Origin of the sequence: Hymenobacter sublimis (assembly GCF_023101345.1) — a bacterium.
GTDB lineage: Bacteria > Bacteroidota > Bacteroidia > Cytophagales > Hymenobacteraceae > Hymenobacter > Hymenobacter sublimis.
In genome coordinates this window covers 4,430,941-4,488,611 of record NZ_CP095848.1, presented here as the reverse complement: position 1 = coordinate 4,488,611, position 57,671 = coordinate 4,430,941, and the positions used below count along the sequence as shown (strand labels likewise).

Genomic DNA, 57,671 nt, shown 5'->3' with positions numbered 1-57,671 from the left:
TCCACGTGGTAGTCTTTGCGGGCGTTAGGGCCACCCACTACCATCACAATGAAATCCTTGTTATCCTTGAATACCTGCTGGTTACCAACGGGCGGCTTGAGTAGGTGGCGGTGCTGCTCAATCCACTGCTGAAAGTTGAAGGGCCGAATCATAAGGCAAAGCGCTGGGGTGAAGACGTAGGGGGGCAACGGGTGCGTCACGGCAAATAACGACATTCCCGCGTATCGGGACTACCGACTTTGCCCGCATATTTGGCACGCATCCTCATTCTTTCCTTTATTCCCTTACCCCAATTCACCAATGAACTTACGTTCTCGTCGCGCCCTGGTGGGCGGCAGCACCCAAGGAATTGGCCGGGCCGTAGCCGAGGAGTTGGCCCGGCGCGGAGCCACCCTCACGCTGGTAGCCCGCAACGAAGCCGCCCTGGGCGAGGTAGCAGCGGCCCTGCCCACACCAGCCCAGCAAAAGCACGATTTCATTGTAGCCGATTTCAGTCAGCCCGCTACCCTGGCCCAGCAAGTACAGGAGTACCTGGAGCAGACGCCTACCGGCTTCGATATCCTGGTCAACAACACCGGAGGGCCTGCCGGCGGACCCATTCTGGAGGCTCCCGTGGAGGCGTTCCGGGCCGCGTTTGAGCAACATTTGGTGTGCAACCACCTGCTGGCTCAGGCCCTGGTGCCGGGCATGCGTCAGCGCCACTGGGGGCGTATCATCAACATTATCAGCACCTCCGTAAAGCAGCCGCTGCCGGGCTTAGGCGTGTCGAATACTATTCGGGGGGCCGTGGGCAACTGGGCCAAAACCCTGGCCAACGAGCTGGCCGCCGACGGCATTACAGTTAATAACGTGCTGCCGGGGGCCACCGTCACGCAGCGCCACACTTCCTTGATTGAGAAGAAGGTAGAGCAAACGGGCCAGACCACCGAGCAGGTGGAGGCAGCCATGCTGCGGGGCATTCCGGCCGGCCGGTTCGGACAGGCGCAGGAGGTAGCGGCGGCTGTGGCCTTCCTAGCCTCGGAAGCGGCCGCCTACATCACCGGCATCAATGTACCCGTGGACGGGGGCCGCACCAGCAGCCTGTAGCCCTGTAGGGCCTGAGCCCTACGCGGCCTAGAGTCTGCAGCTGGGGGCTAATGCAGTGCCAGATGCCCTGGTTTCTGGGTGCTACCGATATCTTTGGCTGTTCTTTGCCTTTAACGCTGCTGCTTTTGGTACCCTTCCGTACGCTTTCTATCATCATTCCGGTTTATAACGAGGCCCGCACTATCCACCAAATTCTAGATGTGCTGCGTGAGCTGGAGCTGGTCAATAATATTGGAAAAGAGATTATTCTGGTCGATGACTGCTCCTCTGATGATTCGGCGACAGTAATTGAGGCGTACGCCGCCCGTTACCCCGCCTTAGGGCTTCGGCTGCTGCGCCACCGCGTAAACCAGGGCAAAGGCGCGGCCCTGCATACTGGCATCCGGGAGGCGACCGGCGAGTACGTGATTATTCAGGATGCCGATCTGGAGTACGACCCGGAAGAATATAACCTGCTCATCCGGCCCATTCTGCGGGGTATGGCCAACGTAGTGTTTGGCTCCCGCTTTATGGGCGGCCGGCCCCACCGCATCCTGTTTTTCTGGCACAGCATCGGTAACGGGCTTCTCACCTTCCTGTCGAACATGGTGACCGATCTGAACCTGACCGACATGGAAACCTGCTACAAGCTGTTCCGCCGCGACCTTATTCAGGGCTTGCAGCTGGAGGAAAAGCGCTTTGGCTTTGAGCCCGAAGTAACGGCCAAAATAGCGCGGGTACCGAATGTGCGCATCTACGAAGTCGGGATCAGCTACTACGGCCGCACCTACGCCGAGGGCAAGAAAATCGGCTGGCGCGACGGGTTCCGGGCTATATATTGCATTCTGAAGTACGGGCTGCTGGCTCGCTAGGACCGGCAGCAGCACCGGTTTCTTCTTTGTTCGGGCCCACCACCATGCGCCCTTGCCATCCCAACTATGCTTCTTTCTAAACAATATGCCACCCGGTGGCCGCTGCGCCTGGCGCTGGCTACCATGCTGGTTCTGCTGCTGTTTGCCTGGCATTTTTACCTGGAGCGGGCCGCCTATTACGACCTGGCCTACCACTTATTTATCTACCTGAAAGACAAGGCGCTTTTCGTGCAGAACCGGCGCTTTGTGGCCATCGTCACCCAGCTACCCACACTGCTGGCTTTGAAAGCCGGATTGCCACTGGATGCCGTGCTGCGGCTGTACTCGGTGGTATTTATTCTGTACTACCTGGGGGTTTTTCTGGCCTGCGCCTACTGGTTTCGCAACGAGCAGGTGGCCCTGGTTGTGGCCCTGCTCTACGTGCTGCTAGCGTCCCGAACTTTCTACTGGGCGCAGTCGGAGCTACCCCAGGGCCTGGCGGCACTGCTGCTGTTTTACGCCGGAGTGGCCCGACAAACACCTTTGCAACTGCGGTTTAGCACCTTGGCCCTGGCGGCGCTGGTACCGGTCTTTATCTTCGGGCACCCGCTTATCATCCTGCCGTTTCTCTTTATCTGGGCCTACGATTGGCTGCTGAACCGCCGGTTTCGGGATTGGGCGTACTACGGCATGCTGGCCCTAGCCCTGGGTATGTACCAGTTGCGCGCCATGCTTATTCCGCCTGGCTCGTATGAGGCAACCCACATGACCTTCACGCCCAATTTGGTCAAGTACTTTCCGAACTACCTGGCCATCGGCAGCTTCGATACTTTCTGGCAGCTGTGCACCCACGGCTTCCTGGCTTTGCCTTTGCTGCTGCTGGCACTTACCGTGTTCTACGTTTGGCAGCGTACTTGGCTGGCCTGGCTCCGGCTGGGGCTCATGTGGGGCTTTGTGGCCGGCTATACCTTTATTATTAACGTCTCGAACCCGGGCTACACCGAGGCTACTTACCTCGAAAACCTGTACCTGCCGCTTACGCTTTTCGTGGCGGTTCCCTTTGCTCTGGAGCTGCTGCCGGCCCTGGAGCGGCGCTGGAACGGGCGCGGCCCCGTGCTGGTGGCTTCCTTGCTGGCGGTGGTACTAGTGGCCCGGCTCGGGCTGATTTGGTACCGCCACGTGCCGTACACAGCGTATCAACAGTGGCTCAACCACTTGCTGGCCTACACCAGTACATATCCGGAGCGGAAGTTCATCATGTACCCCGATAATGTGGACCCGCACCGCCTGCGGGCCGGCTGGCCCTGGTGGGCATCGGCCAGTGAAACCATGATGGTCAGTGCCCGGCACAGCCCCGATTCGGTGCAGACCGTGCGGGTAGGCTGGGATATTGATCAGCTGGCCGAGGCTGGCTCGCACCCGGGCGTGTTGCTGGGGCCCTTTGAAACCATGAACACGGCCGACCTGCCCGCTACCTACTGCCGCTTCCCAAATACCGCCGTGTACCGCGTCCTCAATACCCTACCCCCACTCGATACGGCGGCCCTGCGGCCCTACATTGCCGCGCACCAGCAGGTGAAATTGTCGCTGCCCAGCGCGGTGCCGACTACGTGGCGGGCCGGCCGCCAGCAAACGGTACAGGTGCAGATAAACGTACCCCCGGCAGCCCAGCCCCTGCACTCAGGCACGCGGGTTCCCCACCCCACCCTGTTGCGCACGGCATTCTACAAGTCGCACGACTGGCCTTCCGACACGCACCCCATGGAAGTAGCCCTGGAAGTTGACGTCTGGCAGCCCTGGACGCAAACCGTGCCGCTGCAGGCGCCACGCCAGCCGGGTCGTTATACCTTCGAAATCAGCCTCATCAGCAAAGATTACCGCGACTGGCCCGTGCGCTTGCGCCTGCCGGTGGAGGTAGTAAACTAAGCAGCGCCCTCACAACACAGATCGGGCAGCAGTAGCAGAAATAAACAATTTTCCGCCGCTGCTGCCTGATCTATCAGTTGCAGACAAGTTATTTCTGACCGGCCAGCGTGATTTTCAGGTCGTCGAGGTAGACGGGCTCTTTGCTGTCGGCGCGCCATAAGTACACCAGCAGGCGGCTATCGGGCTTGGCGGTAGCGGGTAGGGTAATGGTTTGCTCCACGTACTGCCATTTGTTGAATCCCTTGGCCGCTTTCGCCAAATCAACTCCCACCCAAAGCAGAGAAGGTTCTTTATCCGTGGGGCCTTTCACCTCGGTAACCAGTTTGGCGGCGGCCTGCTCGCTGGGCAGCAGTACCCAGCCTCCTATAGTGAGTTGGCCGGGCCACTCGGGGGAGAGGCGGCTCAGCGCGTTCATGTAACCCAAGCTGAAATCCTGCCCCGGGCCTACCATGGTGCTGTAATTGCCCGTGTGGGCTTTGTCGCGGGTGAGCGTGGTGCGGGCGGGCAAATCGGCCAGCCAGCCATCTAAGTTCTCGAAGCTGGTAGCGGCGAGAGGCTGCGCGCCAGCCGTCACTTCCGCTTCAGGATTCGAGGAGCAACCGGTCAGCAACAGAGCCGGGAGCAACGCCGCAGTAAAGGCATGTTTAAGCATAGCAAGTCAAAAAGAAATTGGCTGACGAAAGCGCCGGACAGCAACAGGATTCCTACTCTAAACCAATCAGTTAGTAGGCAACAAAGACTCATACTGAATCTAGTAGTGCTTCAGTATGATTCAGGCCTATCTATTCCAGACGGGTTAGGGTCAGGTCGTCGAGGTAGGCGGGTTGGGCGGCACTGTTGCGCCATAGGTACACGCGCAGCTCCTTATCGGCCGTGAGGCCAGCGGGTAAAACAAACTCCCGTTTGAAGGGCTGCCACTGGTTTACTTCCTTGAGTTCATCGGCGAAATTGATGGACTGCCAGAACAGCTGTTTGCGGTTCTGGGCGGGGTCGGTTATTTCGATTACCAGCGTGGCAGTGCCATCTTTGCCGGCCCGCATGGCCCAGCCGTTTATCATCAGCTTGCTGATGCGGTTGGTGCTGGCCTTCCCCAAGGCGTTGGAATAGTTGAAGCTGTACTCCTGCGCGCCATCCACTTTTATTGAAAACCGGCCGGAGTGCGCTTGCTCGGTAGTCAGGGACGGAATGGGAGTACCCCAGCCGTCTAGGGCTTCAAAGTCATTAAAGGTAATCTGTTCGACAGAAGCAGCGCTAGGGGCGGGGGCTGAGCACGCCGTAGCTCCCGCTAACAAAGTGGCACCCAGCAGCCGGGGAAAGCAAAATTTCAGCATACGTAGCAATAAGGCCGTAAGGAGCCCGGCAAAGATAGAAGCTCCTGGAGGCCGGCCAAGCCGGAGTGCTAAAGCACGATAAGGATGTGGCACTTCACGGGATATCCCGTAGTTTTGACCACCGCGGGCACCCCTTTTTATCCATGGTCGCTCCTTTCCGCGTTCCGCATTTTAGAGGTTCTTGCTTGCATGAAGATATCCGTTGTTATTCCGGCCTATAATGAGGAGGAAAACCTACCGGAAATAGCGGCGCGGGTAAAAGAGCACCTGCCGGGCCGCTATGAGCGGGAGCTTATTTTCGTGGATGATGGCAGCACGGATGGCACCCAGCGCATTCTGCGGGAACTACGGGCCCAGGATTCCGAAATTCATTACGTCCTGCTTTCGCGCAACTTCGGCCACCAGAGTGCCCTGCGCGCGGGCATTGACTATGCCACCGGCGACTGTATTATCTCCTTGGATGCCGACTTGCAGCACCCACCCCGGTTGCTGCCTGAGTTGCTAGGGCACTGGCTTAATGGCTACGATATTGTATATACCCAGCGTGCCGACGATGAGCGCCTGCCGTGGCTGAAGCGGCAAACCTCGGCCGCCTTCTACCGCCTGATGAACAGTCTGTCGAGCGTTGATTTTGAGCCCGGCACGGCCGATTACCGCCTGATCGACCGGCGGGTAGCCGAGGCCGTGCGCAACAGCCCTGACGTGGATTTATTCCTGCGGGGCTTCGTGCACTGGGTGGGGTTCCGGCAGAAGCGCGTGGCTTACACGCCGGATGCGCGCTTCCGAGGCAAAACCAAGTATACGGTCCGCAAAATGGTGAAGCTGGCCCTCAATGGTATTACCTCGTTTAGTGTTCGACCCCTGCATTTCGCTACCCTGGCCGGCATGGGCATCTCGGTGCTAGCGTTTTTGTACGCCTTATATGCGCTTTATATTCTGGTGTTCACCCAGGATGCCGTGCCGGGCTGGGCCTCCGTGCTAATCAGCGTGCTCTTTATTGGGGGCATTCAGCTGCTGGTGCTGGGCATCATGGGCGAGTACCTGGGTAAGCTCTTCGTGCAGGCCAAGCAGCGTCCACCCTACCTGGTTCGGGAAACTGACCCGGGCCTGGCCGACCTGCGCCCCGTGCGCCCCCCTTCCGATTCCTTGGCTTCTGACTCCGCCCTATGATTTCGCCCCGAACACTACCGCGCCCTACCACTACCGACCGGTACTGGCTGGCAGCACTGGTAGCGCTTCACCTGATTATACTCTGGCTTCGGGTTGGGCCCCTGCTCCTGCATCCTTCCCAGTACCTGTTCACCACCGGCGGCGACGGTCTTAAGTCGTACTTTTCCCTGCTCTATTACCTGCAGGCCGACCACGGAATGCAGTTTACGGGCATGCACTACCCTTACGGTGAGCTGCTTCTCTTCACCGACGGCTTCCCACTGCTAGCCTGGATTCTCAAGGTCTGGAAAAACTTGTTTGGGCTAAGCCTGCACGATGCCCTGGGCGTTTTCAACCTTACGGTGCTGCTTTCCTCGGTGCCGGCTACTCCGCTGGTGTACACCCTAATTCGGCGGGGCGGGGTAGCGCCTTGGTTTTCCACCCTTAGCGCCCTGTGCATTGTCTTTCTTTCACCCCAGTTTCACCGCATTGGGGGGCACTATACTCTGGCTATTCCGGTGGTAGTGCCGCTACTCTGGTACGTGCAGCTGCGCGTAACGGAAGCGGCTACGCTGCCGGCTCGGGTTCGGTGGGTAGCCCTGTATACCCTGGCCACGGTGCTGCTGGCCCTGATCCATCCGTATTATCTGCTGCACGCGCTGCTGCTGCCCGCCGCTACGGCCCTGGTGCTGCTGGTGCAACAGGCCGCAAGCCGGCTGCCGCGGTGGTGGCATATGCCGGCTTGGCTGCTGGCTACGGGGCTGCTGCCGGTGGTGCTTTTTCAGGCCTGGATCAGCTGGCTCGACCCCATCACCGATCGGCCCACCAACCCTTACGGCTTCTTTGTGTACCACTCCAGTCCGGCCGCCGTGTTCGGGCCGGCTATTGAGCCATTTAAGTCCGTCTTTCGGTTTATTTTCCATACCGGCGACCCTGCTTTTGAAGGCGTGGCCTACGTGGGCTTGCCGGTAGTGCTGGGCCTAGTGCTGTGGATAGTACGCGTAGGCTGGCACCTGGTACACCGCCATTGGCGGCGGGTGCTGCGCCCCACCCTCCCCAATTCTTTGCAACCCACCGTATGGGCCGCGGGGCTGGTGCTGGCCTTTGCCATGTGTCTGCCTTTTAAGCTACCCGGCTTCGAGCCCTTGCTAGACTGGCTGCCCGCACTTAAGCAATTCCGCTCCCTGGGCCGCTTTACCTGGATTTTCTATTACGTAGCCGCGGTGCTGGCCGCCGTGCAGTACTGGCAGCTCTACCGGTTTCTGCGCCAGCGCGGTGCGGCCCGGGTAGGGCAGCTGATCATGGTGATAGTGCTGCTCGTCTGGGGGTTAGAAGCGAAGTATCAGTTAGAAGCTATTACCCGACCCCTGCTGGCTAACCGCGTGGCCGATACCTTCCTCCGGCCCGGCAACAACTACGCCGAGCTCCTCGCCCGCTCCGGCCACTACCCCGATCAGTACCAGGCTATTCTACCTATGCCGTACTTTTCGCTGGGCTCCGAGAAGTTTGACTTGTCAGGTATCATCGACGTAAGCGCGGCCGAAAGCTTCCGGGCGGCACTCAGCCTGCACCGGCCGGTGGCCGCCACCATGATGTCACGCACCTCCACGGAGCAGACGCTACGCCTGCTAGAGCTGTTTTCCTCTGACCTAACGCCTAAATCGTGGCCTAGCCGCCTACCCTCTCAGCAGCCACTGCTGGTGGTAGCCTCCCGCCGTGACGCCCTGCGGCCCGCCGAGCAAGCCTTGCTCCGGCGCGGGGCAAAGCTGCTGACGGAAACGCCCCTGGTTCAGCTCTATGAGCTGCCGCTCTCGGCCTTTACTACCCAGCGGCCGGCCACCGAGCGCGCCTGGTTTACGGCCCACCAGGCGGAGCTGCTTCGCGAGGGGGAACTGTGGCGCACGGCCCCCGGACCGGCGGTTATCTGGCGCAGCTTTCAGGAGAAAACTGCGCCGGGCGGCGTAAGCTTCACCCGCCCTGGCGCCGCCCACGCCGCCAAAGGCATGCTTCCCATCTTCGATGGTTCCCTGCCCGGCGCAACGGACACAACAACCTACGAACTGAGCATCTGGGCCTACGCCAAAACTTCCGACTGGCTGCCCTACATCAGCTACCGGCAGCTAACGCCCGAAGGTCAAGAGCTGGAACGCCTGGACTTGTCTCTGAAGGAATCCACTGAAATCCACGGCGACTGGGCCCGCTTCAGCCTGCCCATTCGCCTGCGCAACCCGGCCAACCGAGTAAAGGTAGAAATGGGTGGAGCCGATATTGTGGTGGATGACCTGCTGATCCGGCCCCGCAGTACCCACGTGTACTGGCTTGATGCTCAGCAGCAACCCGTGCTCAACGGCTCTCCGCTAGCGAAATAGTCCTTGACCACTGAAAAGTCCGGCCGGTGCAGTTCCCCCAAATCAGGAAGCCGCACCGGCCGGACTTTTTACTACCTGCTGCCAGGTATTTACTCAACAGCCGTTACGGTCAGGTCATCCAAGTACACCGGGGCCGAACCGCCGGTGCGCCATAGGTACATCTGAAACTTGTTGGTGGGTGTCACACTCTCGGGCACGGTTAGCTCATTGCTGATTTCCACCCACTTCCCATACTGGCCTTTCACGGCGGCCACCACGTCGAGGCCATCCCACACGGCGGGCTTGGCATCGGGAGCCGGATCAGTTATTACGGTCACCAGTTTGGCGCCAGCCTGGGCGCCAGACACGAATACCCAGGCGTTGATCTTAAGCTTTTTAGGCCGGGTATCGTGCATCTTGCCCAGCTGGTTGGTGTAGGTACGGCCGTATTCGGTGGTGCCATCTACTTTCAGCGAGTACTGGCCAGAGTGGGCTTTTTCGCGGGTGAGGGAAGTGGTATTCAAGTCGTTCACCCATCCTTCTAGGCTTTCGAAATCGTTCGAAATTAAGGTGTCGTGGTTCTTGGGGGAGGCTTTTTCACCACAGCCAGCCAGGCTCAGCACCAGCAGGGCCCAGGGTAATTTTTTCATCACGCGAAGAAGTGCTAATAGGTTCAGAATGTAAAAGTAAAGGTATTTGCCAGCCATCAGGTTACGCTTTTGTAATCTACCGCATCAGTATAGCGGGGCGTGAGTACCGGCGTTTAACAACGGGCGCTGCTACCGGCGAGCTAGGGAAACTGCTACCCGTAGGGCACACCTGACCGCGGGTTGATGTTGGAAACCAAACGTAGCGAGCTTAGCCATTAGAATCTGACTATCTGCTCACTACGGACAACTCAGCCTGGGTAGCAGGCATGGAGTTAACTCATTCCGTACTTTCGCCTTATGCAAGTTCAATACGAGGCTCTTTATCATCAACTAGAGGAAAATCACTGGTGGTTTCGGGGGCGGCGCGACATTGTGTTTGACCAGATAAAGCGCCTGGGTTTGCCGGCTACGGCGGCTATTTTGGAAATTGGGTGCTCTGGCGGGCCCCTGCAGCAGCAGCTACGAGAGGCCGGCTTCCATAACCTGACCGGCATCGACATCAGCGAAACAGCCATTGCTTTGGCCCACCAGCGCCAGATTCCGAACGTGTCGGTAATGGACGGAGCCCGGCTGAACTTTCCGGATGCTTCCTTTGACCTGGTAGTCGCCTCCGATGTATTGGAGCACATTGAGGACGAGCAGCAGGCCCTGCGCGAGTGGCGACGGGTGCTGCGGCCCGGTGGGCAGCTGCTAGTGTACGTACCTGCGTATCAGCAGCTTTGGAGCCAACACGACGTGGTAAACCGCCACTTCCGCCGCTACACCGGGACTACCCTAAAACAGGCCCTGCAAACCAGCCAGCTGCAGGTGCTGCGCCATTCATACTGGAACTTCTCCCTGTTTTTCCCAACCTACCTGATCCGGCAAGCCCAGCGCCTGACCAGTGGCACGAAGCCCGCGGAGACTGGTGGTACCGGGGACTTGGCTGCCCTACCCCAGCCCCTGAACCGCTCTCTAATCTGGCTGTTGCAGGCTGAAAACCGCCTGCTGCGCCACCTGAACCTGCCGGTGGGCGTGAGCGTGTTTGCCCTGGCCCGTAAGCCGGTTTCCTGAACATGCACCCGCTTGCTTCCCCACCCGCCCCGCCCGTGGACCTATCCGTTATCATTCCCATTTACAACGAAGAAGCCAACATTCCGGCTCTGTATGAGCGGCTGCGGGGCGTGCTGGATCCTATGCAGTTGCCTGGCGGCTACGAGTTTATCTTTATTAACGACGGCTCCCGCGACCATTCCCTGGTCCTAATTCAGACTCTGGCCCTGCGCGACCCGCGGGTGCGCTACCTCGATTTCAGTCGCAACTTCGGGCACCAGATTGCCGTGACGGCTGGCCTCGACCGGGCCGGGGGCCAAGCTGTGTGCATCATCGATGCCGACTTGCAGGACCCGCCCGAGTTGATTCCGCAGTTGCTGGAAAAGCTTCGGGAAGGCTACGAGGTAGTGTACGCCAAGCGCCGCTCCCGCCAGGGCGAAAGCGCCGCCAAGAAGCTTACTGCCAAGTTATTTTACCGCATTCTGGCCAGCATCACCCACATTTCCATTCCCGTAGATACCGGCGACTTCCGAGTTATTTCGCGCAAGGTGGTAGAGGCCCTGCGCCGCATGCCCGAGCAGAACAAGTTTATTCGGGGGCAAATTTCCTGGATTGGCTACCGCCAGACCTACCTGGAGTATGACCGGGCCGAGCGGGCGGGCGGGGAAACTGGCTACACCTACCGCAAAATGTTCAAGCTGGCCCTTGACGGCATCACGGCCTTCTCCGACGTGCCCCTGAAGGCGGCTACCGTCAGTGGCTTTATCGTGTCGGGCATTGCGTTTCTGGTCATGCTCTACACCCTGTACTCCCGTTTCGTCACGAAAGAGTACGAGCCCGGCTGGCCTTCCTTAATGGTAAGCATCTTGTTTCTGGGCGGCGTGCAACTGATTGCCGTGGGTATTATTGGCGAATACATTGCCCGACTTTCCGCCAACGTGCGCCAGCGGCCCCTGTATATTGTGTCGGATTCCAACTTGCCCGAGCCCCCGGCCCAACCCCAGCGGTAGGCGGGCGGCAGGGCCTTACGCCCTTCTGCCCATGCTGCAGCTCTGCAACTTCATCAACGGCGAGCTTCAACCACCCGCCGCCGGCCGCTACCTGCCCCTGCTTAACCCCGCCACCGGCCAGGTATTCGGGCAGGTACCCAACTCGGATGCGGCTGATGTGGACCGGGCGGTGCAGGCCGCTACGGCCGCTTTTCCGGCTTGGCGGGCCCTACCGGCCGAAGAGCGGGGCCGCCGCCTGGTGCGCCTTGCGGAGTTGATTGACCAGAACCTGGAAACCCTGGCCCAGGCCGAAAGCCAGGACAATGGCAAACCGCTGAGCTTGGCCCGCACCCTGGACATTCCGCGAGCGGCCAGCAATTTCGCCTTCTTCGGCACGGCTGCCCAGCATTTTGCCACCGAAACCCATCTGCAGGAGGGCGTAGCGCTCAACTATACGGTGCGCCATCCGGTGGGCGTGGTGGCGTGCATCTCGCCCTGGAACTTACCGCTCTACCTCTTTACCTGGAAAATAGCACCAGCCCTGGCCGCCGGCTGCTGCGTGGTAGCCAAGCCCTCGGAAGTCACGCCCTACACGGCCTTTCTACTCAGCGAGTTAAGCCGAGAGGCCGGGCTACTGGCGGGAGTACTTAATATTGTGCACGGTACGGGTCCGGGCGCTGGCCAAGCCTTAGTGGAGCACCCGGGCATTCGGGCTATCAGCTTTACCGGGGGCACGGCTACCGGGGCCCACATTGCTCGCACGGCCGCGCCGCAGTTCAAAAAACTCTCCCTGGAACTGGGCGGCAAAAACCCTAACCTCATTTTCGCCGACTGCGACCTGGACGCCGCCGTGCAAACCAGTATCCGCAGCTCCTTCGCCAACCAGGGCCAGATTTGCCTCTGTGGCTCACGCATCTTCGTGGAGCGTAGCGTGTACGAGCCGTTCAAAGCCGCCTTTCTGGCCCAGGTGCAGGCGCTGACCGTTGGTGACCCGCTGGAGGCAAGCACCCAGCAAGGGGCCATTGTTAGCGAAGCACACCTGAATAAGATTCTCTCCTACATCGACTTGGCCCACCAGGAAGGCGGCCGGCTACTAGCGGGCGGGCAGCGGGTGCAAGTACCCGGTCGTTGCGCCGAGGGCTATTTTCTGCAGCCCACGGTATTCGAAGGCTTAGCCCCTGACTGCCGCGTGAACCAAGAAGAAATATTCGGGCCCGTTGTTACGCTTACTCCCTTCGACCACGAAGAAGAAGCCCTAACCTGGGCTAACAGCACTGACTATGGCCTTTCCGCCACCGTCTGGACCCGTGACCTAGCTCGGGCTCACCGGGTAGCCCACCAGCTGCAAGCCGGCGTGGTATGGGTAAACACCTGGCTGCACCGCGACCTACGCACGCCGTTCGGGGGCATGAAAAACTCCGGCCTGGGGCGGGAAGGCGGCCTGGAAGCCCTACGCTTTTTCACTGAGGCGCAGAACGTGTGCGTGAAGCTCTAAGAAAGGGACTTTCTACCCTTCTAACACACCCGCGTAGACATCCGTCAAGGCAATGCGGCAATTAATGCTACTCAATTCCAGGACTGTTTGACGGTCAGAGGTTTCAACGAGAATCCAGCGCCCTTGCTCATCCCGGGTGTGCAACTCGGCGTGGACGCTTTGGGAGTCAAGCAACAGGTACTGCTGCAGGCCCGGAATCTGACGGTACAGAAAGAATTTGTCGCCCCGGTCGTGGCTTTTGGTAGTCGGCGACAGTACTTCTACTAGCAACGTGGGATTAAGCAGCGTATCAGGCTTGGTGTTATCCTCAAATCGAGGCTGACCGCAGACCACCGTCAAGTCTGGATACACAAACGTGGACTCACTCAGGACCTGCACGCGCTGGTCGCTGCCCACCACCGAGCAGTTTTTGCCTTTGAGCTGGAAGTGAATCTCACCCCCAAGATTGGCGGCTATCCGGTTGTGGGCAAAACTGGCCCCAGACATGGCCCGGATTTCGCCGTCCCAGTACTCGTGTTTGTGTTCAGCTTTGCGTTCGGCTTCGAGGTAGTCCTCAGGCGAAACGTAGGATAGTGGTGTAGCGGGCAGTCCCATGGTGCAGTAGAAAAACGTCAGGCAAGATACCAATTCTGCCCTGGCGGGGCCAGCCCTACCTGTCGGCCCAGTTGGGAGTGCACGGCCTACTTCAAAAGTGCTTTTAGCTGGCCGTGTTCAGAGTAAAAACTTCGGTTGGTTCTTTACCGGTAGCTAAGCCGTCATTTTACCCGAAAAAATCTGCTTGAGAGCTTTATGTCAGCTAGTCCAGCTTGGCTAGGGCAGCTTCCAGATCAGTGAGGGTGGTTTCCTGGAAGTGCAGCGTATCGGAAGGAGCGCCGCCGGTGGTAGCCTCCCGGCGGGCCAGGAAGGGCGTGCCGTTTTCGTAGCGTAACCCAAGCACTACCACGGCCGCCCCACTGGGAGCCGTAGCAAATTGGTAGCCAGCGTCCTGGGGAGTACCAGCCAGCACTATGCGGCGGCCCGGAATGAGCAGGCGCACGGTGGTATGGTCCCCGTCGGCGGGGGTAGCGGAGGGCACGTAGAGCGCCGCCGCCGACCCGGCCCACGGCTGCCCCACGGCCAGCCAGCCCAGCTTGGTGGGCTGCAAGGCATTTGGAGCCGGGGCCAGTTCATCCGAAGCAGCCAGGGTTTCCTCTTCCTCCGCTGGCTCAGGCAAAGCGGCCGGCTCCGGGGCCGAGGCCATACCAGCTTGAAAATTAAAGCGAATGGGCAAAACCATTTTCACCTTCACGAAGCGTCCATCCTGCTGCCCCGGGGTCCAGCGGCCGGAGGTTTGGCGCAGCACCCGCAGCACTTCTTCGTCGCAACCGTCGCCGAGGCCGCGCAGGATGCGGGGCGCCCGAACCCGGCCGGCCTCATCCACCACAAAAGAGGCGAAGACCAGTCCCTGCGTCTGGCGCTCCTGGGCCTGGCGGGGGTAGCGAATCAGGCGGTTAATATCGGCGGGGCCTTGGCCGTAGCGGGGCATCTGCTGGGCCGTGGTGTATATCTGTTCCGACGCCGCAGTGGTAGCCGAAGTCTCACTTTCCAGCCACCGCACTGGCGCGGCTGGGGCCGCTTGCCCGTAGAAAAGCGGGTGCGCCGAGTGGCCGCCGGCTAACTCTAGCTGCAAGCTGCGGCCAGTTGCCAGCAGTAGCTGTTGCCCCGCAGCCGTGGCTCGTACCAGCACGGCCCCGGTCAGTTCCAGGGGGGCGCCAGCTAGCGTTTCGGTCAGCAGGTTAGAGAGCAGCATGTCGGAAGCGGCGTAGCACTCTTTGAGTTCCACCCACACGGCACCAGTAGCGGGCCGCTGGCGGCTATCCACCAGAGAGCCGGCCGGAATGCGGACAACGGTACCTTCGCGGCCGCGCACTTCGGCAGGCTTGGTGGGGTCAATCTGGAAATACTCGCTGGCTTTCAGGGTCAGGTCATGAAGGCGGGCTTCGGCGGGCGGCGCTTCGGCCCCCAAGCCGGCGGGCCGGCGGGTGCTGCCCCGGTACACAATCAAAGGGGCCCGGCGGCTGGTGGGCTGCTCCAGACGGTGCCAGTCGCGGCGCACGGGGGTAGCGCCCACGGGCTGGGCCAGAGAATCGTAGGCTAGGGAATCAGCCAGAGCGGGGGCGGCGGCAGGCTCGGGGCGTTGGGCGGTGCGCTCCGGCTGACAGGCTGCTAGCAGCGTACCGGTTATGCTCAGAAAAAGGAGACGAATCGGGGTAGACATCGGCATAGGGTCACTCTACGCGGTAAACACCGGTTTTATTGATCCAAGGTTACGCTTTTCTGCTAAATAGTTGAGTGAAAATAGGTTTAGTTCTATTCATCTTTGCTTCTGCGGCCCGGTGGTGCGTCTGCTGCTACGGCCAAGTCCTTTTCTTTTAGCCTTTCCGCGTATGCTAGACCTTGTTATTGATGCGCGCCAAGCGGCCCTGAGCCCCGGCTTTGAGGTGCGCCGCATTCTGCCTTACCGCCTGCGCCGCATGCTAGGCCCCTTCATTTTCATGGACCACGCCGGGCCAGTTAATTTCGCCCCGGAAAAGCTGCCCGAGCTGGATGTACTGCCTCACCCCCACATTGGCCTGAGTACGGTTAGCTACCTGTTCGGGGGGCAGGTCACACACCGCGACAGCCTCGGGGTGGAGCAAATTATTCGGCCAGGTGAGGTCAACTGGATGACGGCCGGCTCGGGCATTGCCCACTCTGAGCGGTTTGAGGACCCGGCCGCCCTGGCTGGCGGAGCGTTGGAAATGATTCAGACCTGGGTGGCCCTGCCCGAAAAAGACGAGGAAACTGACCCCGCTTTCACTAATTACCAGCCCCAAGAGCTGCCCATCTTCACGGAATCCGGCGTGTGGATGCGCCTGATTGCCGGCGACGCCTTCGGCCTGCGTAACGAGGTGCGCACTCATTCGCCGCTGTTCTACCTGCACGTGGTGCTGCAACCCGGGGCCCGGTTTGGCCTGCCCCGCGGCTACCCCGAGCGTGGCGCCTACGTGGCCAAAGGCCTGGTAGAAGTGAACGGCCGCAGCTACGGCCCCGGCCAGCTGCTGGTTTTCACCCCCAGCATCGACCCGGTGCTGATTGCCCGCGAAGCCAGTACCTTAATGCTGCTGGGTGGCGAGCCACTTGGAGAACGGTTTATCTGGTGGAATTTCGTGTCCTCGAAGCGGGAGCGTATCGAGCAGGCCAAAGCTGACTGGCAAGCCGGCCGCATTCTGCTACCTCCCAACGACAACCAGGAGTTTGTGCCCCTGCCCCAGGACAAAACCCGCCCTGCTGGTACCGGCTCACCGCCCCCGCAGGCATTGTCGTAGGGTCTCACCCTCCGGCCCCCTCTCCCGCATTCCGCGCATCAAGCGGCGTAGGGGGAGCCTGACGAGTCTGGCAGCCGCCCCGGCGGCTCGCGCCTCCGGAACGGCTACCGGCTTCTATATGGGGGTGAAGCCTATGCTATGTAACGCGAAGTTCCACTTCGCGACCCGCCTGAACGTCACCCACACGAGGACTGTTCTAGCGGGTCGCGAAGTGGAACTTCGCGTTACATCGTTTAAACGAGGTAGCAGTGCTTGAGGCGAGAGCCGAAAATGCTGCGTAGAATGGCCTACGTCTGACTCCCCCTCTCCACGGGATACTGCGCATGAAGCAGTTGCGGGGCCGGGGGGGTGAGACAACCCTACAAGTTCTTCAGCACGAAATCCGTCATCTGGCGGTAGAGGTGCAGGCGGGTGTTGCCGCCGTAGATGCCGTGGTTGCGGTTGGGGTAGTAGAGCGTCTGGTAGTCTTTGTTGGCCTTAATCATGGCTTCGGTGAAGGCTACCGAGTTCTGAAAGTGCACGTTGTCGTCGCCGGTGCCGTGCACTAGCAGGAGCTTGCCCTTCAGCTTGTCGGCGTACTGTACGGGCGAGTTGTCGTCGTAGCCCTGGGGGTTCTGCTGAGGCGTTTTCAGGAACCGCTCGGTGTACACGGAATCGTAGTAACGCCAGTTGGTTACGGGTGCTACCGACACGCCCATCTTGAAGATATCGGCGTTTTTGGTCATGGCCAGGGCCGTCATGTAGCCCCCGAAGCTCCAGCCCCAGATGCCAATGCGCGACTTGTCCACGTAGGGTAGAGTAGCCAGGTACTTGGCGCTTTCGGCTTGGTCAATGGTTTCCAGTTTGCCCAGGTTGGCGTAGGTGCTTTTCTTGAAGGCCGCGCCCCGGGCGCCGGTGCCGCGGTTATCGACGCTCACAATGATGTAGCCGTTCTGGGCCAGCAACTGGTGCCAGAGGTAGTTAGTGAAGGCAATGCCCCCGCCCACATCGTCCTTCACGGTCTGGGAGCCGGGGCCGCCGTACACGTACATGAGCACGGGGTATTTCCTGCTGGCATCGAAGTTAGCGGGTTTCAGCACCGAGGCGTTCAGCTCTACCCCTTCGGCCGTTTTGAAGTTGATAAACTCCAGCTTGCCCAGGTTGTATTGGGTCAACTTCTGGCGCAGGGCGGCGTTGTCTTCCAGCACTTTCACCAGCTTACCGTCCTGACCGTTGCGCAGGCTTACTATCTGAGGCTCACCGGCCTGGGAGTGGTAGTTGAGGAAATAGCGGGTGTCGGCGCTCATGTTCACGGCGTCGTTGCCGGAGCCGGCTTCGCTGAGGCGGGTTTTGCCTTTGCCCTTCAAATCTACGCGGTAGAGGTGGCGCTGCAGGGGCGAGGCTTCGGTGCTAGTGAAGTACACCAGGCCCTTCTTCTCATCAAACCCATCAATGCTGGTGATTTCCCAGTTGCCCTTAGTAAGCTGGCGCGTCAGCTTGCCGTTCATGTTGTATAGGTAGAGGTGGCGGTAACCGTCCTTTTCGCTGCTGAACAGGAACTCCTTGCCACCGGCCAGATAGCGCAAATCGTCGTTTACTTCCACGTAGGCCGGGTCGGTATCGGTCAAGACTACCGTGGTTTTGCCGGTAGCGGCGTCGGCATGCAGAATCTCCAGCTTGTTCTGCAGGCGGTTCATGCGCCGGATGCTGAGCAGGTTGGGCGTCTGGGTCCAGATGATGCGCGGAATGTACTGGTCCCGCTCCGGGCCCACGTCCATTTTGGTGTTTTTGCCGGCGGCCACATCATAGGTTGAAATGCTCACGATGGAGTTTTTTTCGCCAGCCTTGGGGTACTTATAGCGGTAGTCTTTGGGGTAGAGCGGGCCCCACTCCTGCATGTTGTACTCGGGCACCTCCGTCTCATCGAAGGTGTAGTAGGCCAGCTGCCGGGAGTCGGGCGACCATTGGAAACCCTGGGCAAACTCGAATTCCTCCTCGTACACCCAATCAGTACCGCCGTTGATGATGCGGTTCTGGGCTCCGTCTGTCGTCACGGCGGTTTCCTGCATGGTAGCCAAATCGACTACAAACAGGTTGTTGTCGCGCACGAAGGCCACGCGCGTCCCGTCGGGCGAGAAGGTAGCATAGAGTTGCTTGCCGGCCGTTTTGCTTAGGGGCACCAGTTGCTTACTACCCTGGTCGTACACGAAGAAGTACGACTTGCTAGAGCGACGGTAAATCGGCTCGGTATCGGTGCTGAACAGGATTTTGGTTTCGTCGGCGTTGAAGCTGTAGCCGTCCACGTCGAGGGGCTGGCTCTGGCCGGGCAGCTTCAGATCAGCGCCATTGACCAGAGTTTTCACGGGTTGGCCGGTCGTCACGTCGTTCTGCACCAGGTTGCCCTGGCTGAGCGAGGAGTAGTAGCGGCCATCCTTCATCCAGTTGAAGCCGGGCACCGAGCGGGCCTGAAACGTGCCCTTCTGCCAGATGTCTTCGAGGGTAATGTTTTGTTTTTGCTGGGCAAATGCGGCGGGCGCGCTGCCGGGTAGCACGGCCGGGCTGGCCGTCGTCAGAAACAGGGCCAGGCCCAGGGAGCGGAAATTCATGCGGGGTTAGGTAAAATGTCGGCGGGAATCAGCCGTTAAGGTAGGAAATGCGGGCAGCATGGTTGCACGTGGCCGGGGTTTCTGGCTGAACCGTGCCCCGCTCCCGACCGTTCCGCCAGGGCGTTTGCTCTTGCTGCTAACTAATCAGGCCCAAATTCCGACCTTCGTGGCTATGCGCTTTCGTTTTCTAGTTCTGCTGCTATTTCCCGCCCTGTTCACGGCCTGCGAGCCGGGCCTGGAGTCGGGGCCACGCGTTGATTTAATCGGGAGCTCCCGCTTCAGTACCGCCGACCGCCGCCTCACCAGAGCCGGGGATACCGTGGCCGTCAAGATGTTCGCAGAAGCCGATGACAGTCCGATTACGCGCCTGACCATCACGGCGGAATACTTGCCCGTGCCGGAGCCCATTATCTATCCTACTACCACTGACGAGCTGAACAACCTGAGGCCGCGCACCTACACCTACCTTGATTCGGTGCTGAACCCGGCCACCAGCAATGCAAACCGTGTGGCGTTTGAGCACGTGCTAAGCTCGCGCACCACGGCCGGGCTGGAGGTATGGCGCTACGAGGCCACCGACGAAGAAGGCCGCAGCGGCAAGCGCAGCCTACGCCTGCGCTACAGTCGCTCTGATTCGGCCCAGGCTTATCATAGTTACTCCGTGCCAGTTCAGGCGCCGGCGCGAGGAACTTTCGGCCGGCGCAGTTTCCTAGCCCTGCGCGAAGGGCTGGTGTTTCCTAAATTTTCGGTACACAGCCTAGCCGCGAATCAAGCTATTGTCGACCTTGTATACCTGCCTGCGCGTGATACCAGAGCCCCTACCCTAACCACAGCCCTCGATGATACGTTGGGGTTGAAATGGAGCACGCGCCGCGGCACGCTGATCCGGCGGACATCACTAAACGCGGCGGCTTTTTCGGGTGCCGCTACTCTTGCTGCCTTCACCACGGCCTTTACCCAGGGTGCCGAGTTTACCCCGCGCACTACCAGCACAGGAACGCTGACCAAAGGCCAAGTTATTGCCTTCCAAACCCCAGCACCTGACAGCAAGTACGGCTTGGTGCTGGTGCAGGACATCATCACTACCAGCATCCCGACGCTGGTACTGGAAGTTAGAATCAGCAAGTAATCGGGCCCGAAGCCTACGTAGCGCCAGGGTCCATACTAACACAAGGGGTTCCTCATTCAATGAGGAGCCCCTTGTATTGGTGCATAGTATATAGCAGGCGCTAGAATAAGAAGCCGGCCGTGAGGGTAGTCGTGAACCGCTTGTCCTCCACATCGATGGCGGGCGTTTTTTGCGGATTCGCTAGCTCGTAGGGCGTGTATACTTGGTTGCCCGAGGAGTATACCCCGGCTACGTCCAGGAAAAAATTCTTTTGGCGCAGCCCTAGCCCGCCTGTGTAGAAATTCTGGCTTCGGTCTATACGGCTGTTGTTTTTGTACGGGTCGCCGTAGTGGGCGAAGCCGGCCCGCACCCGAAAGATATCGAGGCGCAGTTCCCCACCTACCCGCAGGTTTACAGTCGACTGATACTGCTGCTTGATGGCATCGTTGGTAGGGCCCAAGTCGGTAGGATCTACGCCGCTGCTGTTGGTATCAGTGTCATCGTAGCCAAAACGAGCCTGCCCGTAGTTCACGTATTCTGCGTCGGCACTCACGAAACCATATTTGCCCAGCACCAGCGCCGCGCCCCCCGTAGCCCGGAAAGGCGACGTGAGGGTGTAACCCAAATCCTCGGCCGGAAAGTTGGCGTTGCCCGAGGAAAAAGTGCTGCCGTTTGGCAAGGTAATGGGCGTATCGTAGGCTACGTCCAAGGAAGCGCTGTACGTTTCGACCAGCTGGGAGTAGGTAGGCGACTGCACCGAAGCGCCCAAACGTAAGACGTCGTTAGGTCGGTAAATGACCCCGAGGCGAGCATTAACACCTGTGCCGCGGGTTTGAATATTTTCCCGCAAATTCAGATTGGCAAAGGCAGTGCCGGGGGCGCTACTAGGCGCCGCTGGGTCAGTGGCTGTTAGCGTAGATACTACGTTGTAGCGTGTGCTTACAATGCCAATGGCTCCGCCTACGTACAGCTTATCTTGGTAACTATTCGCGTAGCCGAAGTCAAACTGCGTCTGGCCACCGCTGCGCTGAATAGTCTCGCGTTGCGTGAGCTGACCCGTCGCGTCGTAGTCCCCTGGAATGTAGGCTCCTTCATCATCCCGCTCCGTTAGCAAGGCCTCGTAGGCGAGGTCGTCCAGAATCGTTAGCTGATCAAGAGGCACATTATTAAGCCGCTCCAGGATATCCTGGTCCAGGGGCGGGGTAGCAGAGTAGCGCAGGTTCTGGTTGAAGTCGTTGATGCGGTTCAGGCCAAAAGCAAAGGTTCCACCGCGCCACGGGGTAGGGTTGTCCCCATCGGGCCGGCGGCCAGAAAAGGCAATACCTAAACTTCCGATTTGCAGGTAGTTGCGCGAGTCGGAGCTGCTGGTACCAAAAGCTTGAGTGGAGATATTGCTAGAACCAAACCCAGGCGAGAAACTGATTTCCGAGCGCTGAAACAGGCCTAGCCCCGCCGGGTTAGTCAAGATACTTCCGAAGTCGGCACCCACCGCGGAGCTGGCGCCCCCGATGCCCAGGGTACGCGCCGTGCCGCCAATTTGCGTACGGGAAAAGCGCAGCGCGTCCGATGCGCTTTGGGCAAAGCCGTAGCTAGCCGGGCCGAGCAACGCCGCGGCCAGGTAATATTTCAGGTTTTTCATGTGGGTGAGAATAAGCGCCGGCTCCCTTTGGAGCCGGCGTTACACATAAAATAAAAATGAGTTGCCCGAGGGCCCGGTTACTTAGTTACCCCGGCCCCGACCGCCGCTGCTGCTTCCGCCGCCTCCACTGCTGCGGGTTCCGCTGCTTCCGCCACTGTTGCCGCCGCCATCAAAGCTGCGGGAAGGCTGGGAGTAAGAACGTGAGGGCTCAGAGTATGAGCGGGATGGTTGCGAGTACGAGCGGCCCGATTCCGAAGAGCCCGAAGACTCAGAGTAGGTACGGGTAGGCTGCTGGTACACTCGCTCCCGACGCGGCTGCGCAACGGTTCCGCCGGCCTCGCTGGCCTGACTGCGCGTGCCCGCCGTATTATCCCAGGCGCGGCGGCTACGGGTGGGCTCGGTGCCAGCTTCCGTGGCGGCTCCCGTGTTGTTTTCGCTGAGTACGCGCCACCGGCGCGCGGGCGGCGCCGTGGTGGTAGGTGTAGCTTCCGCTACCCGGCCCTCAGTTGCGGTAGGAGTTGTCGGCTGCGCTCTGTCACCCGGAAGCGCGTCGCGGTAGCGGCCGCGCCCACCGGTAGGCGAAGCGGCCGGCGTGGCGGTAACGCCCGCCGAGTTGCTGGCGCCGGGCGCTACCAGTCCGCTTTCGGCCATGTCGCTGCGCGTGCGGCTGCCCACTACGGGGCGGGGCGTATTATCGGTGGAGCCGCCCGCGGTGCTGTTCATCTGGCTGCGGGTGCCCGTCACAACGGAGCGTTGCACTCGGTCATAACCTCTACCCCCAAAGTAGCCGCCCCCGCCGTAGCCGCCACCACCATAGTAGCCACCGCCATAGTAGTTACCAAAGCCGCCTCCGTAGTAGCCGCCCCAGGGCCGGCCAAAGCCGTAACCGTAGGGATTGTACCCGTAGTAATCGTAGGGGCTATAGCCGTAGCCACCCCACGGACGGTACCAAGGCCGGCCGAAGCCAATGTTGATGTTCACGTAGGAACCCAGACCCCAGTATGGGCTATAGAAGGGGTCGTAGAAAGAATACGCCGGGCCACCGTACCAAAAAGGATCGGTGTAGGCGAAGTCATAGTAGCCTAGGCCTAAGCCCCGGTACGAGGGCTGGTGGAAGCGCCGCAGGCGGGCTGCGTAGTAATCGTCATCGTAGTACTCTGAGCTGCCGCTGGAGCGGGAACTAGTAGGCCCGGCGTAGTCGGGGTTAGCTACGTCGCCACTCGTATCGGTAGTTTCTTCGGTGCTGGCTACAGTAGTAGTTTGCACGGCCGTCGTGCGGTCCTGGGAAGAATAATAGACACCGTCCGTCTCCGTGGTGGAGGTGAGGGCCGATGTGCCCGCACAGCTTCCTAGCGTAAGCAGGGCCATGGCGGGTAACACGGATGGAAATAATTTTTTCATGGCTGCTTGCGCGTAAGGAATGATCCGGAAGATGAAGAGCGAAGATGACCCGGCGGCGCCAGGACCAGAAACGGGCCTTCACCTCCGAATTTAATAACGTAATTTGGACCCGAAACGGTGCCCTTTTTTGTGCGACAAATCTTGTACCAAAAAAAGGAACTTTTTCACTACCTCTAAGATACTCTGAATATGAGCAAAAGTTTGCCCAAGCGCAGTGAAGATTACTCGCTGTGGTACAACGAGTTGGTAAAGCGTGCTGGTTTGGCCGAGAACTCCTCCGTGCGGGGCTGCATGGTGATTAAGCCCTACGGTTACGCCATCTGGGAAAAAATGCAGCGCACCCTCGATGATATGTTCAAGCGCACTGGCCATCAGAACGCGTATTTCCCGCTGTTCGTGCCCAAAAGCTTGTTTGAAGCGGAGGAAAAAAACGCCGAAGGATTCGCCAAGGAATGCGCCGTCGTTACGCACTACCGCCTGCAGAATGACCCCGACAAGCCGGGTAAGTTGCGCGTTGATCCTAACGCCAAGCTAGAAGAGGAGCTGATTGTGCGCCCCACTTCGGAGGCCATCATCTGGAGCACTTACAAAAACTGGATTCAGAGCTACCGCGACCTGCCGCTACTGATCAATCAGTGGGCCAACGTAGTGCGCTGGGAGATGCGTACCCGCTTGTTTCTGCGCACCGCCGAGTTCCTGTGGCAGGAAGGCCATACGGCCCACGCTACCGCCGAGGAAGCCCTGGCCGAAACCCGCCAGATGCTGGAGGTGTACGCCCAGTTTGCCGAAGAGTGGCTGGCCCTACCCGTAGTGAAAGGGGTAAAAACTGAAAACGAGCGGTTTGCCGGCGCCCTGGAAACCTATTGCATTGAGGGCTTGATGCAAGATGGCAAGGCCCTGCAGGCGGGCACTTCTCACTTCCTGGGTCAGAACTTCGCCAAGGCCTTTGACGTGCAGTTCGCCAACAAGGCCGGCGGCCTGGAGTACGTGTGGGGCACGAGCTGGGGCGTGAGCACCCGCCTCATGGGCGCCCTGGTTATGGCTCATTCTGATGATGAAGGCCTGGTGCTACCCCCCAAATTGGCCCCGATTCAGGTGGTGATTGTGCCCATCTACAAAACCGGCCAGCTCGACGAGCTGATGGAGCGCATCCGCCCCATGCAAATGGGCCTGATTGAGCGCGGCATATCGGTGAAGGTAGACGACCGGGACACCGAGCGCCCCGGCTTCAAGTTTGCCGAATGGGAGCTGAAAGGCGTGCCCGTGCGTATTGCCGTGGGCATGCGCGACCTGGACGCCGGCACCCTGGAAGTAGCTCGCCGCGACACCAAGGAGAAGCTGACCCTACCCCTTTCGGACATCGTGAACAGCGTGGACCAGTTGCTGCAGGACATTCAGCAGAACATCTACCGCCGGGCCCTCAACTTCCGCGAGGAACACACTACCCGCGTGGAAAGCTACGAGGAGTTCAAGCAAGTGCTCGATGGCAAAGGCGGCTTCGTGGTGGCCCACTACGATGGCACCTCTGAAACCGAGGAGCGCATCAAGGAGGAAACCAAGGCCACCATCCGCTGCCTGGCCCTGGCTGAGCCGGAGGAAGAAGGCGTTTGCATCGTGACGGGCAAGCCTTCCACGCGCCGCGCCCACTTCGCCCGCGCTTACTAAAGCTACCTTGAGTAGCAAGTAAAAAGCCCCTCATCCTGAGCAGTGCTTAGGATGAGGGGCTTTTCTTTTTACCGGGCGGCGGCAATGGCTTGCTGCAACTCCTCATCCGACAGGTTTTGCTGCCAATCGGAAGCCAGCTCCAGACGCACAGTTTGGGCGCCGCCGCGAGGAGTACATACCACCGTTACCCCACCTTGGTTGGTGGCGCTGCGCTCCACGGCCTCGGCTGTGGCGGCGGTTTCTACTCCGGCGTAAGCTTGTACGCAGGTCCAGGTAGTATTATGAGAGTCGGTTACTTCGCGTTGTTGCATCATGCGCGGTAGTACGCCGGAGCCGCCGGCAGGTTCCCTACCCATAAATAGGCTCGCCTAGTCCTGCCCGTAGCGGATAGCTGCTACCTCCATTTCCTCCGCCTTGGCACCGAGCCGTACCTGCACGCGTTGGCCTAGCTTGGCTCCCTGCACGGCGCGGGCAATGGGGGCAACAAAAGCCACTTTGCCCGCCGCGACTGACGCTTCGTCTACCCCCACGATAGTAAAGCGCCGCTCAGACGCGTTGCCGCCGCCAACTGGCCGCAACGTAACGGTAGCGCCGAAGCGCACTTCCTTAACCGGTTGGCTGCGCGGGTCTACCACTTTGGCGCTGGCCAGGCGCGAGTTGAGGGCGCTGAGTTGGCCGTTGAGCACGGTGAGGCGGCGGGTGCGGTCGGCATCGTTTTCCCGATTGGCTTCGGCTAAGGTACGCTCAGCTTCCAAGGCCGTTAACTCCTGGCGCAGCAGTTCCAAGCCTTCGGGGGTGACGTAGTTGGGCGTACCCGGCGGCAGGGCGGCGCGGGGCGGAATAATGGGGGCCTCCAGCGAATCGTCTTCCTTAGTAAATGCACGGCTCATAGTTTCTGCTAACGCGCCAGTCAGGGTGAGGTTGCCGCGGGCCGCTGCCTAAACTTCCTGTGCCACTGAGCCAGCTTCTGCGTATCTTTTCTCAACCTAATCTCCTACCGTTATGGACTGGCTCACAATTGCGCTGCTGCTTGTATTTGGCCTGCTGTTTCTGGTGGCCGAAGTAATTTTCATTCCGGGCACTACCGTGGTAGGGCTGGTAGGATTTGGCCTGCTGGCGGCCGGAATTTGGTTTAGTTACCGCGACCTAGGCGCTACTACCGGCCACGTTCTGCTGGGCAGCTCCACGGTGGCTATCGGGGTGCTGGTGTATCTGGGGCTGCGGCCCCGGGCCATCAACCGGGTGGCCCTGACCAACGTCAACCACGCCCGCGTGCAGGATGTGCGCCACCCCGATGTGCAGCCCGGCACTACCGGCCGCGCCCTTTCGGCCCTGCGCCCGGCGGGTACCGTACTTTTTGACGATGACCGGCGCGAAGTAACTACCCGCGGCGAGTTCGTGCCCGCCGGTACCCAGGTGCGGGTGTTAGGCATTGAGCACAACCGCATTGTAGTAGAAGGCGTGGCCTGAGCAGCGGCCACGTTCTCATTTTTTGGTTGTTAGTTGCCGTCTGGCACTACCCTTCTTCCCTTTTCTCATCTCGCATGGACTTCCCCTTCTTCCCGATTGTTGTCGGTGGCATTGTGCTGCTGGTGTTCCTGTACTTTTTCCCTATCAGCCTCTGGATTACGGCGCTGTTCTCGGGAGTGCGGGTTAGCTTGTTCCAGTTGGCCTTCATGCGCGTACGAAAGGTGCCGCCGTCCCTTATCGTCAACTCCCTGATTACCTCCACTAAAGCGGGCTTGGAGCTGACAGCCAACGATTTGGAAACTCACTACCTGGCTGGCGGTAACATTCCCAGCGTTATCAAAGCCTTAATTTCGGCCGATAAAGCCAACATCCCGCTTAGCTTCAAGCAGGCCACGGCCATTGACTTGGCTGGGCGCGACGTGTTCGAGGCCGTGACTACCTCCGTGAATCCCAAGGTAATTAATACGCCCAATGTGGCGGCGGTGGCCCAGGACGGCATTCAGCTGATTGCCAAGGCCCGCATTACGGTTCGCGCCAACATTGCCCAGCTCGTGGGCGGGGCCGGCGAGGAAACCATTCTGGCCCGGGTGGGCGAAGGCATCGTGACCAGCATCGGCTCGTCCCGCTCCCATAAGGAGGTACTCGAAAACCCCGATAAGATTTCCAAGCTGGTGCTCAGCAAGGGCCTTGACGCCGGCACCGCCTTCGAAATTCTCTCTATTGACATTGCCGACGTGGACATCGGAGAGAATATCGGGGCCAAGCTCCAAACCGACCAAGCTTCCGCCGACCTGCGCGTGGCCGAAGCCCGGGCCGAGGAACGCCGCGCCATGGCCGTGGCGATGGAGCAGGAAAACCGCGCCAAAACGCAGGAAGCCAAGTCGCGGGTAGTAGAAGCTGAAGCCGAGATTCCCAAGGCCATTGCCGAAGCCTTCCGCTCCGGTAACCTCGGCGTGATGGACTACTACAAGATGCGCAACATTCAGTCAGACACTGACATGCGCGACTCCATTGCTAACCCCGGCGGCCAAAGCGGCAGCACCAAACCCGGCCGCGACGAAGGCCGGCTGAGCTAAATCAGTAGCTAATACCTAAAGCTATAAAACCCCAAAACCCACCTAGCATCCTTTGCAAGCTCAGGATGCTAGGTGGGTTTATTGCTTCTCGCTCCTTGCAGCCTGAGAAGAGCCTTACTTCTTCGTAATCCGGAACTCTACCCGGCGGTTGAGCTTGCGGGTTTCTTCCTGGTCGTTGCTGGCAATGGGCTTGCTACCGCCGAAACCCTCGGTGGTAATCCGGTTGCCGCTGATGCCTTTGCTAACTAGGTACTTCTTTACCTCGTTTACGCGGTCCTGGCTGAGCTTCACGTTTAGTTGTGGGTCGCCTTGGTTGTCGGTGTGGCCTTCCAGCTTGATTTCCACCTGCGGGTAGTCTTTCAGGATGCGCACTAGGCGCAGCAACTCGGGGTAGGAGTTTTCGCGCAGGTAGTACTTGCTCTGAGCAAAGAAGATGTTGTTCAGCTTGATGCTCTGGCCTACGGCGAAAGGCACTAGGTACAAATCCTGGTTTACCTCCGAGTACTTCTGGCGGTCCGTCACGTCGAGGTTGTCCGATTCGGCGAGGTAGTCCTTGGCCTCGGCCCGGTAGCCGTAGTGGGCACCCGAGGGCAGTACAATGGTATAAGAGCCGTCAATGGGGCTGGTTTCGGCCACCCCAATTTCTTCGCCGGTCAGTAGGTTTTCGTAACGGATGGTAGCGGCCACCGGCTTCTTGGAAGCGGCATCCAGCACCTTGCCGCGCACCAGGGTTACTACCTCCGGGCGGAAGGTAGGCGTCAGGCTAATGCGGAAAATGTCCTTGGAGCCGCCAATGCCGTTGCGCGCCGATACCAAATAAGCATCTTCACCCGCCGCCGATACGGTGTAATAGGCGTCAAAGTCGGGGGAGTTTACGCTGGCGCCCAGGTTGCGCGGTTTGGTCCAGTTGGTCCAGCTGTCGTCGAGGCGCTTGGAGTAAAACACGTCGCTTTTGCCGTAGCCACCGTGCCCTTCCGAGGCGAAGTACAAGGTTTTGCCATCAGCGGCCAGGAAGGGGGCAAACTCGGGCTTCTTGGTGTTGATGTTGGCTCCGAGGTTTTTAGGTTTGCTCCAGGTTTTACCGTCGGCCTTCATGAAGCTCACAAAGATGTCCTGCTCGCCCTGCCCGTCGCGCCGGTCCACGGCCATGAGCAGCACCTTACCCGAGGTAGCGAGGTAGTAATCCACGTTTTCCTCGTCGTTGTTGTAGAAATCCTCGATTTCAATCTTGACGGGCTGGCTCCAGCCGGTTTTGGTGCGCCGGGCCAAGCTCAAGCCCTTGGGGTCCAGGGAGCCGTCGGGGTTGTACACGTTGATTAGTACGGCCGTATTACCATCCGACGACACCGAGGCCAGTCCGTTGGGGCCGGTGGTATTGATGGGACTACCGATATTCTTGGCTTGGTTCCAGGTTTTCTTCTGGGGGTTGCTCAGGTTGCTGTACCACACGTCCTGCACGTCTTTGGCGCCACCCACGTTCTGCGGGCTTTCCTGACGGGCAAAAAACAGCGTCCGACCATCGGGCGAGATAACCGGGTGGGTGTCAACATACTTGGAGTTGACGTTGGGGCCCAGGTTCACCATGGCCGAGTCGAAAGTCACGCCGGGCTGCTCGTTTTTGAACTCCTTTTTCACCATCGTCTCGGCCACATCGGCAATGCCGATGGCGTCAATCTGGTTGACGCCGTTCACGGCCTTGGTATTCATGGTAACTACTACCCCAATGGTGCGGTACGTACCCGGCGAGAACGTGACTTGTAGGGAGCGAAACTGCTCGGGCACGGGCCCGGGGCTGTCGTTGGTGTACACCTGGTGCTTGGCCCCACGGGTGTCCACCAGCTCGATTTTAGAAACGGAGCCCGGATTGAAGTTTTCCACGACCGTCACCTGCTTGGCTACCAGCGACTTGCCAAAGCGCACCTCGATAAACTCGTTGTTGCTTTCCTTTTTCGGAATCCAGGCCTCATTGCTGGCCTGGCCCAGCGGGGTAGCATTTGGCTCACCTAATACTTTTTCCGGCGAGAAGGGCTCCTTGCCTTCCGTTTTCTGCGACGAGACGGCTACAATTTTCGCCGCCCACACGGCGTGTTGCGCCCTAGCCAATGTATTCACCCCGACAACCAACCCCAGCGACAACAGTAACTTAGTAACGTTCATACAATCAAGGCCAAAACAAAAGCTTTCGGGAGATACCTCCTGTTAAATGGACGTCCAGAGTCCTCAAGACGTCCTGAACCGGCCGGAAGTTTCGGGGCCGGGGAAAGCGGCCTTAAAAGTACCGCCTATCAGCCCGGAGTTTTATTAATTCCTTGTTAAAAAAGAAAATTGTGCCCCGGCTACTTCCACCGCGGGTACTGGTTTTTCCTGCCACCCAGCCAACCTGGCCGACTGAGGGGAAAATTAGGTTGCCGAAACCCAACGCTACCAGACTCAGTTCTAAAGGTAACAGTTGCACCCCGATGTGTCTCGGACCGGAGGCAGAACTGGGCACTTCGGGCATTTTTTGAGTACCTTGCGCCCCTCGTACCGTCCCCCCACAAGTACCATTTTCTCTTCACAATGGAAGAAAAGCTGCTGGAGGTAATTCCCTCCCTCGATTTGGCTGATTTCCGCTCCGGTGACCCTGAGCGCAAAGCCCGCTTCGTACAACAACTCGGCGAAGCTTACCAGAACATCGGCTTCGTAGCCCTCAAAAACCACGGTCTTTCCAACGAGCAGACCGAGAAGCTCTACTCCGATGTAAAGTCCTTTTTCTCGCTACCCGACGACGTAAAGCGCCAGTACGAAAAGCCGGAGCTGGCGGGCCAGCGTGGCTACGTAAGCAAGGGCAAAGAGCACGCCAAGGGCCGCAACACCGGCGACCTGAAGGAGTTCTACCACGTCGGCCAGGAAGTGGACGATGCCAATGACCCCATCAAGTCGGAATACCCCGACAACATCTGGCCCAACGAGGTAGACAGCTTCGCCGATACTTCGCTGACTACGTACAAAACGCTGGAGGCCGCCGGCAAAGATGTGCTGCGCGCCATTGCCCTGTACCTGCAGCTGCCCGAGAACTACTTCGACGATAAGGTGCGCAACGGCAACAGCATTCTGCGTCCCATTCACTACTACCCCATCGAAAACCCCGATGAGGTGCCCGCCGACGCCGTACGCGCCGCCGAACACGGCGACATCAACCTGATTACCCTGCTGATGGGCGCCTCGGCCGATGGCCTGCAGGTGCTGCGCCGCGACGGGAAGTGGATTCCGATTACGGCCCTACCCGACCAGATTGTGGTAAACGTAGGCGACATGCTGCAGCGCCTAACCAACGGCGTGCTCAAGAGCACCATTCACCGCGTGGTAAACCCGCCCCGCGAGAAAATGAACTCCTCGCGCTACAGCATTCCCTTCTTCATGCACCCGCGCTCGGAAATGAGCTTGGCCGCCCTGGAGAGTTGCGTAACCCTCGACAACCCCAAGAAGGAGGCCGACATTACCGCCGGTGAGTTCCTGAATGAGCGCCTGATTGAGTTGGGCCTGAAGAAAAAGTAATTACGATTGTCTTTTCGAGCGGGGCAGAAAGGTTAGGTGGTTTACTCAATGATACTACCAGACTTTCCGCCTTCGTCGGAAGAACACAGCTAACTTTCCGGCCCCGACTGCTTTATGTAGCCGGGGCCGGTTGTTTTTCCGGCGGCTTTCCGCTTCCTTGTTCGGTAGCCACCCGCCTTTGCCTTCGCCCTTGATTCCGCAAGAAGATATTCAGTTGGCCCCGCCTTCTCGCCGTTCGGAACGGGTAAAGCGGGTGCGCAACATCATTTTCCTCAAGGACGTGGCCGCCCTGGGGCTCTCGGCCTTTGGCGGGCCGCAGGCGCACTTGGCCATGATGCTGCGCCTACTGGTGGATAAGCGCCGCTACCTGACGGCCGCCGAGCTGCTAGAACTCACGGCCCTGTGCCAAATTCTGCCCGGCCCCACCTCCACCCAAACCATTACCGCCATCGGCTTCCGGCTGGGCGGACCTAACCTAGCCTACCTCACCCTGCTGGTTTGGATGCTGCCAGCGGTGTGCATCATGACTGCCGCAGGTCTGACCATTAGCTATTTAGACAAAGCCCAAGTGGCCCGACTGGTGCAGTATGTACAGCCGGTAGCTATCGGCTTTGTGGCGTACTCCGCCTACAAGATTGCTGAGAAGGTAATTCACACGAAGACCTCCGTGGCCCTGATGGTAGTAGCTGCCATGCTGGTGTACCAGTTTCAGGTGCCCTGGCTAATGCCGTTGCTGCTGCTGCTGGGTGGGTTGGTAACTACTTTCCGCTACCGGAAGCTTCCGCAGGAGCCCAAGGTGCCCCTGCGCATTGAGTGGTCAAACTTTGTGTTGTGGCTGGGTGTGTTTGTGGGAGCGGCCGTGCTGGGCCAGTACACCCAGCTGCTACCCGTGCGCCTGTTCGAGAACTTCTACCGCAACGGCAGCCTTGTGTTTGGGGGCGGGCAGGTGCTAGCACCCCTATTTTACACCGAGTTCGTGGAGTTTAAGCACTACCTCACGGCCGAGGAGTTTCTGTCGGGGCTGGGTATGGTACAGGCGCTGCCGGGCCCCAACTTCTCTTTTGCCGCCTACATTGGAGCCCTAGCCATGCGGCGCGACGGTAGCGGCCTGGATGGGCAGCTGCTGGGGGCCTTAGTCGGGGCCGTAGGTATCTTCATGCCCGGCACACTGCTTATCTTCTTCCTGATTCGCTTCTGGGATCAGCTGAAACGCTACCGGGTTATCAAGGCCTCGCTGGAGGGCATTAACGCCGTATCGGCCGGGTTGGTGTGCGCCGCCACCTTTCTGCTCTACCACCCCTTGCCCGATACCCCCGTCAACTTGATTCTGATTGCCGCTACCTTTCTGGTGCTCCTCTGGGACCGGGTGCCTTCCTACCTGATTGTGCTGGTAGCACTCGGGGCAGGCATTGTATTTTAAGCGAGATTCTAGACAACAGCTCACGTTACTAGCCGGTAGCAAACCCAACGGCCCGGTTCTCAGCTTAGAGGACCGGGCCGTTGGGTTTGCGAGTCAGTTACTGCGCTAGCCTTTCACTACCAGTTGTTCGGGCAGGTGCATGAGGTAGTCGCCGTAGCCGCTTTTGCGCAGGGGCTCGGCAATTTTGCGCAATTGGTCGGCGTCGATAAAACCCTGACGGTACGCTACTTCTTCAATAGAGCCAACCTTCAGGCCTTGCCGCTGTTCAATTACCCGCACAAACTCACCGGCTTGCATCAGGCTCTCGAAAGTACCGGTATCCAGCCAGGCCGTGCCCCGGCCCAAGATGCCCACTTTCAACTTGCCCCGGCGCAGGTATTCCTGGTTTACGTCGGTGATTTCGTACTCGCCGCGGGCGCTGGGCTTTAGGTTGCGGGCAATTTCCACTACCTCGTTATCGTAGAAGTAGAGGCCTGGCACGGCGTAGTTGCTCTTGGGCTGCTTGGGCTTCTCCTCAATGCTGAGGGCTTTGTTATTCTGGTCAAACTCTACTACCCCATACCGCTCCGGGTCGTGCACGTGGTAGGCATATACCACGCCGCCGTCGGGGCTGTTATTGGCTTTGAGCAACTCCTCCATGCCTTCACCGTGGAAGATATTGTCGCCGAGCACTAGGGCTACCTTATCGTCACCGATAAAGTCAGCGCCGAGCACAAAGGCCTGGGCCAGCCCGTTAGGTACTTCCTGCACCACGTATTGGAAGTTGCAACCCAGGTTCTGGCCGTCGCCGAGGAGCTTACGAAACTGCTCTTGGTCGTGGGGCGTCGTGATGATGAGAATATCCTTGATGCCGGCCATCATCAAAATCGACAAGGGATAATAAATCATCGGCTTGTCGTAGACGGGCATGAGCTGCTTGCTCACGGCCAGGGTAAGCGGGTGCAACCGGGTGCCGGAGCCGCCGGCGAGGATAATACCTTTCATGGGGAGGGCGGTATGTCTGGGGCGCTGACTGCGCTGTTGAGTAAGTAGTTAGTTTCGCTCGGCAATAAACTCCTGATGGGTTTTAAACCATTCCAGGGTTTTTTGCAGGCCTTCTCGAATACGAATCTGAGGCTGGTAGTTGAGCAGGTTGTTGGCCTTACTGATGTCGGCCAAGGAGTCGCGGATGTCGCCGGCACGGTCAGGGCCGTACTCGGGGGTAATGTCGGAGCCGGCTTCTTCCTTTAGAATGTTGAACAGGTCGTTGAGCGAGGTACGGTCGGCCACGGCCACGTTGTACACCTGATTCACGGCCTCCGGGTTCTGCACCAGCGCCGCCTTGATGTTGGCTTGCACGCAGTTTTCCACGAAGGTGAAGTCGCGGGTCTGGCCCCCGTCGCCGTTCATGCGGGGCGGATGGCCTTCCAGCACGGCATCAATAAAGAGCGGAATAACGGCTGCATACGCCCCATTAGGATCTTGGCGCGGGCCGAAAATATTGAAGTAGCGCAGCCCAATAATTTCCATGCCGTAGGTTTTGCCAAACACGTCGGCGTAAAGCTCATTGGCATATTTGGTCACGGCGTAGGGCGAGAGGGGCTTGCCAATGCGGTCCTCAACTTTGGGCAGGGCCTTATGGTCACCGTAGGTCGAGGACGAGGCCGCGTATACGAAGCGCTTCACACCCGCTTCCTTAGCGCCCACCAACATATTCACAAACCCACCTACGTTCACATCATTACTGGTAATGGGGTCATTGATGGAGCGAGGCACGGAACCTAGAGCCGCCTGGTGGAGCACCACGTCAATGCCTTGGCAGGCATCAATGCAGGTCTGCCGGTCCCGGATGTCGCCTTCAATCACGCGCAGAGCCGGATTACCTTCGAATAAGGCTACATTCTTGCGGAAGCCATTCGAGAAGTTATCCAGCACGCGTACTTCTTTGGCGCCGTACTTCAGCAGATATTCCACCAGATTGGAGCCGATAAAGCCGGCCCCACCGGTTACCAAGAAGGCCAGGTTATCAAGCGGCTGGTCGTGAAAAGGAGTGTTATACACGTCGTGTTAGGTAAGAAATGGGGAGTGAGAAAGGCAGAATGAGGGGTAGTGAACCGAGCTAAAGCCCTTCTCCCTTTCTCTTTTAGCGCGCGGCGTACTGTTGCTGGTAGTACGTTTGGTAGGCGCCGCTCGTCACGTTATTAAGCCACGCCTGGTTTTCCAGGTACCAGTCCACCGTCTGGGAAAGCCCTTGTTCGAAGGTTACGGAGGGTTTCCAGCCCAGCTCATTCATGATTTTGCTGGAATCAATGGCGTAGCGCAGGTCGTGGCCCGCGCGGTCCGTCACGAAGGTGATAAGCTTGCGCGAGGTGCCTTTCTCCTTGCCGGTTTTCTCGTCCAGCGTATCGCACAGCAAGTGAATCAGCTCTAGGTTGGCCCACTCGTTCACGCCCCCGATGTTGTAGGTTTCGCCTACTTTACCTTTGTGAAAAACGGCGTCAATGGCGGTAGCGTGGTCTTTCACGAACAGCCAGTCGCGCACGTTTTCGCCCTTGCCATACACGGGCACCGGCTGGCCGTGCTGGATGCGGTGAATGGCCAGCGGAATCAGCTTCTCGGGGAAGTGGTTGGGCCCGTAGTTGTTGGAGCAGTTGCTCAGCTTCACGGGCATATGGTAAGTATGATGCCAGGCCCGCACAAAGTGGTCCGACGAGGCTTTCGACGCCGAATAAGGCGAACGGGGGTCGTAGGGCGTATCCTCCGTGAACATGTCCGGGCCGAAATCCAGGGAGCCGTACACTTCATCAGTTGACACGTGGTAGAAGACTTTGCCTTCGTAGCCCAGGGGCTTCCACAGATTTTTGGCCGCGTTCAGCAGGTGTACCGTACCCAGCACGTTGGTTTTCACAAATGCCAGCGGATCGGTAATGCTACGGTCCACGTGCGACTCGGCCGCCAAGTGAATCACGGCATCTGGCTCCTCGGTAGCAAACAAGTGGTCCACGAAGGCCTGATCCGTAATGTCACCCTTCACCAGCCGGTAGTTAGGTGCCGATTCAATGTCGCGCAGGTTTTCCAGGTTGCCAGCGTAGGTCAGGGCATCCAGGTTCAGAATCTGATACTCCGGATACTTCGTCACGAACAGGCGCACCACGTGCGACCCAATGAAGCCGGCCCCGCCGGTGATGATAATCTTCATGTTATTGAGCTATTGGCTAGTAGCTGACAGCTACTAGCCTTTTTTAGATGATGCGTAACGCAAAAAGCGAAGAGCTAACTGCTATCAGCCATTAGCTAAAGAAAGCTGCCACTTCCAGGCACTGGCTAGGGCTTCTTCCAAGGTAGAACTGGTCTGGAAACCAAGCTTCTGCACCGATTTGGTTACGTCGGCGTAGATGGCGGGCACGTCGCCGGGGCGGGGCGGACCGATGGTATAGTTCAGCTTCTGGCCGGTAGCGCGCTCGAAAGCCTGCACTACTTCCAGCACCGAGTTGCCCCGGCCGGTACCCACGTTAAAGGTTTCCACGGTGTCGCCAGTACCATCGAGCAGACGCTGCACGGCTACCACGTGCGCCTTGGCCAGGTCCACCACGTGCACGTAGTCGCGGATGTTGGTGCCGTCGGGCGTGTCGTAGGTATTACCGTGAATCGTGAGCTTCTCCCGGATGCCGGCCGCCGTTTGAGTAACGTACGGAATCAGGTTCTGCGGAACACCCAGGGGTAGCTCCCCAATTTTGGCCGAAGCATGGGCCCCAATGGGATTGAAGTAACGCAGCAGAATGGTGCGTAGCCCGCCAGCGGGCGCCGCGGCTACGTCGCGCAGAATATCCTCGCACATCTGCTTGGTAGCCCCGTAAGGTGAGTTAGCCTTTTTGGTCGGTGTCTGCTCGGTTACGGGCAGAGCATCAGGCACGCCGTACACGGTGCAAGAGGAAGAGAAAACCAAAGAAGCTACCCCAAACTCGCGCATCACTTGCAGCAAAGTCAGCAGGGAGCCCACGTTGTTCTGGTAGTATTCCAGCGGCTTCTGTATCGATTCGCCCACGGCTTTGTAGGCGGCGAAGTGGATAACGCCCTTGAGGCTACCTTCTTCGGCAAAGACGGCTCGCATGGCCTCTATGTCGTTGCAGTCGATGCCGTGAAAGGGAATTTTCACGCCCAGAATCTCCTCCACGCCAGCCAAAGCCGACTGCTGAGAATTGCTGAAGTTATCGATGATGACGGGCTGAAAACCAGCTTCGTACAACTCAACCACTGCGTGCGAGCCAATATAGCCAGCGCCACCTGTTACGAGGATTTTGGTTCTTTCCATCTGTCAAATTGTGAAGTGGCGAAGTAGTGAAATGGCGAGTTGCTGTGCAGATAACGAATCAGCAAACTCACCACTTCACAAGTTCACTATTAATTACAGGCTCCAGTAGGCCAAATCCTGAATTTTACCGCGGAACAAGCCTTTGATGTCAATTACTACGGCGGGCTGGTTGGTAATGCTTTTGAAGTAAGCCTCGTCAAGTTGGGTGTAAGGCTGGTGGCTTACCGCTACAATGATGCCGTCGTAGTCGTTACGCACCTCACTTTCGGGCGTCAGCCGGAAGCCGTACTCGTGCTGCAGCTCGTCGGAATCGGCGTGAGGGTCCACGATGTCCACGTTTACGCTGAAGTTTTTCAGCTCCTGAATGACGTCGGCTACCTTGGAGTTACGAATATCTTCCACGTTCTCCTTAAAGGTAGCGCCCATCACCAGCACCCGGCTCTTAGAGACGTCCTTGCCCTGCTTAATCATGGTCTGCACGGTCTTGCGCGCAATGTAGGCTCCCATGTTGTCGTTGGTCGTGCGGCCCGACAGAATCACCTTCGCGTCGTAACCCAGCTCCTTCGCCTTGTAGGTCAAGTAGTACGGGTCAACGCCAATGCAGTGGCCGCCCACCAGACCGGGCGAAAACTTCAGGAAGTTCCACTTGGTGCCAGCAGCCTCCAGCACCTCGTAGGTGTTGATGCTCATGCGGTCAAAAATCATCGACAACTCATTCATCAACGCAATGTTCACGTCGCGCTGGGTGTTTTCGATGATTTTGGCGGCCTCGGCTACTTTAATGCTGCTGGCACGGTGCACGCCGGCCTGCACCACTAGCTCGTAGGTTTTGGCAATTTCCTCCAGTGACTCGGCGTCGCAGCCGGCTACTACCTTCACGATGCTGGAGAGGGTGTGCTCTTTGTCGCCGGGGTTGATGCGCTCGGGCGAGTAGCCTACCTTGAAATCCTGGGGGAACTTCAGGCCCGAAAGCTGCTCCATCACCGGAATGCAGTCCTCCTCGGTGCAGCCCGGGTACACGGTGCTTTCAAATACCACGTAGTCGCCTTTCTTCAACACTTTGCCTACCGAGGACGAAGCGCCGAGCAAGGGCTTCAAATCGGGTTGGACGTGCTCATCAATGGGCGTAGGTACGGCCACAATGTAAAACGTAGCCTCGCGCAGCACGTCCAGCGAGTCGGTAAACTCAATGTCACAGCCTTCGAAATCCTTGGCCTCCAACTCCCCGCTCGGGTCAATGTTGTTGCGCATCATCTCGACCCGCTTGGCGTTGATATCAAAGCCAATGACTTGGATTTTGCGGGCGAATTCGAGGGCGATAGGCAGGCCTACGTAACCAAGGCCGATGACGGCCAGCTTGGCCTTTTTCTGGAGAAGTTGCTCGTACACGATAGCGGAACTTAGGAACTTGAAGACTTAGGATCGGGGCTTGGTGAAAGCCGGAAAACTGAAACTTACCGCCGGCTAGCCGGGGCTGATACGGGAAACGCGGCCATCGGTTAGCTGGTACTGCTCCTGGCCCTCCGGACAGGTAGCGCGACCGGCTTCGTCGAAGGTTAGGCGGTGGCCCCGGGCGCTCATCCAGCCGCGCAAGCGGGCCGGATTGCCGTACACTAGGGCGTAGGCTGGTACGTTGCGGGTGACCACGGAGCCTGCGCCCACAAATGCATATTCGCCGAGGATAACCCCACACACTATGGTGCTGTTGGCTCCAATGCTGACTCCCTGGGCTAGGCGGGTAGGCTGGTAATGGCCGGGGCCCCGGCGCGGCACCGCAGCGCGTGGGTTGAGCACGTTGGTAAATACTACGGAAGGACCAATGAACACGTCGTCGGCGCACTCTACGCCGGCGTACAGACTTACATTGTTCTGGACTTTCACGTTGCGGCCCAGCGTTACGCCTTCGGCCACAAATACATTCTGACCTAAGGAACACTCCGGCCCCAATTCCGCGCCGGCGCTTACGTGGCAAAAATGCCAGATCCGGCACCCGGCACCAATACGGCAGCCCTCGTCGAGGGCGGCAGTAGGGTGCGCATAGTAACCAGAAGCGTCGGGCATGCCGAAGGAATTGATGAGCAGAATTTCAGCCGGCAAAGGTAGGGGTTTTGGAAGTGTGATAAGAATTTAATGCCACACTTCCGCCTGAATGCCGGCTGATTGCCTTCGTAATCTAATCCGGCGGGCAGCCGCCTACCCTAGCCAGGTAGCTCGTACCAGTCGGGCTTTGCCAAATAAATCGAGGCGGGGTTCGGCTTCTTGGTAGCCCAGACCCTGCAGCATGGCCACGGTTTCGGGGGCAAATTGCTCGTTTATTTCGAAGTACAGGACGCCGCCAGCGGCCAGTAACTCGCGGCCTAGTTCCGCAATGCGCCGGTAGAACAGCAGCGGATCATGGTCGGGCACAAACAGGGCCGTGGCTGGTTCGTACTGCAGCACGTTGGGCCGCATCAGGGGCCGCTCCTGTTCCAGCACGTAGGGTGGGTTGCTGACCAGCACGTCCAGCGGTGCCTTTAGCACCGGCCGCTCCCGCAGAATATCTACCTGCTGAAAGTCGATGGCTACGCCGTAGGTAGTGGCGTTGCGCCGGGCCACGACCAGCGCTTCGGCTGAGATGTCAAGAGCAGTCAGGTGAGGCGTTAGGAGCTGCTGGGCCAGGGCTAGCGGGATGCAGCCCGAGCCGGTGCCCACGTCCAGCACGCGCAGGCCCGCGCGGTGACCTTGCTCCTGCACAATTAAAGCCACCAATTCCTCCGTCTCGGGCCGTGGAATGAGGGTAGCGGGCGTTACTTCTAGCTCCAGTCCGGCAAAGTAGGCCACGCCCAGCACGTATTGTAGGGGCTCGTGACGCAGCAGGCGGGCCTGCAGGGGCTCTAGGGCGGCTAGCTTATCGGCCGGCACCGGCTCGGTGGCCTGCACGCGGCGCTGCAGGGGCGAAAGGCCCAACAAGTGTTCCAGCACCTGCCCGGCTATGGCTTCGGCCTCCGGGGCCGGATAAATAGCGGTAAGATCAGTGGCAAGGCGGGCCGTAAGCTGGCGAAGCGTGGGCGTAAGCATAAGGCAAAAGTACGCGGGATTTGCGGCCAGCACGGCGGGTAGGTGGTGGTTTCGCGCGGGCCCGTATCTTCACCGCCTGACCTCTCGCCTACCTTCCCGCCCATGCCTACCCCTACTTCTTCCGATGAGCTATTCATGCGCCGCGCCCTGGACCTGGCCCGTCTCGGCACCGGCCACACCCGGCCTAACCCACTGGTAGGCTGCGTTATTACGCACCAGGGCCGCATTATAGGCGAGGGCTGGCACCGGCAATATGGTGGACCCCACGCCGAAGTCAACGCCGTGGCTGCCGTCACGGACTCGCAACTCCTGCCCCAAAGCCGGGTGTACGTCACCCTGGAGCCCTGCTCCCACTTCGGCAAAACTCCACCCTGCGCCGATTTGCTCATTGAAAAGCAGGTAGGGGAAGTTGTTATCTGTAACCTCGACCCAAACCCACTGGTGGCGGGCCGGGGCATCCAGAAGCTGCGGGATGCTGGGATTCAGGTAGAAACGGGCGTGCTGGAAGCCGAAGGGAGGGCCCTGAACCGGCGCTTCTTCACGTTTCAGGAGCAGCAACGGCCTTATGTGGTGCTGAAGTGGGCCGAAACCGCTGATGGCTACCTGGCCGGCCCGTACTTTCAGCCCGTGGCCATCAGCGGCGAGCTGGCCCGGGTGGCCGTGCACCAGTGGCGAACCGAGGAACACGCTATTCTGGTGGGCACCCGCACGGCCCTGCACGACAACCCCCGCCTGAACGCCCGCGAGTGGCCCGGTCCCAATCCCATCCGGCTAGTCATCGACAAGAACCTGAGCCTGCCGCCTACCCATCACCTCTTCGATGGTAGCCAGCCTACCGTCGTGTTTACGTACCGGGAACGGGCATCCCAACCCAACCTGACCTACGTGACACTTTCGGAAGCCGAAGACCTGTTTCCGCAGATTTTGCACCACTTGTACCAGCAAGGTGTACAGTCGGTATTGGTGGAAGGCGGACCAACGGTGCTTAACTCCCTACTCAAGGATGGCTTGTGGGACGAGGTCCGGGTAATCCGCAGCCCCCGGCGGCTGGGTGGGGGGGTAGCGGCCCCGCGCATCGGACTAACCGGCCTGCGGGAACAGCTGACGCTGGGGCCGGACGAAGTGTTTATTTACCAGCGCTAAACGGTGAGCAGAACGGTGCTGTTAGCAACCAATAAACCCACCCCGGCTACTACCGCTACCTTTGTGTTGTTTACTGCCTGCATCGGAGCGTAGTCGCTCCGAAGTGCTTTTTACGTTTTTCTCTTTTCCTTCCTTATGGCTGAAGAACTTCACCTCGATACTACCGTCAGCAAGGCGGAACAATACCGTCAGCTTCTCCCCCAAATTGTAGCCCTTACTACCGGCGAGCCCGACCGGGTAGCTAACCTGGCCAACACGGCGGCGGCGCTGCGGCAGGCATTTGGCTTTTTTTGGGTGGGTTTCTACCTGGTGCAAGGCCAGGAGTTGGTGCTGGGCCCGTTTCAGGGTCCGATTGCCTGCACCCGCATCCGGCACGGCAAGGGCGTGTGCGGTGCCAGCTGGGCGCAGGCCGCTACCCTACTCGTGCCCGACGTGGAGCAGTTTCCCGGCCATATCGCCTGCAGCTCCGATTCAAAATCTGAAATTGTTGTGCCTGTGCTTAAAAATGGACAGGTAGTGGCCGTATTGGATGTGGACAGCGACCAGCTAAACGATTTCGACCAGGACGACCAGCAGGCCCTGGAGCAGCTGATGACGGTAGTGGCGGAGTGGTTTTAGCGAGCGAGGGGCGGCGAAAAATAGGATAATCCGCTGGCTGGTGCTGATCTACCGCGCTTGGCGGCTTAACTTACTCCGCACAACCCCACTCCACCCCCACCCATGCGTAAAGTAGTATTATACATTGCCACTAGCCTCGATGGCTACATTGCCTCCCCTGACGGATCCGTTGAGTGGCTGCCCACGCCACCCCCAGGCGAGGATTACGGGTACGCCAACTTCCTGGCTACCGCCGACGCCACGCTGCTGGGCCGGGCCACGTACGAGCAGGTGCTTTCGTTTGGCGAATGGCCCTACCCCACCCTCACCAACTACGTGTTCACCCACCGCCCGCCCGCGGAGCCGGCCCACGCCTCGGTGCACTTCGTGACAGAAGACCCTACCCAGTTTGTCACCCAGCTCAAGCAACAGCCCGGCAACACTATCTGGCTGATTGGGGGCAGCACCTTGGCTTCCCCGCTGCTGGCCGCCGGCCTGATTGACGAGCTGATGCTGTTCATTGTACCCCAACTGCTGGGCTCAGGCATTCCGCTGTGGCGGGAACAACCCCGGCCGCGCGTTCTTACCCTGCAACGCACCCAAACCTGGCCCGATGGCACCACCCTGCTGCACTACCTGCTGCCGGGTCTCGTGAAAAGTCAGGTAGAGAGCTAGCAAGCCGTTCTACACCAGCCCTATCTTCATTTCCACAAAAAACTGAGCCCCCGCTACCTAGTAACGGGGGCTCAGTTTTTTAACTTTATTTTTCTGTTTAAAACAGGCTGGGTGCGTCGGTTTTGAGTTGGGCAATAATGGTTTGGCCACCTTTTACTTTTTCCCCAATCTGCACCTTTACCTCCGTGTCCACGGGCACGAAAATATCCACGCGGGAGCCGAACTTGATAAAGCCGAACTCTTCGCCCTGGCTTACCTCGTCGCCCTCGTTCACGTACCACACAATGCGGCGGGCCATGGCTCCGGCAATCTGGCGGAACAGTACAAACGGGCCCGCCTCCGACTCCACTACCACCGTCGTGCGCTCGTTTTTGGTGCTGCTCTTAGGGTGCCAGGCCACCAAGTAGTTACCGGGATGGTACTTGAAGTAGCGCACAATGCCCGAAATAGGGTTGCGGGTGATGTGCACGTTAATCGGCGACATGAAGATGCTGATCTGCTTGCGCTGGTCGTCGAAGTACTCCGGCTCATGCACGTTTTCGATAACTACCACTTTACCGTCGGCGGGAGCAATTACCAAGTCTTCGTGGGTAAATAGGCGCCGGGCTGGGCTCCGGAAGAACTGCAGCAGCGTCAGGAAGACGATAACGGAAATACCCGCGAAAACTTTGTTAAAGCCGTCGTTTTCGGCGTTGTAGCGGAACAGCAGCAGGTTGGCGGCCAACAGGGCCAGCAGCGTAAAGAACAGAATACGTCGTCCTTCTTTGTGGATCTTCATATATCACTGATTAGCGCCGGATGAGCAGAACTTCCTGCCAGAGGCGTCAATACAAGCTAACGGGAAAGGCGGCAACGAAAGTTGCCCGGAGTGGGAAAACAACCGGTCCTCGGCTTACAAAGATAGCCCGAGCCGTGAGGCCCGGGCTATCGGAAAGCAAATATACGTGGCGAAATGGTGAGATAGTGAATTAGTGCGTTTGTCGTACCAGCGAGTCAGCTTTGCTAGCCCGATAAGCTCACGAATTCCTCATCCAACCATTGCACGGCTAGAAGCCGCCGCGGAACTTGTAGGTCTGGGCTACTTTGTCGATGGCCACCACGTAGGCGGCAATGCGCATCGGAATGTTGTACTTCTGAGAGGTGGCGTACACTTTCTCGAAGGCCTCATTCATGATGCGGTCGGCGCGCTCAGTCACCATGTCCTCGCTCCACTTGAAGCCCTGGCGGTTCTGCACCCACTCAAAGTAAGAAACCGTTACCCCGCCCGAGTTGGCCAGGATGTCGGGTACTACCATGATGCCTTTTTCATTGATGATGGGGTCAGCGGAAGCAGCCGTAGGGCCGTTGGCACCCTCTACAATCAGCTTGGCCTTGATGGCGTGGGCGTTGTGCTCGGTAATTACGTCTTCCACGGCGGCCGGCACGAGCAGGTCTACCTCGGAGGTTAGCAAATCATCGGCGTTGTCCATGAGGGTAGCGCCGGTGAAGCCATCGAGGCGGCCTTTGTGCACGTTTTTGTACGCCACGGCCTCGTCGATGTTGATGCCGTTCTCGTTCCAGTAAGCACCGCTTACGTCGGAGATGCACTTAATTTTCACACCCTGCTCGCTGAGCAACTTAGCGGCCCAGGAGCCTACGTTGCCGAAGCCTTGTACCGCCGCCGAAGTCTGCGCGGGGTTCATGTCCAGCTTTTTCATGGCGGCCAGGGCCGATACCATTACGCCGCGGCCGGTAGCCTCGGTGCGGCCCAAGGAGCCACCCATTACCAGGGGCTTGCCCGTAACTACGGCCGGGGAGGTAGCGCCCACCGTTTTGCTGAACTCGTCCATGAGCCAGGCCATTTCGCGGGGGCCGGTGCCCATGTCGGGAGCCGGAATGTCACGGTCGGGGCCGAACACGTCCTTCATGGCCAGGGTGTAGCCGCGGGTGAGGCGCTCAATTTCGCCGGCGCTCATGGTGGTCGGGTCGCAGATGATACCGCCCTTGGCTCCACCGTAGGGAATATCCACCACGGCGCACTTCCAGGTCATCCAGGCGGCCAGGGCCTTCACCTCGTCGAGGTGCACGTTCTTATCGTAGCGAATACCGCCTTTCGAGGGGCCCAGAATGGTATTGTGCACCACGCGGTAGCCTTCGAATACGCGCACCTTGCCGTTGTCCATCGTCACGGGAATGTGCACGATGATTTGCTTGTCGGGCGCTTTCAGGACGTTGTAGGTTTCATCATCGAGCCCGAGGATTTCCGTGGCCACGTTGAAACGCGACATCATAGATTCCAGGGGATTTTCGGCATCGACGCGGGGAGCCGGCTCTTTGTACACCGTGGTGGCAGCCATACGGGGTTGGGGTTGGGGTGGGTGAGATTAAAAAGTAGGCGACTCAAGCGGTGGGAGCCGAAGTCGCGCACGAGAAAATTGGGTGGTCAAAGGTAGTAGGTTTATGCCATACGGCAGGTAGCGCGCGTAGGGTACAGAGCACCAGCCAGCTGCCAACTGATTACCTTCTCATCGAAGCTGGCTGTTCGCTGCTAAGGTTTGCATCTGCCAGCGCCAATACCTGCTCGTATTCACAAAATTTCTGGGTGCATCCTCCACGAAAAAAGCCGAACGCCCGGCAAGGCATTCGGCTTTTCTGTTTCGAGCGGAGAGCTACTCTACCCCAGCAGCAGCCGCAGCAGGGCCAGCACCGGCAGAATAAACAGGAAGGCATCGAACCGGTCGAGCAGGCCGCCGTGCCCGGGCATGATGCGGCCCGAATCCTTAATATCGACGCTGCGCTTGAGCATGGATTCGGCCAGGTCGCCCAGGGGCCCGAATACGGCCACCACGCCGGCTACTACCAGGCGGTAAGTTAGGGAGAGTTCGGGCAGGAGGTAGCCCAGGGCCCAGCCCATAACCAGGGTAAGCAGAAAGCCGCCCACGGCGCCTTCCCAGGTTTTACCGGGTGATATTTTTGGGGCGAGTTTGTGCTTGCCGAAGGTTTTACCCGCAGCGTAGGCTCCAATATCCGACGACCACACTAGCAGCAGCAGCGCAAAGACGCGGCGGTAATCGTAGCCGGTTTCGGTGAAAGCTACCAGGCTGAGAAGGCTCATGGGAAGGCTGACGTAGAGAAGGCCTAGTAAGGCCACGCCCACATTGGCGAAGGGAGAGAAGTCCTGCTTCTCCCGGGGCCAAGCCGCCATTTCACGCAGGATAAGGATGGTGGGCAGAAGCAGCAATAGGAGTCCAAGTAGCGCACCTATCAGGTTTGCAGGGTATATAACGGTGTGCCAACCAGCATTCATATAATTAAAGCTGGTATCCAATCCCTCCCCTGCTCGCACTAGAAAAAGAGACGCAAATATCACAACGCTTATCCCCCCACCCAGCAAGGCCGCCGGCTTGTACCCTACCTCCCGCATCATGCGGTAAAATTCCCAAAGCATCCGCATCTGCACCAACCCGAAAAACAGCGCGAATGTCCAGGCGCTGTACCACACGCTGCCCAGCAGCAGCACGGCCCCGATAACGCCGAAAATGATGCGCTGGGTTAGGTTCGACATGGCGGGCTTGCCCGCTGGGGGCTCCGTAGTAGCAGGGGAAACGGGCGTGGGAGAGGTCGACAAGCGGGCAGTAATAAAGGGTAGGAATAAGGGTCGGGAAGGGGTTGTAGGAGGCAGCTATACTGGCTGTGTAGGTTAGCCTTCTGAGCGGGTGGCATCCACGCCGTCGTGGCTGAGGGTACGGGCCACGGTGGGGGTAGCGGCGGCCTGGCGGGTAGTCACGCCGCTACTACCCAAGGTGCGCAAGTGGGTAGGCTCGTCCTCGGCGCGGGGCCCTTCCATCCGCTCCCGCAAGTACCAGAGTAGAACCGCGCCAACTACCAGGGAAGCTAGTACCAGGTACCAGGGCATACTTTCCGTAGAGTCGGGGTCGAAGCTGGCCGCCGACCACTGGCGCTGCTGAGCGTATAAGATGAGCAGTTGGAAAGCATTCTGGGTGAAGTGTGCCGCCATGGGTACCAGAATGTTACCGCTCCACTCGTAGAGGTAGCCCAGCACCAGTCCCAGCACAAAGCGCGGAACAAAGCCAAAAAACTGCTGGTGAATGGCGCTGAAGATGGCCGCCGCCAGCCAGATGCCCACGTGACGGGAGTTAAACCACTGCACCAGATTGCGCTGCAAAACCCCGCGAAAGAACAGCTCCTCACTAAAAGCCGGAATAACGGCCAGCACCACCAGCGCCACCAGCAGCCGGGCGGTGGAGTTCAGGCGCGCCAGAAATTCCGTGGCCTTTTTCAACTCCAGTTCTTTGGCCTGAGCCCACTGCTCAAAGCCGCTTAAAAAGCCGGGAAAGTGAATTCCTTGATTCCACTCAATAAGCACGGCCATAGCCGGCAGGCTACTGATAATCAGGAGGGCCGCCGGCAGCAGCCACTGAACCCGCACCGGCCGGCGGGGCGTGAAGTACTCGGCCCAGCGGTAGCCGGTTACGGCCGCAAACCCCAGCGCCGCCCCGCCTAGCATCACCAGCAGCGTAACGCCCTGGGAAAGCATGAGCACACCCCAGCCGTTGGGGTGGTCCTGGGGGTTTTGCGCTACGTTGCCCAACTCCTGCATCCCTACCCCAAACAGCAGCTTGTTAAACACCATGGTGAAGAAGCCGGCAATGCAAAGCGTAGCAACAGTAATGAGCAGCAGCAAGGCCAGATTGGCGAAGGGGTGCAACCGGCTGGAGACGAAACCTTTCATACAAAGTTGGGGTCTTGGGGGCTTAGGGCCTCGGGGCTCGGAAACCGTGCAACGACTCTACGCGAGTGCGTCAGCCAAGAACCTAAGCTCCCAAGACCCTAAGACCCTGAACTAATCGTAAATTTGCGCAAAATACTAGAATAGACTGCCGTGGTACACATCCGCAATATTGCCCTGCCCGATTTCCCCTTACTGCTCGCGCCCATGGAGGACGTGTCGGACCCGCCGTTCCGGGCCGTGTGCAAGCAGGGCGGCGCCGATTTGATGTACACCGAGTTTATTTCCTCGGAAGGCCTGATTCGGGCGGCGGCCAAAAGCCGGCAGAAGCTAGACGTGTTCGATTACGAGCGACCCATTGGCATTCAGCTGTTTGGCTCCGATGTAAACACCATGGGCGAGTGCGCCCGCATCAGCACCGAGGCTGGCCCCGACCTCATCGACATCAATTATGGCTGCCCCGTGAAGCAGGTAGCCTGCCGGGGCGCCGGCGCGGCCCTGCTGCGCGACATCCCCAAAATGGTGGAAATGACCTCGGCCGTAGTAAAGGCTACCCACCTGCCCGTCACGGTAAAAACCCGCCTGGGCTGGGACGAAACCACCAAGAACGTGGAAGAGGTAGCCGAGCGCCTGCAGGACATTGGTATTGAAGCCCTTACCGTGCACGGCCGCACCCGCGTGCAGATGTACAAGGGCGAGGCCGACTGGCGGCTGATTGCGGCCATCAAAAACAATCCACGCATCAAAATCCCCATCTTCGGCAACGGCGACATCGACTCGCCCCAGAAGGCCGTGGAGTACAAAAACCGCTACGGCGTAGATGGCGTGATGATTGGCCGCGCGGCCATCGGCTACCCCTGGATTTTCCGGGAGGTAAAGCACTACAATGCCACCGGCGAGCTACTGGCACCGCCTACCGTGGAGGAGCGGGTGCAGGCCTGCCGCATGCACTTCGAGAAAAGCCTGGAGTGGAAAGGCCCGCGGGCCGGCGTGTTCGAGATGCGCCGCCACTACGCCCAGTACTTCCGGGGCCTAGAGGGCGCCCGCCAGTGGCGCAGCCGCCTGGTAGAAAGCAACGACCCACTGGAAATTCACGCCATCATGGATGAAATTATTGCCGCCGAGCCAGTTTTGGTGGGGTAATTCGTAGTTGGCTTGTATCCGTTTGAACGTCATGCCTCGGCTGCGCGGACGCCAGCTCACGCATGACGTTCTTTTGTTGCTCATATTATAGTTCGCTCTGCCCACTCCATGCCTACCGCCCCCACCCCGGCCGTTGCTACCGCTCCTACCGCACCGGTTGTTGCGCCGCCCCCACCCCACCGAACGCCCGCCTCGGCCTGGGTACTGCTGCTGATTCTGGCCAGCATTTGGGGCACGTCCTTTATTCTAATGAAAAAAGGTCTGGTCGTGTTTTCGGCCCTGGAGCTGGGAGCTACGCGGGTGAGCGTGGCGGCGTTGCTGCTGCTGCCGTTTGCCCTGAAGCACCTTAATAAGGTAGACCGCAGCCATTTCAAGTGGCTGATATTGAGCGGGGTAGTTGGCACGCTGGTTCCGGCGTTTCTTTTTGCTTACGCCGAAACCCAGCTGGCTTCGGGCCTGGCCGGCGTGTTGAATGCCCTAACGGCCGTGTTTACCCTGGTGGTAGGCGCCTTGTTTTTTGGGCAGCAATTGACGGGCCTACGAGTGGCCGGTATAGCCCTGGGTCTGGTGGGTACGGTGGTGCTCATGCTGCTGGGTGGCAGCGGCGGCGACGCTACCCCGACCGGCGAGGGCAACGCCTGGTACGGTTTGTACATTGTGCTGGCCACCCTGGGCTACGGCGTGAGCGTGAATGTCATCAAGCACCGCTTCCACGGTATACCGTCGGTGGCGGTTACGGGGCTGTTGCTGCTGTTTATTGGCGGGCCGGCCCTGGCCTTTCTGCTGGTGGGCACCGAGTTTGTGCATAAGCTAGCCACGGTGCCCGGCGCCTGGACTGCCTTTGGCTACATTGCCCTGCTGGCTACCATGAGCACAGCCGTGGCCATGGTCCTTTTCAATAAGCTTATTCAAAGCTCCACGGCATTGTTTGCAGCCTCCAATACCTACCTCGTGCCGGTGGTGGCGCTGGGTTGGGGGTTGCTGGATGGGGAAAGTTTCAACCTATGGCATCTGCTGGGCATGGGTATTATTCTGCTCAGTGTATTCATTATCAACCGGGCCCGGTAACCACGAAGCGCCCGGTGCGTCTTACATAAGCCTACCCATCTACCATACACCGTAGATGGGTAGGCTTTTCTGTTGAAGTAATGGCGTAACTACTACACTTGCCAACGGCCAGACGACAGCAAAAAGAACGTACCCTGCTCACGCTAAACGGAGTGGGTAGCAAGAACTGTGGAGTCAGACAAGAATCTCATGCAGAGCGCAGCGAAGCATCTCGCGGGCTGAGGGTTGGGGTAGTACTGCAACAATTCGAGCGAGATGCTTCGCTGCGCTCTGCATGACGGGCTATTCGCGTAATATCCACACAGCCTAGTGGGTTAAAATCTATGCTCGAAGGCGGGGTGTGCAGGCTACATTCAGCAGGTAATTATCTGTATTACATTGGTTTGCTGATTGTTTTTCAGACTCTGGAAACCAGCTTACTAGAGTCGAACTGGACGCCCTATTGAGCCGCGTAAAACATGGCTCAAAATCAATAGCTTATCAATAATATAGGTATGCTTACCGCTAATTTTGTGTATATTATCCCTTCTACTCTGCGTCACCATGCTCTACTCCGCTGCACACACCTATGTCACATGTTTCACCGGCTGCCACGGCCTTCCCCAACCCCGAGCTGGTTGTCAGTTATGCTGACGGCCTACGCTACGTAAAGCACCGACTCAACTCCTTTGCGCATGGTGCGCTCAAGCCCTGGGCCGAAAGCCAGAGCATGAACTACACCATGGTAGTAAACCTGAAAAACTCCCAGCTGACCAAGCAAACCCCGCTGCTGGTGCAGCGCATTTTGCTCACGTTCGGCTTTGAAACGGACCCGATTCGGCTAATGCAGGGCGGACAGCAGACTTACCAGTTTTTGTTTCGCACGCCCGAACAACTGCAGCTGTTTCACGCCCAGCTTTCGTTTTACGAACCAGAAGGGCCGGCCCCTTCCCAACCCCGCTAACCCCACCACCTCGTTACCCATCCGCTTTCGCAGCAGCCAGCTTACCTCCTCGATGACGCAGAGCAGGTGGTTGCTGCCCAAAGCCGCTACGGGTAGGTCGTGCGTTCTGCAAGGGCTCTACTGCAGCTGCGGTAGAGCCCTTTTGCATGTTAAACGGCCGGTTTTAGCACGCCGTTCACCTCTAGCAAGCTGCCTTGCTCCAGCAAACTGATCAGCACGGGCTCCAGTTGCTGCCGCATTTCTTCACTGAGGCGGGCAAAGCCGAGCAGGCGCACCGCCGGCAGAAACACCGCCTCTCGGGGCAGGACAAAGCTTTGCTCCACCACGGTGCGCAGGGCACGGGCTAGCTCCTCGGGGGCCACGAAGGCCAGCTTGCGCGAGATGGCCGGCAGCTGGCTTCGGTCCCGGAGCGGGGGCTGCTGCATGCTGTTGTCCCAAAGAAAATCACCTTCCCGGCGCAGATGTCGCAGGTTATGGGCTAGCAGAGCCGCGTCTTGGCCAGCCTTGCGAATGCGGGCCCCTACTTGCGTGGCCCCGCTGGCCTGGGCCAGCCGTCGGGTGGCCTCCTCCAAGTGCACCGGACTTTCAATGCGGACTACCTGGGTCAGCCACAACGCCAGTTGGCCCAAGCTATGCTGGTGCAGTTCGCGGTGGCCCACGGCGGCCGGCAGCTGAGCCACTTGATAGGGTTCGGCCAGGGCTACGGGGGTAGTGGGTGCTTGCTCCCGCGCAATGCCCGCAGGCGTTTCGAGCTCCAGCGCCGGTAGTTCTTCCGGCTCATCGGTCTCATCGAGGGTAGTCAGGCGGTGGGCTTCCTCAATGGCCTGCACGGCGCGCTCGGTTTCGGCGGTGGGGTCCCGGAGCCAGTCGGTACTCCAGATGCGGTGCAGGCGCCAGCCCACGTTTTCCAGTACCTGCTGGCGCAGCCGGTCCCGGTCGCGGGCCGAGCGGGCGCTGTGGTACATGGCCCCGTCGCACGCAATGCCCAGCACGTAGCGCCCCGGCTGGTCGGGGTCGACGACGGCTAAATCGAGGTAGAAGCCTTGAGAGCCAATTTGGGGGCGCACCACGTAGCCGCGGGCCGTGAGGGCGTGGTGCACGGCCTCTTCAAACGGCGACTCCATCGCCCGGCCGGTTTCCACGTTCTGGTTGAGGCGGCCGTGCTGGGCAAAGCCCAGAAACGTTTTGAGCGCCGCTACGCCCCGGGCTTTCGTGCGGCTCAGGTCCAGGTCGTCGGCAGTAAGGTTGGTGAAAACTTCGCAGCGCTGTTTAGCCCTGGTGATGAGCACATTTAGGCGCCGCTCGCCTCCCTCGCCGTTCAGCGGCCCGAAGCTCATGCTCAGGTAACCCTCCCGGGTGCGGCCGTAGCCGATGCTGATCAGAATGACGTCCCGCTCGTCGCCCTGCACGTTTTCTAGGTTTTTGACGAAGAAAGGCTCGTGCGGATGGTGGTTGAAAAACTCCTCGGTTTCGGGGTGCTGGCGGCGCAGCTGTTCCAGCGCATCCTGAATGGCCTGGCGCTGGGCCGTGCTGAAGGCCACTACCCCCAGCGTGAGGCGCGGGGTAGTGCGAGCATGGAGCAGTACGGCTTCGGCCACGGCCTGGGCCTCCAGGGGGTTGGTGCGCGTGGTGCCCCGCTCGTAGTGAGTGCTGGGCAGGTGATGGTAGACCAGCCCCAGTTGGCCCTGCCCGTCGGGGCTCGGGAAAATCACCAGCTTGTCGTCGTAGAATAAGTGGTTGGAGGCGGCAATCAAGCTTTGGTGCAGGCTGCGGTAGTGCCAGCGCAGCATCCGCTCGGGCATCTGGCGGGCCTTGCACAGCTCCAGAATGCTCTGGATATCAGCCGTTACGTTTTCCTCATCGGTATCCTCGCCGGCTCCCGTCAGCGAATCGAAAAAGGAGGTAGGCGGCAGCTGCTTGGAGTCGCCGACGACGACTAGCTGGCGGCCGCGGGCAATGGCGCCCAGCGCTTCCACTGGCTTCACCTGGGAGGCTTCGTCGAACACCACCACATCGAACTCCACGGCGCCGGGCGGCAGGTAGCTGGCCACGGACAGCGGCGACATCATGAACACCGGCTTGATGGCCTGCACCGCCCGCCCGGCCTGTTGCATGAGCTTGCGCAGGGGCAGGTGGCGGGCTTTCTTGGCGAATTCGTTGCGCAAGAGCAGCATTTGGCCGCCGGCTTGCTGGTTAGGCAGCTGCTCAAAGTGCTGCTGCATGGCCCGCACCCGATTGTGATAAAGCGAGTCCTGGTCGGCCTGCCGGAAGCGGGCAACTACTTCCTCGTGGCTGGCGCGCTCAAACTGCCGCAGGGCCGGGTGCTGCTCATAGGCCAATTTCTGCAGGTACTCCAGCCAGGTTTGGCGCAGGGCCGCTACCAAGTGGTGGGCGGCCGGCTCCCAGCGCTCGGCCAGCAGAAGCAGTTCCGGCAGCCCTTCGGCCTGCACGGCCGCCGCCACGTTGTTCCACTCGGTGGTGAGGTGCAGGGCCGGCAAGTCAGCTTGCCAGGCGGCAAGGGTGGCGAGCTGGACGGCGAAGGGCTGAAACTGCAGGCGACCATCGGGGCCAAACCGGCGGGCTTCGTTGAGCTGCAGGGCGTTGGCTAGAGCTTGCAGGGTAGTGCGGTGCTGCGTTAGGGCTGCTTCGAGAGCCACCAGCTGGGGCGCCAAGGTTTCGGGCTGCGGCGGCCGGGCCAAGTAGTCAAGCAAAGCTGCGGGCAACTCCTTCCGACTGATGCGCTGGTGGGTGCGCGATAGGTACTCCTGATTTTTTGCCAACATCGGCCACTCCGAACGCACGCCCTGCCACGCATGACCGAACAAACTGCGCATCAACCCGCTAGCTTCCGTAAGAAGCTGCTCGTGGCGGGCGGTTTCATGAATAGCATCGATGGTGCTGATTACCGCATCCGCTTCAGTGGGAAGCGGGCCGCGCCAGAAGCTTTGCAGGCGCTTTTTGGCTTTGCGATAGTCGGCATTCAGGAATTTCCACCACTTATCACCGTAGCTCAAGTAGGCCGCGCGTTCCGGAAGCAACTCCTGGCCCCAGGCTTCGGGTAGCAGGGTGGCCTCGTGCTGCTGATGCAGGCAGGTGTAGGTTGCCCCGGCTGCCAGTGTTTCTTGGATGCGGCCGGCCTGATCCAGCCAGCTTGTGTTAGTTACGGCGGCTCCGGCCAGGTTGGGCGCCAGCAGGGCGTGGCGGGCGGCGGGTAGCAAGGCTTCGGCCGCGGCGCGGTCAGCGGGAACAGGTAGCAGGCCCAGGTGTTCAGCCAGAGCGGCGGCAGCGGCCTGCAGGGCCTTTACTGCTTCTTGGGCTTCGCGCAGGTGGCGGGCCAGTTGCTCCTGCGCGGCGGGCAACAGCACCTGCAGCTCACTACCCCAGAACAGCAGGTCTTTGGGTCGGCCTACCTTCTGCAGGGTAGCCTGCACGCGGGCCGCCAGAGTTTCGGCGTGGGCGGCGTCGGCGTCAGTCCATTCGGGCAGGCGAGAAATTCCGAGCCGGGGCAGCTCCACGGCACCGTGCGCTTCACGTAGCCGGGCCAGCTCACCAACTACCTGCTGGGCGGTGCGGCGGCTGCGGCCCAGCGGGGCATTCACGGCCAGGGCGTAGTCGTTGAGGACGGCCCGGTAGCGGGGGAGTTGGGCCACTTGGTCTTCCACCAGGGCCGCTGCGGCCGGACGGCCGAGACTTATAGTTTGCTTCAGTTCCTCGTGAAGGGCTTTCTTGTTGGCTTTGTGGCTGTGCAGTTCCAGGCAAGCCACGCCCAGACCCAGGGTATCGAGGCGGCGCTTCACCACTTCCAAGGCCGCCATTTTTTCAGCCACGAACAGCACCTTCTTGCCCGCGCCAATGGCTTCGGCCAGTAGGTTGGCAATAGTTTGCGACTTGCCGGTGCCGGGCGGCCCCTGAATCACCAGGTTGCGGCCTTCGTGCACGGCTAGCAGGGCCAGCAGCTGGGAGGAGTCGGCATCCAGCACTTGGTGCAGCTCGTGAGCGGGGCTTTCGGTATCGAGAAACGTGGTATCGTTGAGGGTAGGTGGAGCATCCTGAAAACCCGTGTCGGGGCCGAGCAGCGCGGCAATAGCCAGGTGGCTGAGCAATGGAGCATCGGCGGGCCAGAGCGCGGGGTCTAGGTCGCGGTAGAGCATGAACTTGCCGAAGGAAAAGAAGCCCAGGGCAATGCTGTCGGGCTGCACTTGCCAGCGCGGCAAGCCAGCCACCAGACGGCTTACGCTGGCAAAATACTCGGCTGGTCGCAAGTCATCTTCGGCTTCGGGCAGGGGCAGCGCTACCCCGAAGCTGACCCGCAGCTTGGCCTGCAAGGAGAGGTTGCCTTCTATTTCGGCGCCGGTGTGGCGCAGCCGAAACCGCTCGACGGCGGTGCCGCGCTCCAGCAGCACGGGCACCAGCAGCAGCGGCGCGTAGCGAGGTTCCAGGCTACTATCAGCCTCATACCAAGTGAGTTGTCCCAGGGCCAGGTAGAGAATATTAACACCGGTTTCCTCCAGGCTGGTGCGGGCCGTGTAATACGTATTCAGCAGCCGATTTTCCAGCTTATCTACTGGGTCGGCGGTTTGCAGCTTGTTGTCGGTGAGCAGGGCGTGGCGCTCCGCTTCGGTTAGTTCCGTTGGCAACGGTACTGGCGGCTGGGCGGCTTTATAATACGCGTCCCGTTGGGCTTGGGCTTCGGCCTCACTCAGTCCCGCTGCGGCGGCTTCCAGGTGGGTAAAGCCACTCATGAACTGCACCGAGTCGGGGGACTTTATGGTCTTTCGAGAACCGGGCGCGCCCTGGAAGTACATGGTTTTGCCTTGGCGCACCAGCACCTCGTACACCGCCCCGGCCTCCTCGCCCACCACCAGCACGCCCCGGGCAGGTGAGGGCCGAAAGTTGAGCAGGGGGTTGCGTAGGCCCAAGTCCAGCAGCTCCTGGCGGGCGGCTTCTAGGCGGGCAGCAAGGGTAACAGAAGGAGAGGAAGCGGTAGCAGCAGCCGACATAAACCGTATAGATACAAGTCGAAAATTGATCAGGCCAGAAAATAGCGGACATACAAAACCCGCCGGCGCTGGCAGCCGGCGGGTTCGGGAAAGGTACCGGACAACGGCTGAATTTACTGGCTTACGGCTACTTTTTTCAGGCCCAATCGGCTGTGCTTGTAACCGTAGTTGAAGTATAGCACCAGACCCAGAACAAGCCAGCCAAAGAACAGCAGCCAGTTGTTGATGCCCAGCTGGGTCATCAGATATAGGTTGGTGAGCAGGCCCAGGGTAGGCAGCAGAGACAGGCGCTTGCGAAAGGACAGCCAAGCCAGCCCGAGGCAGAACCCAATAAACACCAGCATGGGAATGTAGTGGCGGAACTCCTCGTAGCCTCCGTCGCCGCGCACGGCGCTGCCGAACGCCTGGAGGCCTTCCTGGTTATAGGCAAACAGCAACCCCAGCCCCAGCAGCATAACCAAGGGCACCAGAAACTGCCCGTTAATGTAGGGCACCTTGAAGCGGGCCTCGCTCTGGCCATGAGGGTCAATGATAAGAATGCCACCACATACCAGGGCAAAGGCAAATAGGGTCCCGATGCTGGTTAGGTCAATTACCAGGTCCATGTTCAGCAGCAGGGCCGGCACGCCCACAAAGAAGCCCGTGACAATGGTGCTAAACGAAGGCGTGTGAAACTTGGGGTGCACCTTGGCAAATACCGGCGGCAGCAGTCCGTCGCGGCTCATGGTCATCCAGATGCGGGGCTGCCCGATCTGGAACACGAGTAGCACGGAGGCCATGGCAAACACGGCCGATACGGCCACTACCCCGGCCAGCCAGTTCAGGCCTACTTTCTGGAACACAAAAGCCAGCGGGTCGCCCACGCCCAGCTCCTTATAGGACACCATGCCCGTGAGTACCAGCGTGATAATAACGTAGAGCACAGTGCAGATGATGAGGGCGTAAATCATGGCCCGGGGCAGGTCGCGCTGAGGATTTTTACACTCCTCGGCCGTGGTGCTGATGGCATCGAAACCGATGTAGGCAAAGAACACGGCCGATACGCCCTTCAGCACCCCACCTACCCCATTCGGGGCGAAGGGAGTCCAGTTGCCGGGCTGCACATAGAAGGCGCCCACGCCAATGACGGTGGCCACCACAATCAGTTTGAGCAGCACCAGCAGGTTGGAGGCGTTCTTAGACTCCTTAATGCCGATGTAGACAATGGCCGTAATTAGCAGCGTAATCAGGCCGGCGGGCAAGTCGACCACCAAACGCAGGCCCCCAAAAAGCTCGGGCGCCGAGGTCCAGGTCTGATAGCCAGCCAGTTGAGCCGGCGAGGCTTCGGCCAGTGGTTTGCCGGCCTGCATCAGAGCCAGTACCTCGTTGTAGTGCTTGTGGGCGCTTTGCATGCCCATGGTCAGGTAGCTCGGAATATGCACCCCAATGCCGTCGAGCAGCCCGGTAAAGTAATCAGACCAGGATATGGCCACTACGATGTTGCCCACGGCGTACTCCATAATCAGGGCCCAGCCGATAATCCAGGCGGCCAGCTCCCCGAAGGAGGCGTAGGCGTAGGTATAGGCCGAGCCGCTCACGGGAATAGTAGCCGCAAACTGAGCGTAGCACAAGGCCGAGAAGGCGCAGGCAATGGCCGTAAACACAAACAGCAGCGACACGGCCGGCCCGCCGTCGTGGGAGGCGTTGCCGATGGTGCTGAAGATGCCCGCTCCAATAACGGCGGCAATGCCCAGGGCCGTTAGGTCGCGCACGGTTAGGTGCCGGGCCAGGCCCCCACTCTCGCCGGGACCGTGGCCTTCGGCATCAGCGGGCGGGTTATGCAGAATATCAGTCAGGCTTTTGCGGCGAAACAGGCCGCTGAGGCGCGAGGGCGGGAGAGGTGTAGACAAGGCCGTAGTGAGAGGTTAAGGGGGCAAAAGATACAGAATAATGCGCGGGGCTGCACGCCAGGGCTCCGCTCCGCTACCCCAGCCGCCCCGAAAGAAGACGCGCTGCTCTCGTCTTACGGAAGAAGTTTGGCGGTTTGGTGTGGAATGTAGTCGGGCGCGGCATCAACCCAGCAGACCCTTAATTTTCTCGTTTATGCCCCGCCCTACCCTCTCCGTTCCTAAGCCTTGCCACGAAAGCTGGCAGGCCATGACACCCGCCACCCAGGGCCGCCACTGCGCCGCCTGTGATAAGGTAGTCGTAGATTTCACTCGCATGTCAGACGCCGAGCTGCTGGCTCACCTAGGGCAGCCCAAAGGCTCTGGCTCTACTTGCGGCCGCTTCCGGGCCAGTCAGCTCGAGCGGCCGTTGCTACCCGCAGCACCAGCCCCATACTACTCCCGCCTCATGGCCGCGGTTCTGGCTTTTGCTGGAGTAGGCGCGGCGGTGGCCCCGGCCGCGGCACAGTTGCGGCCCAGCACGCCGGTGGAGCAGCGCCGCATTACCATGGGCATGATGGCCGCCGCTCCAGCTCCTCACCTGGCCCTACTGCCCGTGGTGGTGCGGGGCATTGTGCTGGATTCTGCTACCCAGGAGCCGCTGCCAGGCGTTACGGTGCTGGTGCAGGGCACAACTACCGGCGTCAGCACCGGGTCTGATGGAAAGTTTGAGTTACAACTGCCGGCCAGCACTGAGCCAGCTGGCCTGGTAGAGGTACAGGTTAGTTCTGTTGGTTACGTCAGCCAGCTTCTTACGCTGCGTTCTGCGGCGCTACACTAGCCCCTGACCGTGACGCTGGCCCCTGACGGACGCGTGCTTGGTGGGGAAGTAATCATTGTAGGCGGCTACAGCATGCCCCCCTGGTACACGCCCCGCGGCTTGTGGTGGAGGCTTACGCAGCCGTTTCGGCGGTAGCAAAACGCGCCGGTAGTCAAACCTTTCGGCCCCGAAAAACCTTATTGCGGGGTATGAAGAATCTGCTGTTTGCTACCCTGCTGCTCCTGTTTACTACTAC

General features: G+C 59.6%; 48 protein-coding genes (2 of these 48 only partly in view). 23 read left to right on the top strand and 25 right to left on the bottom strand.

Going from position 1 to position 57,671, the window contains the following annotated elements; genetic code table 11:
- On the bottom strand, positions 1-152 hold the beginning of the coding sequence (locus MWH26_RS18805; protein WP_247975470.1) for a 3-hydroxyanthranilate 3,4-dioxygenase. 382 nt of this gene lie to the left of the window's left edge; only the first 152 of its 534 coding nucleotides appear in the window; its start codon is at positions 150-152; its stop codon lies off the left edge, out of view.
- A 148-nt stretch (positions 153-300) separates the two neighbouring features.
- On the opposite strand from MWH26_RS18805, the gene MWH26_RS18800 reads away from it, so the two are divergent.
- From MWH26_RS18800 to MWH26_RS18790, 3 genes are all read left to right on the top strand, one after another.
- On the top strand, positions 301-1,086 hold the full coding sequence (locus MWH26_RS18800; RefSeq protein WP_247975469.1) for an SDR family oxidoreductase: 786 nt from the start codon (positions 301-303) through the stop codon (positions 1,084-1,086).
- 125 nt (positions 1,087-1,211) lie between these two features.
- Positions 1,212-1,937, top strand: a complete 726-nt coding sequence (locus tag MWH26_RS18795) for a glycosyltransferase family 2 protein (RefSeq protein ID WP_247975468.1) — start codon at positions 1,212-1,214, stop codon at positions 1,935-1,937.
- 66 nt (positions 1,938-2,003) lie between these two features.
- The gene (locus tag MWH26_RS18790; protein WP_247975467.1) at positions 2,004-3,842 is read left to right on the top strand and encodes a hypothetical protein; all 1,839 of its coding nucleotides are present in this window, start codon (positions 2,004-2,006) and stop codon (positions 3,840-3,842) included.
- 88 nt (positions 3,843-3,930) lie between these two features.
- Here the strand turns inward: MWH26_RS18790 and MWH26_RS18785 are convergent, their stop codons facing one another.
- Positions 3,931-4,494, bottom strand: a complete 564-nt coding sequence (locus MWH26_RS18785) for a hypothetical protein (protein ID WP_247975466.1) — start codon at positions 4,492-4,494, stop codon at positions 3,931-3,933.
- 130 nt (positions 4,495-4,624) lie between these two features.
- Positions 4,625-5,173 carry a carbohydrate binding domain-containing protein gene (locus tag MWH26_RS18780; RefSeq protein WP_247975465.1) on the bottom strand — a complete coding sequence of 183 codons (549 nt, stop codon included), beginning with the start codon at positions 5,171-5,173 and terminating at the stop codon, positions 4,625-4,627.
- Between the two features lie 189 nt (positions 5,174-5,362).
- On the opposite strand from MWH26_RS18780, the gene MWH26_RS18775 reads away from it, so the two are divergent.
- Together MWH26_RS18775 and MWH26_RS18770 are read left to right on the top strand one after the other, a co-directional pair.
- Positions 5,363-6,343: a glycosyltransferase family 2 protein gene (locus tag MWH26_RS18775; RefSeq protein ID WP_247975464.1), complete on the top strand. Its 981-nt coding sequence runs from the start codon at positions 5,363-5,365 to the stop codon at positions 6,341-6,343.
- On the top strand, positions 6,340-8,691 hold the full coding sequence (locus MWH26_RS18770) for a DUF6311 domain-containing protein (RefSeq protein WP_247975463.1): 2,352 nt from the start codon (positions 6,340-6,342) through the stop codon (positions 8,689-8,691). Before MWH26_RS18775 ends, MWH26_RS18770 begins: the two co-directional genes overlap by 4 nt.
- Positions 8,692-8,780: 89 nt before the next feature.
- On the opposite strand, the gene MWH26_RS18765 is transcribed toward MWH26_RS18770, so the two are convergent.
- The gene (locus MWH26_RS18765; RefSeq protein ID WP_247975462.1) at positions 8,781-9,320 is read right to left on the bottom strand and encodes a hypothetical protein; all 540 of its coding nucleotides are present in this window, start codon (positions 9,318-9,320) and stop codon (positions 8,781-8,783) included.
- Positions 9,321-9,617: 297 nt separating this feature from the next.
- On the opposite strand from MWH26_RS18765, the gene MWH26_RS18760 reads away from it, so the two are divergent.
- Genes MWH26_RS18760 through MWH26_RS18750 form a run of 3 tightly spaced genes read left to right on the top strand, consistent with a single transcriptional unit; the run spans position 9,618 to position 12,836 of the window.
- On the top strand, positions 9,618-10,373 hold the full coding sequence (locus MWH26_RS18760) for a class I SAM-dependent methyltransferase (RefSeq protein ID WP_247975461.1): 756 nt from the start codon (positions 9,618-9,620) through the stop codon (positions 10,371-10,373).
- 2 nt (positions 10,374-10,375) lie between these two features.
- Positions 10,376-11,362 (top strand): glycosyltransferase family 2 protein, encoded by a 987-nt coding sequence (locus MWH26_RS18755; RefSeq protein ID WP_247975460.1) that lies wholly within the window; start codon positions 10,376-10,378, stop codon positions 11,360-11,362.
- Positions 11,363-11,393: 31 nt separating this feature from the next.
- Positions 11,394-12,836 (top strand): aldehyde dehydrogenase, encoded by a 1,443-nt coding sequence (locus MWH26_RS18750; protein WP_247975459.1) that lies wholly within the window; start codon positions 11,394-11,396, stop codon positions 12,834-12,836.
- A 12-nt stretch (positions 12,837-12,848) separates the two neighbouring features.
- Here MWH26_RS18750 and MWH26_RS18745 read toward each other — a convergent pair whose 3' ends face one another.
- The gene (locus MWH26_RS18745; protein ID WP_247975458.1) at positions 12,849-13,430 is read right to left on the bottom strand and encodes a Uma2 family endonuclease; all 582 of its coding nucleotides are present in this window, start codon (positions 13,428-13,430) and stop codon (positions 12,849-12,851) included.
- 202 nt (positions 13,431-13,632) lie between these two features.
- The gene (locus tag MWH26_RS18740) at positions 13,633-15,099 is read right to left on the bottom strand and encodes an energy transducer TonB (RefSeq protein WP_247975457.1); all 1,467 of its coding nucleotides are present in this window, start codon (positions 15,097-15,099) and stop codon (positions 13,633-13,635) included.
- 163 nt (positions 15,100-15,262) lie between these two features.
- Here MWH26_RS18740 and MWH26_RS18735 point away from each other — a divergent pair, with 163 nt between their 5' ends.
- A complete protein-coding gene (locus MWH26_RS18735; RefSeq protein ID WP_247975456.1) occupies positions 15,263-16,183 on the top strand; it encodes a pirin family protein in 921 nt (306 codons plus the stop codon).
- A gap of 359 nt (positions 16,184-16,542) precedes the next feature.
- Here the strand turns inward: MWH26_RS18735 and MWH26_RS18730 are convergent, their stop codons facing one another.
- On the bottom strand, positions 16,543-18,768 hold the full coding sequence (locus MWH26_RS18730) for a S9 family peptidase (protein ID WP_247975455.1): 2,226 nt from the start codon (positions 18,766-18,768) through the stop codon (positions 16,543-16,545).
- A gap of 172 nt (positions 18,769-18,940) precedes the next feature.
- On the opposite strand from MWH26_RS18730, the gene MWH26_RS18725 reads away from it, so the two are divergent.
- Positions 18,941-19,897, top strand: a complete 957-nt coding sequence (locus MWH26_RS18725; RefSeq protein WP_247975454.1) for a hypothetical protein — start codon at positions 18,941-18,943, stop codon at positions 19,895-19,897.
- A gap of 100 nt (positions 19,898-19,997) precedes the next feature.
- Here the strand turns inward: MWH26_RS18725 and MWH26_RS18720 are convergent, their stop codons facing one another.
- Together MWH26_RS18720 and MWH26_RS18715 are read right to left on the bottom strand one after the other, a co-directional pair.
- The gene (locus tag MWH26_RS18720; RefSeq protein ID WP_247975453.1) at positions 19,998-21,515 is read right to left on the bottom strand and encodes an OmpP1/FadL family transporter; all 1,518 of its coding nucleotides are present in this window, start codon (positions 21,513-21,515) and stop codon (positions 19,998-20,000) included.
- Between the two features lie 81 nt (positions 21,516-21,596).
- Positions 21,597-22,916 (bottom strand): hypothetical protein, encoded by a 1,320-nt coding sequence (locus tag MWH26_RS18715; RefSeq protein WP_247975452.1) that lies wholly within the window; start codon positions 22,914-22,916, stop codon positions 21,597-21,599.
- Positions 22,917-23,105: 189 nt separating this feature from the next.
- Here MWH26_RS18715 and proS point away from each other — a divergent pair, with 189 nt between their 5' ends.
- Positions 23,106-24,581: a proline--tRNA ligase gene (proS, locus tag MWH26_RS18710; RefSeq protein ID WP_247975451.1), complete on the top strand. Its 1,476-nt coding sequence runs from the start codon at positions 23,106-23,108 to the stop codon at positions 24,579-24,581.
- Between the two features lie 68 nt (positions 24,582-24,649).
- On the opposite strand, the gene MWH26_RS18705 is transcribed toward proS, so the two are convergent.
- Together MWH26_RS18705 and MWH26_RS18700 are read right to left on the bottom strand one after the other, a co-directional pair.
- Positions 24,650-24,895 carry a hypothetical protein gene (locus MWH26_RS18705; RefSeq protein WP_244694392.1) on the bottom strand — a complete coding sequence of 82 codons (246 nt, stop codon included), beginning with the start codon at positions 24,893-24,895 and terminating at the stop codon, positions 24,650-24,652.
- Between the two features lie 54 nt (positions 24,896-24,949).
- The gene (locus MWH26_RS18700) at positions 24,950-25,471 is read right to left on the bottom strand and encodes a GreA/GreB family elongation factor (protein ID WP_244694391.1); all 522 of its coding nucleotides are present in this window, start codon (positions 25,469-25,471) and stop codon (positions 24,950-24,952) included.
- A 112-nt stretch (positions 25,472-25,583) separates the two neighbouring features.
- Here MWH26_RS18700 and MWH26_RS18695 point away from each other — a divergent pair, with 112 nt between their 5' ends.
- Complete coding sequence (locus tag MWH26_RS18695; RefSeq protein WP_247975450.1) at positions 25,584-26,051, top strand: NfeD family protein; 468 nt, start codon at positions 25,584-25,586, stop codon at positions 26,049-26,051.
- 74 nt (positions 26,052-26,125) lie between these two features.
- Complete coding sequence (gene floA / locus MWH26_RS18690; RefSeq protein ID WP_247975449.1) at positions 26,126-27,127, top strand: flotillin-like protein FloA; 1,002 nt, start codon at positions 26,126-26,128, stop codon at positions 27,125-27,127.
- A 114-nt stretch (positions 27,128-27,241) separates the two neighbouring features.
- Here the strand turns inward: floA and MWH26_RS18685 are convergent, their stop codons facing one another.
- Positions 27,242-29,284 (bottom strand): OmpA family protein, encoded by a 2,043-nt coding sequence (locus MWH26_RS18685; RefSeq protein WP_247975448.1) that lies wholly within the window; start codon positions 29,282-29,284, stop codon positions 27,242-27,244.
- A gap of 402 nt (positions 29,285-29,686) precedes the next feature.
- Here MWH26_RS18685 and MWH26_RS18680 point away from each other — a divergent pair, with 402 nt between their 5' ends.
- Both MWH26_RS18680 and chrA read left to right on the top strand, forming a co-directional pair.
- Positions 29,687-30,664 carry an isopenicillin N synthase family dioxygenase gene (locus MWH26_RS18680; protein ID WP_247975447.1) on the top strand — a complete coding sequence of 326 codons (978 nt, stop codon included), beginning with the start codon at positions 29,687-29,689 and terminating at the stop codon, positions 30,662-30,664.
- Positions 30,665-30,857: 193 nt separating this feature from the next.
- Positions 30,858-32,084 (top strand): chromate efflux transporter, encoded by a 1,227-nt coding sequence (gene chrA, locus MWH26_RS18675; protein WP_247977110.1) that lies wholly within the window; start codon positions 30,858-30,860, stop codon positions 32,082-32,084.
- Between the two features lie 105 nt (positions 32,085-32,189).
- Here the strand turns inward: chrA and rfbA are convergent, their stop codons facing one another.
- The 7 genes from rfbA to prmC form a co-directional block, all read right to left on the bottom strand.
- Positions 32,190-33,068 carry a glucose-1-phosphate thymidylyltransferase RfbA gene (rfbA, locus tag MWH26_RS18670; protein ID WP_244694385.1) on the bottom strand — a complete coding sequence of 293 codons (879 nt, stop codon included), beginning with the start codon at positions 33,066-33,068 and terminating at the stop codon, positions 32,190-32,192.
- A 48-nt stretch (positions 33,069-33,116) separates the two neighbouring features.
- Positions 33,117-34,124: an SDR family oxidoreductase gene (locus tag MWH26_RS18665; RefSeq protein WP_247975446.1), complete on the bottom strand. Its 1,008-nt coding sequence runs from the start codon at positions 34,122-34,124 to the stop codon at positions 33,117-33,119.
- Between the two features lie 82 nt (positions 34,125-34,206).
- Positions 34,207-35,262, bottom strand: a complete 1,056-nt coding sequence (rfbB, locus tag MWH26_RS18660) for a dTDP-glucose 4,6-dehydratase (protein ID WP_244694383.1) — start codon at positions 35,260-35,262, stop codon at positions 34,207-34,209.
- 84 nt (positions 35,263-35,346) lie between these two features.
- Entirely contained in the window at positions 35,347-36,375 is a 1,029-nt protein-coding gene (gene galE / locus MWH26_RS18655) for a UDP-glucose 4-epimerase GalE (protein WP_244694382.1), read from the bottom strand.
- A 93-nt stretch (positions 36,376-36,468) separates the two neighbouring features.
- Positions 36,469-37,764, bottom strand: coding sequence for a nucleotide sugar dehydrogenase (locus tag MWH26_RS18650; RefSeq protein ID WP_247975445.1), 1,296 nt, complete (start codon positions 37,762-37,764; stop codon positions 36,469-36,471).
- 75 nt (positions 37,765-37,839) lie between these two features.
- The gene (locus MWH26_RS18645; RefSeq protein ID WP_311136876.1) at positions 37,840-38,472 is read right to left on the bottom strand and encodes an acyltransferase; all 633 of its coding nucleotides are present in this window, start codon (positions 38,470-38,472) and stop codon (positions 37,840-37,842) included.
- A 96-nt stretch (positions 38,473-38,568) separates the two neighbouring features.
- Positions 38,569-39,432, bottom strand: coding sequence for a peptide chain release factor N(5)-glutamine methyltransferase (gene prmC / locus MWH26_RS18640; protein WP_247975444.1), 864 nt, complete (start codon positions 39,430-39,432; stop codon positions 38,569-38,571).
- Between the two features lie 102 nt (positions 39,433-39,534).
- On the opposite strand from prmC, the gene ribD reads away from it, so the two are divergent.
- The 3 genes from ribD to MWH26_RS18625 all read left to right on the top strand — a co-directional run bounded on the left by ribD (position 39,535) and on the right by MWH26_RS18625 (position 41,847).
- On the top strand, positions 39,535-40,575 hold the full coding sequence (gene ribD / locus MWH26_RS18635; RefSeq protein ID WP_247975443.1) for a bifunctional diaminohydroxyphosphoribosylaminopyrimidine deaminase/5-amino-6-(5-phosphoribosylamino)uracil reductase RibD: 1,041 nt from the start codon (positions 39,535-39,537) through the stop codon (positions 40,573-40,575).
- 135 nt (positions 40,576-40,710) lie between these two features.
- Positions 40,711-41,193 carry a free L-methionine (R)-S-oxide reductase MsrC gene (gene msrC / locus MWH26_RS18630; RefSeq protein ID WP_247975442.1) on the top strand — a complete coding sequence of 161 codons (483 nt, stop codon included), beginning with the start codon at positions 40,711-40,713 and terminating at the stop codon, positions 41,191-41,193.
- A 102-nt stretch (positions 41,194-41,295) separates the two neighbouring features.
- The gene (locus tag MWH26_RS18625; RefSeq protein WP_247975441.1) at positions 41,296-41,847 is read left to right on the top strand and encodes a dihydrofolate reductase family protein; all 552 of its coding nucleotides are present in this window, start codon (positions 41,296-41,298) and stop codon (positions 41,845-41,847) included.
- 97 nt (positions 41,848-41,944) lie between these two features.
- Here the strand turns inward: MWH26_RS18625 and MWH26_RS18620 are convergent, their stop codons facing one another.
- From MWH26_RS18620 to MWH26_RS18605, 4 genes are all read right to left on the bottom strand, one after another.
- Complete coding sequence (locus tag MWH26_RS18620) at positions 41,945-42,625, bottom strand: phosphatidylserine decarboxylase family protein (protein WP_244694378.1); 681 nt, start codon at positions 42,623-42,625, stop codon at positions 41,945-41,947.
- 268 nt (positions 42,626-42,893) lie between these two features.
- Positions 42,894-44,183, bottom strand: a complete 1,290-nt coding sequence (locus MWH26_RS18615; RefSeq protein ID WP_244694377.1) for a Glu/Leu/Phe/Val family dehydrogenase — start codon at positions 44,181-44,183, stop codon at positions 42,894-42,896.
- Positions 44,184-44,500: 317 nt separating this feature from the next.
- Complete coding sequence (locus MWH26_RS18610; RefSeq protein WP_247975440.1) at positions 44,501-45,454, bottom strand: phosphatidate cytidylyltransferase; 954 nt, start codon at positions 45,452-45,454, stop codon at positions 44,501-44,503.
- A gap of 72 nt (positions 45,455-45,526) precedes the next feature.
- Entirely contained in the window at positions 45,527-46,579 is a 1,053-nt protein-coding gene (locus MWH26_RS18605) for a CPBP family intramembrane glutamic endopeptidase (RefSeq protein WP_247975439.1), read from the bottom strand.
- A 150-nt stretch (positions 46,580-46,729) separates the two neighbouring features.
- Here MWH26_RS18605 and dusB point away from each other — a divergent pair, with 150 nt between their 5' ends.
- From dusB to MWH26_RS18590, 3 genes are all read left to right on the top strand, one after another.
- The gene (dusB, locus tag MWH26_RS18600) at positions 46,730-47,719 is read left to right on the top strand and encodes a tRNA dihydrouridine synthase DusB (protein ID WP_244694374.1); all 990 of its coding nucleotides are present in this window, start codon (positions 46,730-46,732) and stop codon (positions 47,717-47,719) included.
- A 108-nt stretch (positions 47,720-47,827) separates the two neighbouring features.
- A complete protein-coding gene (locus MWH26_RS18595; protein WP_244694373.1) occupies positions 47,828-48,787 on the top strand; it encodes a DMT family transporter in 960 nt (319 codons plus the stop codon).
- A gap of 568 nt (positions 48,788-49,355) precedes the next feature.
- Positions 49,356-49,730, top strand: a complete 375-nt coding sequence (locus MWH26_RS18590) for a hypothetical protein (protein WP_247975438.1) — start codon at positions 49,356-49,358, stop codon at positions 49,728-49,730.
- A gap of 149 nt (positions 49,731-49,879) precedes the next feature.
- Here the strand turns inward: MWH26_RS18590 and proA are convergent, their stop codons facing one another.
- Positions 49,880-54,730, bottom strand: a complete 4,851-nt coding sequence (proA, locus tag MWH26_RS18585; protein WP_247975437.1) for an anti-phage protein ProA — start codon at positions 54,728-54,730, stop codon at positions 49,880-49,882.
- A 113-nt stretch (positions 54,731-54,843) separates the two neighbouring features.
- Positions 54,844-56,619 (bottom strand): amino acid permease, encoded by a 1,776-nt coding sequence (locus MWH26_RS18580; RefSeq protein WP_375374024.1) that lies wholly within the window; start codon positions 56,617-56,619, stop codon positions 54,844-54,846.
- Positions 56,620-56,812: 193 nt separating this feature from the next.
- On the opposite strand from MWH26_RS18580, the gene MWH26_RS18575 reads away from it, so the two are divergent.
- Both MWH26_RS18575 and MWH26_RS18570 read left to right on the top strand, forming a co-directional pair.
- A complete protein-coding gene (locus tag MWH26_RS18575) occupies positions 56,813-57,436 on the top strand; it encodes a carboxypeptidase-like regulatory domain-containing protein (RefSeq protein ID WP_247975436.1) in 624 nt (207 codons plus the stop codon).
- A gap of 188 nt (positions 57,437-57,624) precedes the next feature.
- Positions 57,625-57,671 carry the start of a lipocalin-like domain-containing protein gene (locus tag MWH26_RS18570; protein ID WP_247975435.1) on the top strand. Its footprint extends 1,084 nt past the window's final position, so the window shows 47 of its 1,131 coding nt (coding positions 1-47); its start codon is at positions 57,625-57,627; its stop codon lies beyond the right edge, outside the window.

Coding starts and splice junctions, on each gene's coding strand:
- MWH26_RS18800 (WP_247975469.1), top strand. CDS start 301: ATGAACTTACGTTCTCGTCGCGCCCTGGTGGGCGGCAGCACCCAAGGA.
- MWH26_RS18790 (WP_247975467.1), top strand. CDS start 2,004: ATGCTTCTTTCTAAACAATATGCCACCCGGTGGCCGCTGCGCCTGGCG.
- MWH26_RS18785 (WP_247975466.1), bottom strand. CDS start 4,494: ATGCTTAAACATGCCTTTACTGCGGCGTTGCTCCCGGCTCTGTTGCTG.
- MWH26_RS18780 (WP_247975465.1), bottom strand. CDS start 5,173: ATGCTGAAATTTTGCTTTCCCCGGCTGCTGGGTGCCACTTTGTTAGCG.
- MWH26_RS18775 (WP_247975464.1), top strand. CDS start 5,363: ATGAAGATATCCGTTGTTATTCCGGCCTATAATGAGGAGGAAAACCTA.
- MWH26_RS18770 (WP_247975463.1), top strand. CDS start 6,340: ATGATTTCGCCCCGAACACTACCGCGCCCTACCACTACCGACCGGTAC.
- MWH26_RS18765 (WP_247975462.1), bottom strand. CDS start 9,320: ATGAAAAAATTACCCTGGGCCCTGCTGGTGCTGAGCCTGGCTGGCTGT.
- MWH26_RS18760 (WP_247975461.1), top strand. CDS start 9,618: ATGCAAGTTCAATACGAGGCTCTTTATCATCAACTAGAGGAAAATCAC.
- MWH26_RS18755 (WP_247975460.1), top strand. CDS start 10,376: ATGCACCCGCTTGCTTCCCCACCCGCCCCGCCCGTGGACCTATCCGTT.
- MWH26_RS18750 (WP_247975459.1), top strand. CDS start 11,394: ATGCTGCAGCTCTGCAACTTCATCAACGGCGAGCTTCAACCACCCGCC.
- MWH26_RS18745 (WP_247975458.1), bottom strand. CDS start 13,430: ATGGGACTGCCCGCTACACCACTATCCTACGTTTCGCCTGAGGACTAC.
- MWH26_RS18740 (WP_247975457.1), bottom strand. CDS start 15,099: ATGCCGATGTCTACCCCGATTCGTCTCCTTTTTCTGAGCATAACCGGT.
- MWH26_RS18735 (WP_247975456.1), top strand. CDS start 15,263: ATGCTAGACCTTGTTATTGATGCGCGCCAAGCGGCCCTGAGCCCCGGC.
- MWH26_RS18730 (WP_247975455.1), bottom strand. CDS start 18,768: ATGAATTTCCGCTCCCTGGGCCTGGCCCTGTTTCTGACGACGGCCAGC.
- MWH26_RS18725 (WP_247975454.1), top strand. CDS start 18,941: ATGCGCTTTCGTTTTCTAGTTCTGCTGCTATTTCCCGCCCTGTTCACG.
- MWH26_RS18720 (WP_247975453.1), bottom strand. CDS start 21,515: ATGAAAAACCTGAAATATTACCTGGCCGCGGCGTTGCTCGGCCCGGCT.
- MWH26_RS18715 (WP_247975452.1), bottom strand. CDS start 22,916: ATGAAAAAATTATTTCCATCCGTGTTACCCGCCATGGCCCTGCTTACG.
- proS (WP_247975451.1), top strand. CDS start 23,106: ATGAGCAAAAGTTTGCCCAAGCGCAGTGAAGATTACTCGCTGTGGTAC.
- MWH26_RS18705 (WP_244694392.1), bottom strand. CDS start 24,895: ATGATGCAACAACGCGAAGTAACCGACTCTCATAATACTACCTGGACC.
- MWH26_RS18700 (WP_244694391.1), bottom strand. CDS start 25,471: ATGAGCCGTGCATTTACTAAGGAAGACGATTCGCTGGAGGCCCCCATT.
- MWH26_RS18695 (WP_247975450.1), top strand. CDS start 25,584: ATGGACTGGCTCACAATTGCGCTGCTGCTTGTATTTGGCCTGCTGTTT.
- floA (WP_247975449.1), top strand. CDS start 26,126: ATGGACTTCCCCTTCTTCCCGATTGTTGTCGGTGGCATTGTGCTGCTG.
- MWH26_RS18685 (WP_247975448.1), bottom strand. CDS start 29,284: ATGAACGTTACTAAGTTACTGTTGTCGCTGGGGTTGGTTGTCGGGGTG.
- MWH26_RS18680 (WP_247975447.1), top strand. CDS start 29,687: ATGGAAGAAAAGCTGCTGGAGGTAATTCCCTCCCTCGATTTGGCTGAT.
- rfbA (WP_244694385.1), bottom strand. CDS start 33,068: ATGAAAGGTATTATCCTCGCCGGCGGCTCCGGCACCCGGTTGCACCCG.
- rfbB (WP_244694383.1), bottom strand. CDS start 35,262: ATGAAGATTATCATCACCGGCGGGGCCGGCTTCATTGGGTCGCACGTG.
- galE (WP_244694382.1), bottom strand. CDS start 36,375: ATGGAAAGAACCAAAATCCTCGTAACAGGTGGCGCTGGCTATATTGGC.
- prmC (WP_247975444.1), bottom strand. CDS start 39,432: ATGCTTACGCCCACGCTTCGCCAGCTTACGGCCCGCCTTGCCACTGAT.
- ribD (WP_247975443.1), top strand. CDS start 39,535: ATGCCTACCCCTACTTCTTCCGATGAGCTATTCATGCGCCGCGCCCTG.
- msrC (WP_247975442.1), top strand. CDS start 40,711: ATGGCTGAAGAACTTCACCTCGATACTACCGTCAGCAAGGCGGAACAA.
- MWH26_RS18625 (WP_247975441.1), top strand. CDS start 41,296: ATGCGTAAAGTAGTATTATACATTGCCACTAGCCTCGATGGCTACATT.
- MWH26_RS18620 (WP_244694378.1), bottom strand. CDS start 42,625: ATGAAGATCCACAAAGAAGGACGACGTATTCTGTTCTTTACGCTGCTG.
- MWH26_RS18615 (WP_244694377.1), bottom strand. CDS start 44,183: ATGGCTGCCACCACGGTGTACAAAGAGCCGGCTCCCCGCGTCGATGCC.
- MWH26_RS18605 (WP_247975439.1), bottom strand. CDS start 46,579: ATGAAAGGTTTCGTCTCCAGCCGGTTGCACCCCTTCGCCAATCTGGCC.
- MWH26_RS18595 (WP_244694373.1), top strand. CDS start 47,828: ATGCCTACCGCCCCCACCCCGGCCGTTGCTACCGCTCCTACCGCACCG.
- MWH26_RS18590 (WP_247975438.1), top strand. CDS start 49,356: ATGTCACATGTTTCACCGGCTGCCACGGCCTTCCCCAACCCCGAGCTG.
- proA (WP_247975437.1), bottom strand. CDS start 54,730: ATGTCGGCTGCTGCTACCGCTTCCTCTCCTTCTGTTACCCTTGCTGCC.
- MWH26_RS18575 (WP_247975436.1), top strand. CDS start 56,813: ATGCCCCGCCCTACCCTCTCCGTTCCTAAGCCTTGCCACGAAAGCTGG.